Origin of the sequence: Streptomyces sp. NPDC087300, from assembly GCF_044744425.1 — a bacterium.
Taxonomy (GTDB): domain Bacteria; phylum Actinomycetota; class Actinomycetes; order Streptomycetales; family Streptomycetaceae; genus Streptomyces.
In genome coordinates this window covers 480,718-536,475 of sequence record NZ_JBIUYI010000006.1, presented here as the reverse complement: position 1 = coordinate 536,475, position 55,758 = coordinate 480,718, and the positions used below count along the sequence as shown (strand labels likewise).

Annotated in this window: 52 protein-coding genes, 2 pseudogenes and 1 riboswitch (1 of these 55 only partly in view); of the genes and pseudogenes, 26 read left to right on the top strand and 28 right to left on the bottom strand. The window is 70.0% G+C overall.

What is annotated here, in order from left to right; all coding sequences use genetic code 11:
* The 4 genes in view from ACIO9J_RS27435 to ACIO9J_RS27420 are tightly spaced (at most 11 nt apart) and all read right to left on the bottom strand, a layout consistent with a single transcriptional unit that may run on beyond the window.
* A protein-coding gene (locus ACIO9J_RS27435) for an ABC transporter permease subunit (RefSeq protein ID WP_402004922.1) crosses the window boundary here: on the bottom strand, positions 1-677 show its 5' portion. It extends 43 nt beyond the left edge of the window; only the first 677 of its 720 coding nucleotides appear in the window; the start codon lies at positions 675-677; its stop codon lies off the left edge, out of view.
* 11 nt (positions 678-688) lie between these two features.
* Entirely contained in the window at positions 689-1,600 is a 912-nt protein-coding gene (locus ACIO9J_RS27430) for an ABC transporter ATP-binding protein (protein WP_402004920.1), read from the bottom strand.
* A complete protein-coding gene (locus ACIO9J_RS27425) occupies positions 1,600-2,481 on the bottom strand; it encodes an ABC transporter permease (RefSeq protein WP_402004917.1) in 882 nt (293 codons plus the stop codon). Before ACIO9J_RS27425 ends, ACIO9J_RS27430 begins: the two co-directional genes overlap by 1 nt.
* Positions 2,471-3,484: an ABC transporter ATP-binding protein gene (locus tag ACIO9J_RS27420; protein WP_402005427.1), complete on the bottom strand. Its 1,014-nt coding sequence runs from the start codon at positions 3,482-3,484 to the stop codon at positions 2,471-2,473. Before ACIO9J_RS27420 ends, ACIO9J_RS27425 begins: the two co-directional genes overlap by 11 nt.
* 270 nt (positions 3,485-3,754) lie before the next feature.
* Between ACIO9J_RS27420 and ACIO9J_RS27415 the strand changes: the two genes are divergently transcribed.
* The 8 genes and pseudogenes from ACIO9J_RS27415 (at position 3,755) to ACIO9J_RS27380 (ending at position 11,110) form a co-directional block, all read left to right on the top strand.
* Positions 3,755-4,606, top strand: a complete 852-nt coding sequence (locus ACIO9J_RS27415; RefSeq protein WP_402004914.1) for a M24 family metallopeptidase — start codon at positions 3,755-3,757, stop codon at positions 4,604-4,606.
* Positions 4,603-6,396, top strand: coding sequence for an SDR family oxidoreductase (locus ACIO9J_RS27410; protein ID WP_402004912.1), 1,794 nt, complete (start codon positions 4,603-4,605; stop codon positions 6,394-6,396). The genes ACIO9J_RS27415 and ACIO9J_RS27410 overlap by 4 nt, the downstream gene beginning before the upstream one ends.
* A complete protein-coding gene (locus ACIO9J_RS27405; RefSeq protein ID WP_402004909.1) occupies positions 6,393-7,325 on the top strand; it encodes a metal-dependent hydrolase in 933 nt (310 codons plus the stop codon). The genes ACIO9J_RS27410 and ACIO9J_RS27405 overlap by 4 nt, the downstream gene beginning before the upstream one ends.
* Before the next feature lie 27 nt (positions 7,326-7,352).
* A complete protein-coding gene (locus ACIO9J_RS27400) occupies positions 7,353-8,291 on the top strand; it encodes a MerR family transcriptional regulator (protein ID WP_402004906.1) in 939 nt (312 codons plus the stop codon).
* A gap of 249 nt (positions 8,292-8,540) precedes the next feature.
* Positions 8,541-8,630 (top strand): annotated as a pseudogene (locus tag ACIO9J_RS27395) (RNA 2'-phosphotransferase); the annotation flags it as partial.
* A gap of 45 nt (positions 8,631-8,675) precedes the next feature.
* A complete protein-coding gene (locus ACIO9J_RS27390) occupies positions 8,676-9,140 on the top strand; it encodes a hypothetical protein (protein ID WP_402004903.1) in 465 nt (154 codons plus the stop codon).
* Positions 9,141-9,175: 35 nt separating this feature from the next.
* The gene (locus tag ACIO9J_RS27385) at positions 9,176-10,099 is read left to right on the top strand and encodes an LLM class flavin-dependent oxidoreductase (RefSeq protein ID WP_402004900.1); all 924 of its coding nucleotides are present in this window, start codon (positions 9,176-9,178) and stop codon (positions 10,097-10,099) included.
* 93 nt (positions 10,100-10,192) lie between these two features.
* Positions 10,193-11,110: a Cof-type HAD-IIB family hydrolase gene (locus tag ACIO9J_RS27380; RefSeq protein WP_402004897.1), complete on the top strand. Its 918-nt coding sequence runs from the start codon at positions 10,193-10,195 to the stop codon at positions 11,108-11,110.
* Here ACIO9J_RS27380 and ACIO9J_RS27375 read toward each other — a convergent pair.
* The 6 genes from ACIO9J_RS27375 to hisC all read right to left on the bottom strand — a co-directional run bounded on the left by ACIO9J_RS27375 (position 11,107) and on the right by hisC (position 21,580).
* Entirely contained in the window at positions 11,107-12,150 is a 1,044-nt protein-coding gene (locus ACIO9J_RS27375; RefSeq protein WP_402004894.1) for a murein hydrolase activator EnvC family protein, read from the bottom strand. The two genes, ACIO9J_RS27380 and ACIO9J_RS27375, sit on opposite strands and share 4 nt — an antisense overlap.
* A gap of 141 nt (positions 12,151-12,291) precedes the next feature.
* Positions 12,292-14,028 carry a GAF domain-containing sensor histidine kinase gene (locus ACIO9J_RS27370; RefSeq protein ID WP_402004892.1) on the bottom strand — a complete coding sequence of 579 codons (1,737 nt, stop codon included), beginning with the start codon at positions 14,026-14,028 and terminating at the stop codon, positions 12,292-12,294.
* Positions 14,029-14,099: 71 nt separating this feature from the next.
* Complete coding sequence (gene cydD, locus ACIO9J_RS27365; RefSeq protein WP_402004889.1) at positions 14,100-17,603, bottom strand: thiol reductant ABC exporter subunit CydD; 3,504 nt, start codon at positions 17,601-17,603, stop codon at positions 14,100-14,102.
* Positions 17,604-17,651: 48 nt separating this feature from the next.
* Positions 17,652-18,656 carry a cytochrome d ubiquinol oxidase subunit II gene (cydB, locus tag ACIO9J_RS27360; protein ID WP_402004886.1) on the bottom strand — a complete coding sequence of 335 codons (1,005 nt, stop codon included), beginning with the start codon at positions 18,654-18,656 and terminating at the stop codon, positions 17,652-17,654.
* A 19-nt stretch (positions 18,657-18,675) separates the two neighbouring features.
* Positions 18,676-20,220, bottom strand: coding sequence for a cytochrome ubiquinol oxidase subunit I (locus ACIO9J_RS27355; RefSeq protein ID WP_402004883.1), 1,545 nt, complete (start codon positions 20,218-20,220; stop codon positions 18,676-18,678).
* A 280-nt stretch (positions 20,221-20,500) separates the two neighbouring features.
* On the bottom strand, positions 20,501-21,580 hold the full coding sequence (gene hisC / locus ACIO9J_RS27350) for a histidinol-phosphate transaminase (protein ID WP_402004880.1): 1,080 nt from the start codon (positions 21,578-21,580) through the stop codon (positions 20,501-20,503).
* Between the two features lie 499 nt (positions 21,581-22,079).
* On the opposite strand from hisC, the gene ACIO9J_RS27345 reads away from it, so the two are divergent.
* The 3 genes from ACIO9J_RS27345 to ACIO9J_RS27335 all read left to right on the top strand — a co-directional run bounded on the left by ACIO9J_RS27345 (position 22,080) and on the right by ACIO9J_RS27335 (position 25,547).
* Complete coding sequence (locus ACIO9J_RS27345; protein ID WP_055551272.1) at positions 22,080-23,201, top strand: LacI family DNA-binding transcriptional regulator; 1,122 nt, start codon at positions 22,080-22,082, stop codon at positions 23,199-23,201.
* A 219-nt stretch (positions 23,202-23,420) separates the two neighbouring features.
* Positions 23,421-24,476 (top strand): metallophosphoesterase, encoded by a 1,056-nt coding sequence (locus ACIO9J_RS27340; protein ID WP_402004876.1) that lies wholly within the window; start codon positions 23,421-23,423, stop codon positions 24,474-24,476.
* A 180-nt stretch (positions 24,477-24,656) separates the two neighbouring features.
* Positions 24,657-25,547 (top strand): hypothetical protein, encoded by an 891-nt coding sequence (locus tag ACIO9J_RS27335; RefSeq protein WP_402004873.1) that lies wholly within the window; start codon positions 24,657-24,659, stop codon positions 25,545-25,547.
* On the opposite strand, the gene ACIO9J_RS27330 is transcribed toward ACIO9J_RS27335, so the two are convergent.
* From ACIO9J_RS27330 to thiC, 3 genes are all read right to left on the bottom strand, one after another.
* Complete coding sequence (locus ACIO9J_RS27330; RefSeq protein WP_402004871.1) at positions 25,548-26,582, bottom strand: hypothetical protein; 1,035 nt, start codon at positions 26,580-26,582, stop codon at positions 25,548-25,550.
* Positions 26,579-27,301 (bottom strand): hypothetical protein, encoded by a 723-nt coding sequence (locus ACIO9J_RS27325; protein ID WP_402004868.1) that lies wholly within the window; start codon positions 27,299-27,301, stop codon positions 26,579-26,581. Before ACIO9J_RS27325 ends, ACIO9J_RS27330 begins: the two co-directional genes overlap by 4 nt.
* A gap of 103 nt (positions 27,302-27,404) precedes the next feature.
* Positions 27,405-29,192 carry a phosphomethylpyrimidine synthase ThiC gene (gene thiC, locus ACIO9J_RS27320; RefSeq protein ID WP_402004866.1) on the bottom strand — a complete coding sequence of 596 codons (1,788 nt, stop codon included), beginning with the start codon at positions 29,190-29,192 and terminating at the stop codon, positions 27,405-27,407.
* Positions 29,185-29,344, bottom strand: a riboswitch (TPP riboswitch). (Overlaps the previous gene by 8 nt.)
* A gap of 71 nt (positions 29,345-29,415) precedes the next feature.
* Here thiC and ACIO9J_RS27315 point away from each other — a divergent pair.
* Positions 29,416-30,825: a YibE/F family protein gene (locus tag ACIO9J_RS27315; protein WP_402004863.1), complete on the top strand. Its 1,410-nt coding sequence runs from the start codon at positions 29,416-29,418 to the stop codon at positions 30,823-30,825.
* A 304-nt stretch (positions 30,826-31,129) separates the two neighbouring features.
* On the opposite strand, the gene ACIO9J_RS27310 is transcribed toward ACIO9J_RS27315, so the two are convergent.
* From ACIO9J_RS27310 to ACIO9J_RS27295, 4 genes are all read right to left on the bottom strand, one after another.
* Positions 31,130-31,567 carry an SsgA family sporulation/cell division regulator gene (locus tag ACIO9J_RS27310; protein WP_402004861.1) on the bottom strand — a complete coding sequence of 146 codons (438 nt, stop codon included), beginning with the start codon at positions 31,565-31,567 and terminating at the stop codon, positions 31,130-31,132.
* A 103-nt stretch (positions 31,568-31,670) separates the two neighbouring features.
* Positions 31,671-32,396 (bottom strand): IclR family transcriptional regulator, encoded by a 726-nt coding sequence (locus tag ACIO9J_RS27305; RefSeq protein WP_402005424.1) that lies wholly within the window; start codon positions 32,394-32,396, stop codon positions 31,671-31,673.
* A 334-nt stretch (positions 32,397-32,730) separates the two neighbouring features.
* The gene (locus ACIO9J_RS27300) at positions 32,731-32,952 is read right to left on the bottom strand and encodes a DUF5326 family protein (protein ID WP_402005421.1); all 222 of its coding nucleotides are present in this window, start codon (positions 32,950-32,952) and stop codon (positions 32,731-32,733) included.
* A gap of 343 nt (positions 32,953-33,295) precedes the next feature.
* A complete protein-coding gene (locus ACIO9J_RS27295) occupies positions 33,296-33,613 on the bottom strand; it encodes a cupin domain-containing protein (protein WP_402004859.1) in 318 nt (105 codons plus the stop codon).
* An 83-nt stretch (positions 33,614-33,696) separates the two neighbouring features.
* Between ACIO9J_RS27295 and ACIO9J_RS27290 the strand changes: the two genes are divergently transcribed.
* From ACIO9J_RS27290 to ACIO9J_RS27270, 5 genes and pseudogenes are all read left to right on the top strand, one after another.
* Positions 33,697-34,077, top strand: coding sequence for a phage holin family protein (locus tag ACIO9J_RS27290; protein ID WP_402004857.1), 381 nt, complete (start codon positions 33,697-33,699; stop codon positions 34,075-34,077).
* A gap of 8 nt (positions 34,078-34,085) precedes the next feature.
* Positions 34,086-34,592 (top strand): annotated as a pseudogene (locus ACIO9J_RS27285) (low molecular weight protein-tyrosine-phosphatase); the annotation flags it as partial.
* Between the two features lie 4 nt (positions 34,593-34,596).
* Positions 34,597-35,784, top strand: coding sequence for a cystathionine gamma-lyase (locus tag ACIO9J_RS27280; RefSeq protein ID WP_402004854.1), 1,188 nt, complete (start codon positions 34,597-34,599; stop codon positions 35,782-35,784).
* Positions 35,785-35,997: 213 nt separating this feature from the next.
* Positions 35,998-36,903 carry a LysR family transcriptional regulator gene (locus tag ACIO9J_RS27275; RefSeq protein WP_402004851.1) on the top strand — a complete coding sequence of 302 codons (906 nt, stop codon included), beginning with the start codon at positions 35,998-36,000 and terminating at the stop codon, positions 36,901-36,903.
* Between the two features lie 59 nt (positions 36,904-36,962).
* Positions 36,963-37,445 (top strand): NUDIX domain-containing protein, encoded by a 483-nt coding sequence (locus tag ACIO9J_RS27270; RefSeq protein ID WP_402004848.1) that lies wholly within the window; start codon positions 36,963-36,965, stop codon positions 37,443-37,445.
* Between the two features lie 4 nt (positions 37,446-37,449).
* On the opposite strand, the gene ACIO9J_RS27265 is transcribed toward ACIO9J_RS27270, so the two are convergent.
* Positions 37,450-39,009 carry a globin domain-containing protein gene (locus ACIO9J_RS27265; RefSeq protein ID WP_402004845.1) on the bottom strand — a complete coding sequence of 520 codons (1,560 nt, stop codon included), beginning with the start codon at positions 39,007-39,009 and terminating at the stop codon, positions 37,450-37,452.
* Between the two features lie 392 nt (positions 39,010-39,401).
* Positions 39,402-40,034 carry an HAD family hydrolase gene (locus ACIO9J_RS27260; protein WP_402004842.1) on the bottom strand — a complete coding sequence of 211 codons (633 nt, stop codon included), beginning with the start codon at positions 40,032-40,034 and terminating at the stop codon, positions 39,402-39,404.
* Between the two features lie 76 nt (positions 40,035-40,110).
* On the opposite strand from ACIO9J_RS27260, the gene ACIO9J_RS27255 reads away from it, so the two are divergent.
* The gene (locus tag ACIO9J_RS27255; protein WP_402004839.1) at positions 40,111-40,683 is read left to right on the top strand and encodes a DUF2269 family protein; all 573 of its coding nucleotides are present in this window, start codon (positions 40,111-40,113) and stop codon (positions 40,681-40,683) included.
* Positions 40,684-40,688: 5 nt separating this feature from the next.
* Positions 40,689-41,558 (top strand): GNAT family N-acetyltransferase, encoded by an 870-nt coding sequence (locus ACIO9J_RS27250; RefSeq protein WP_402004836.1) that lies wholly within the window; start codon positions 40,689-40,691, stop codon positions 41,556-41,558.
* 87 nt (positions 41,559-41,645) lie between these two features.
* On the opposite strand, the gene ACIO9J_RS27245 is transcribed toward ACIO9J_RS27250, so the two are convergent.
* Positions 41,646-42,071, bottom strand: a complete 426-nt coding sequence (locus ACIO9J_RS27245; RefSeq protein ID WP_402004833.1) for a heme-binding protein — start codon at positions 42,069-42,071, stop codon at positions 41,646-41,648.
* Positions 42,072-42,121: 50 nt separating this feature from the next.
* A complete protein-coding gene (locus ACIO9J_RS27240; protein ID WP_402004830.1) occupies positions 42,122-43,333 on the bottom strand; it encodes an MFS transporter in 1,212 nt (403 codons plus the stop codon).
* A gap of 140 nt (positions 43,334-43,473) precedes the next feature.
* On the opposite strand from ACIO9J_RS27240, the gene ACIO9J_RS27235 reads away from it, so the two are divergent.
* Positions 43,474-43,932: a MarR family winged helix-turn-helix transcriptional regulator gene (locus ACIO9J_RS27235; protein ID WP_402004827.1), complete on the top strand. Its 459-nt coding sequence runs from the start codon at positions 43,474-43,476 to the stop codon at positions 43,930-43,932.
* A 63-nt stretch (positions 43,933-43,995) separates the two neighbouring features.
* Positions 43,996-44,448: a GNAT family N-acetyltransferase gene (locus tag ACIO9J_RS27230; RefSeq protein WP_402004824.1), complete on the top strand. Its 453-nt coding sequence runs from the start codon at positions 43,996-43,998 to the stop codon at positions 44,446-44,448.
* A gap of 137 nt (positions 44,449-44,585) precedes the next feature.
* Here ACIO9J_RS27230 and ACIO9J_RS27225 read toward each other — a convergent pair whose 3' ends face one another.
* Entirely contained in the window at positions 44,586-45,965 is a 1,380-nt protein-coding gene (locus tag ACIO9J_RS27225) for a serine hydrolase domain-containing protein (protein ID WP_402004821.1), read from the bottom strand.
* Positions 45,949-46,440: a MerR family transcriptional regulator gene (locus ACIO9J_RS27220; RefSeq protein ID WP_402004818.1), complete on the bottom strand. Its 492-nt coding sequence runs from the start codon at positions 46,438-46,440 to the stop codon at positions 45,949-45,951. The genes ACIO9J_RS27225 and ACIO9J_RS27220 overlap by 17 nt, the downstream gene beginning before the upstream one ends.
* 58 nt (positions 46,441-46,498) lie before the next feature.
* On the opposite strand from ACIO9J_RS27220, the gene ACIO9J_RS27215 reads away from it, so the two are divergent.
* Positions 46,499-47,449: an SDR family NAD(P)-dependent oxidoreductase gene (locus ACIO9J_RS27215; protein WP_402004815.1), complete on the top strand. Its 951-nt coding sequence runs from the start codon at positions 46,499-46,501 to the stop codon at positions 47,447-47,449.
* A gap of 20 nt (positions 47,450-47,469) precedes the next feature.
* On the opposite strand, the gene dnaB is transcribed toward ACIO9J_RS27215, so the two are convergent.
* Entirely contained in the window at positions 47,470-48,948 is a 1,479-nt protein-coding gene (gene dnaB / locus ACIO9J_RS27210) for a replicative DNA helicase (RefSeq protein WP_098243610.1), read from the bottom strand.
* 460 nt (positions 48,949-49,408) lie between these two features.
* Between dnaB and ACIO9J_RS27205 the strand changes: the two genes are divergently transcribed.
* Entirely contained in the window at positions 49,409-50,746 is a 1,338-nt protein-coding gene (locus ACIO9J_RS27205) for an MATE family efflux transporter (protein WP_402004812.1), read from the top strand.
* A 164-nt stretch (positions 50,747-50,910) separates the two neighbouring features.
* On the opposite strand, the gene rplI is transcribed toward ACIO9J_RS27205, so the two are convergent.
* The 4 genes from rplI to rpsF form a co-directional block, all read right to left on the bottom strand.
* On the bottom strand, positions 50,911-51,357 hold the full coding sequence (rplI, locus tag ACIO9J_RS27200; RefSeq protein WP_098243612.1) for a 50S ribosomal protein L9: 447 nt from the start codon (positions 51,355-51,357) through the stop codon (positions 50,911-50,913).
* Positions 51,358-51,375: 18 nt separating this feature from the next.
* Positions 51,376-51,612 (bottom strand): 30S ribosomal protein S18, encoded by a 237-nt coding sequence (rpsR, locus tag ACIO9J_RS27195; RefSeq protein WP_003949403.1) that lies wholly within the window; start codon positions 51,610-51,612, stop codon positions 51,376-51,378.
* Positions 51,613-51,685: 73 nt separating this feature from the next.
* Entirely contained in the window at positions 51,686-52,300 is a 615-nt protein-coding gene (locus ACIO9J_RS27190) for a single-stranded DNA-binding protein (RefSeq protein ID WP_402004809.1), read from the bottom strand.
* Positions 52,301-52,378: 78 nt separating this feature from the next.
* On the bottom strand, positions 52,379-52,669 hold the full coding sequence (gene rpsF, locus ACIO9J_RS27185) for a 30S ribosomal protein S6 (protein WP_016644628.1): 291 nt from the start codon (positions 52,667-52,669) through the stop codon (positions 52,379-52,381).
* Between the two features lie 266 nt (positions 52,670-52,935).
* Between rpsF and ACIO9J_RS27180 the strand changes: the two genes are divergently transcribed.
* From ACIO9J_RS27180 to ACIO9J_RS27170, 3 genes are all read left to right on the top strand, one after another.
* The gene (locus ACIO9J_RS27180) at positions 52,936-53,250 is read left to right on the top strand and encodes a hypothetical protein (protein ID WP_402004806.1); all 315 of its coding nucleotides are present in this window, start codon (positions 52,936-52,938) and stop codon (positions 53,248-53,250) included.
* A gap of 147 nt (positions 53,251-53,397) precedes the next feature.
* Positions 53,398-54,519 (top strand): peptidoglycan bridge formation glycyltransferase FemA/FemB family protein, encoded by a 1,122-nt coding sequence (locus ACIO9J_RS27175; protein WP_150493717.1) that lies wholly within the window; start codon positions 53,398-53,400, stop codon positions 54,517-54,519.
* A gap of 66 nt (positions 54,520-54,585) precedes the next feature.
* Positions 54,586-55,617 carry an alanine racemase gene (locus ACIO9J_RS27170; RefSeq protein ID WP_402004803.1) on the top strand — a complete coding sequence of 344 codons (1,032 nt, stop codon included), beginning with the start codon at positions 54,586-54,588 and terminating at the stop codon, positions 55,615-55,617.
* Positions 55,618-55,758: the final 141 nt, after the last annotated feature.

Genomic DNA, 55,758 nt, shown 5'->3' with positions numbered 1-55,758 from the left:
GCGTACCAGGTCGTGGCGACCGTGACGAGGACCAGCAGGGTCATCGCGGCGGGCAGGCCGACGTCCGAGGTGATCAGATCGCCCTTGCCGACCTTCTGGGCCACGGCGAGGGACCACTGCTGCACGCTGAGGGTGCGCGCCCCGGCGACCAGGGAGCCGAAGAGGGCCTCCCAGACCAGGGCGTAGACGAGGCCGAAGACCACGGCGTGCCGGGTGACCGTGCCGAGCAGCAGGAAGATCGCGGCGTAGGTGATCGAGGCGACCAGCGCCGCGACGGTGTAGGCGACGGCGATCTGCTGGCCGTTGCCGTTCAGGATCATTCCGGCGATGAACGTCGGGATCGCGGAGAAGGCCATGGTGACCGCGATGGCGACGATCAGCTTGGTGAAGATGATCGTGGGCCGCTTGACCGGCTTGGACAGCAGGTAGACGACGGAACCGTCGTCGATCTCCGGGCCGATCGCGCCCGTGCCCGCGATGACGCCGATGATCGGCACCATCGTGGCGAGCGCGAATCCGCCCAGGACGTCGGCGGCCACCTGGTCGTCGGCGCCGCTGAAACCGCGGACCGCCGCGGAGATCACGATCAGCAGGAGGGGCAGGGCGAAGAGGATCAGAGCCCGGCGGCGGCCGAGCAGGGCCCGGTAGGTGAGCCGGGCGACAGTGGGGTCGTACACGGTGGCTCCCTTCAGGCCGCGACGAGGTAGGAGAAGACCGACTCGAGGGACTCGTCCGAAGGCGAGACCGTCAGGAGCCGGATGCCGTGCTCACGGGCGACCCGGGGCAGCAGCGTGGTGAACCGGCCGAAGTCGACCGCCTGAATGCGCAACGCGCCCTCCTTGAGGTCGACTTCGATGCCGGCCGTCGACGGATCGGCGATCAGCGCGGCGGCCAGGGCGCGGTCGTCGCTGGAACGGATCAGATAGCGGTGCGGGCGGTCGGTCATCAGGCGGCGGATCTTGCGGAAGTCACCGCTGGCCGCGTGCCGTCCGGCGACGATCACCTCGATGTGCGAGGCGAGTTGCTCGACCTCTTCGAGGATGTGCGAGGAGAACAGCACCGTGCGGCCCTGGTCGCCCATGCTCCTCAGGAGCTCCATCAGCTGCATGCGCTGACGCGGGTCCATGCCGTTGAACGGCTCGTCGAGCAGCAGCACGGACGGCTCGTGGACCAGCGCGGACGCCATCTTCACGCGCTGGCGCATGCCCTTGGAGTACGTCGAGATCTTCCGGTCCTGCGCGTACTCCATCTCGACCGTGGCGAGCGCCTTCTTGGCGGCCCGCTCGTCGAGTCCGTGCAACTCGGCGTTGGCCACGACGAATTCGCGGCCCGTGAGGAAGTCGTACATCGCCTCCCGCTCGGGGACGATGCCGATGTCCTTGTAGATCTGCTCGTTGCGCCAGATCGGCTTGCCGTCGAGCGTGACGCTGCCCGTGGAGGGGGCGAGGAAGCCGCCCATCATGTTGATGAGCGTCGACTTGCCCGCGCCGTTGGGACCGAGGAGTCCGGTGACTCCCGGGCCGATGTTCATGGTGATGTCGTTGACGGCCACCACGTTCCCGAACCAGCGGGACGTGTGGTCGATGTTGATCATCGTCATCAGAGGCCGACCTTCCGGTAGCGGCGCATCATGGCGCCGTAGCAGCCCGCGATGAGGCCGAGGACGACGAGTACGTAGACGACGCCGATGCCCGCGGAGGGACCTTCCGCGCCGGGGAAGGCGGAGGTCGCGCCGAGGAAGGCGGTCTGGACGCCGTCGATGAGGGTGATCGGCGAGAAGAGCCCGAGCCAGGGGATGGCGCCGGTGCTGCCCTGCTCGTAGGCGATCGCCTGGACCGTGGACACCGCTCCGAAGGTGATGGTCAGGACCGCGATGACGGCGGCGATGCCGAAGCCGCGCCGTGGGGTGATCGCGGAGATGACCAGCGCGATGCCGGAGAAGAGGACGGAAAGGAGCGCCACGGAGACGAGTCCCTGGGCGAATCCCTTGGTCTGGTCGGCGAAGTCGAGCTTGGCGAGCAGCGCCCCTACGTAGAGCACGAGCAGCGGGGCCGCCGTGAGGACGAAGAGGGCCGAGCTCATCGCGGCGAACTTCGCCAGTACGTAGTCACCGCGTTCGATGGGCCGGGAGAAGTAGAGCGGCACGGTCTTGAAGCGCAGGTCGCGCGAGACGGTCTGCGGGGCCTGGGCGGCCAGGAAGAGGCTGATGACGGCCTGCAGCACGATGGCGTACCGCGTGTAGTCGAGGGGGAGGTCCTTGGCCTTGGTGGCCACGGCGACCGCGACCATGATCGCGGCGGGCACGCACATCACCGCGAAGAGGACCATGGGCAGGACCTTGGACTTGGCGGAGCGCCCGAGCCCGTAGGCGCCGCGCAGGCTCTGGGAGAAGAGCGAGCGGCGGGCGTAGGCCCGGCCGAGGCGGGGTCCGTCGTAGTTGCGGTACCCGATGTTGTGGATCTGGGTGGACTCAGTGCTCATCGCGTCCGCCTCCGTTCTGACGTGCGGCGGTGGTGGCCGCCCAGGCGGCCGCCCGCTCGGAGACGGGCTCCTGGACCGGCTCGTCCTTGAAGACCTCCGCGATGTGGTGCCTGCGCTGCTCCATGCGGACCAGGCCGATGCCTAGGTCGGCGACCAGGTCGCGCACGAGGTCGTAGGTCTCCTCGCCCTCGGCGGTGAGCAGGATCGTGTGGCCCGCGCCGGGCAGTTCGCCGCCGGCCTCGGTGTCGACGCCGCGGCCCTTGAGCGCCTCGCGCAGCGCGCGGGTGCCGTCGGGGTGCTCGTCGGTGTCGGTGACCTCGACGGCGAGCGTCGTGGTGGTCTGGGTGAAGTCGGTGGTGGAGCTGGACCGCAGGAGCTTGCCGCCGTCGATGACGACGACGTGGTCACAGGTGCGCTCCAGCTCGCCCAGGAGGTGCGAGGTGACGAGGACCGAGATGCCGAAGTCGGTGTGGACGCGGCGGATCAGGCCGAGCATCTCGTCCCGGCCGACCGGGTCGAGGCCGTTGGTCGGCTCGTCGAGGAAGACCAGCTGGGGGTCGTGCACCAGGGCCTGCGCGAGCTTCACGCGCTGCTTCATGCCCGTCGAGTAGCCGCCGATGGGGCGGTACCTCTCCTCGTAGAGACCCACGTGCCGCAGGGTGTCCGCGGTGCGTTCGCGGGCGGCGGTGGGCGGGAGTCCGGACATCCGCGCCATGTGGACGACGAACTCGGTGGCCGAGACGTCGGGCGGGAGACAGTCGTGCTCGGGCATGTATCCGACGCGTTCGCGGATCTCGCCGCCGCTGGTGGCGACGTCGAGGCCGAGCACGGCGGCGCGGCCCTCCGTGGCGGGGGACAGACCCAGCAGGATCTTGATCAATGTGGACTTGCCGGCCCCGTTGGCTCCGACGAGTCCGGTCACACCGGGCCCGATGTCCATGGAGAGCCGGTCAAGCGCGGTCACCCTCGGGAACCGCTTGCTCAGGCTTTCGGTCGCGATCACAGTCACGCTTCGAAGGTAGTGGCGCAGACCACACCGGTCGTCAGACCACGGGCCTGACCTGAACTCACTCTGGAGTATTACGGGCCCGTAAGGGTCGTCCGGAAGTCGGCCCCTGGGGGATCTTCCGGACCTGTCCCGGAGGGTTGTGCAGAGCTATTGACGTAGCCGCCGGTCATTGTCACATTCATCAGTGTCAAGTTACGAACGCGTACGGCGATGGACCGGACAGGGGCCTGGCAGGCACGGGCCGGACACGGGACGGACGGTGGCATGACCTCAGCAGTTGCAGGCGAACTCTCCGCGGAACTGCGGGGGTTCAGGGAAGTGCAGACCCTTGCGTACGCATGCGCGGAAGCGATCGCGGCCCAGCTCAAGCCGGGCGTGACGGAGCGCGAGGCGGCGCGGATGCAGCGCGAGTGGCTGCGTGAGCGCGGTGTGCGGGACTGGTTCCACCTGCCCTTCGCCTGGTTCGGGGACCGCACGGCGTTCGTGAACTTCCGGATACCCCTCCAGTTCTTCCCGACCAACCGGAAGCTGGAGCCGGGGATGCCGTTCATCCTCGACATGGCCCCGGTGTACAAGGGGTTCACCGCCGACATCGGCTACTCCGGCTGCCTGGGCCTCAATCCCGTGCACGACAAGCTCCTCGCCGATCTGGAGGCGCACCGCGAGCTGATCCTGCGCGAGGTGCGCGAGCGCCGCCCGCTGCGCGAGATCTACGAGGACGTGGACCGCCTCATGGTCCGCCAGGGCTATGCCAACCGGCATCGCGCCTACCCCTTCGGCGTCATCGCGCACAAGGTCGACCGGGTCAAGGAGCGCCGTCTGACGCCGCACCTGTTCGGATTCGGCACGCAGTCGCTGAAGGGCCTGGCGAGCGACGCGATCCACGGCCACCGGGACGGCTGGTCCCCCCTGTGGTCCCCCTACAAGTTCTCCGACCACCCTCCCCGGCAGGGGCTCTGGGCGGTCGAGCCGCACCTCGGATTCCGGGGTACGGGCGCGAAGTTCGAGGAGATCCTGGTCGTCACCGACTCCAAGGATCCCGAGCAGAGCGCGTTCTGGCTGGACGACGACCTGCCGCACGTGCGGCGCTGGGCTGAGGAGAGGGCCGCCGCATGACCACCGCAGACATCCACAAGAGCACCGGCGGCGTCTGGAAGGACGCCCGTGAGCGCTGGGTGCGCACGGGCGGTGTCGAGCTGTGCGTCGCCGAGCTGGGCGACCCGGAGCGGCCCACGGTCCTGCTCGTGCACGGCTATCCGGACTCCAAGGAGGTGTGGACCGAGGTCGCCGAGCGCCTCGCGGACCGGTTCCACGTCGTCCTCTACGACGTGCGGGGCCACGGCAGGTCCACCGCCCCGCGCCCGCTGCGCGGCGGCTTCACCCTGGAGAAGCTGACCGACGACTTCCTGGCGGTCGTCGACGCGGTCAGCCCGGACCGGCCGGTGCACGTGGTCGGGCACGACTGGGGCTCGGTGCAGTCCTGGGAGTTCGTCACGGTCAAGCGCACGGAGGGGCGCATCGCGTCCTTCACCTCGATGTCGGGCCCCTCGCTCGACCACTTCGGGCACTGGATCAAGAAGCGGATGACCCGGCCGACCCCGCGCGGGGTCGGTCAACTCCTCGGCCAGGGCGCCAAGTCCTGGTACGTGTACATGCTGCACACCCCCGTGCTCCCCGAGCTCGCCTGGCGCGGCCCGCTCGGCAAGCGGTGGCCGAAGATCCTGGAGCGCGTCGAGAAGGTCCCGTCCGGCGACTACCCGACGTCCTCGCTGCCGCAGGACGCCGCGCACGGCGCCTGGCTGTACCGGGACAACGTCCGGGCGCGGCTGCGCAGGCCCCGCGCCGACGCGTACGCGCACGCGCCCGTGCAGCTCATCACGCCCTCCGGAGACGTCTTCCTGTCCGAGCGGCTCTACGACGAGCTGGAGCTGTGGGCCCCGCAGCTGATCCGCCGCACCCTGCCGGCCAAGCACTGGGTCCCGCGTACCCGGCCCGACCAACTGGCCGCCTGGATCGGCGAGTTCGTCACGAGCAACGAGGACGGCAGGCCCGCCAGGGACAGCGTGGCCACCGGCAAGCACGCGGAGCGCTTCGGCGGCCAGCTCGTCCTGATCACCGGCGCGGGCAGCGGCATCGGGCGGGCCACCGCGTTCGCCTTCGCCGAGGCGGGCGCGCGCGTGGTCGCCGTCGACCGGGACGCGGAGAGCGCGGCCCGCACCGCGGAGATGTCCCGCCTGATAGGCGCCCCGGCCGCCTGGGGCGAGACGGTCGACGTCACCGACGAGCAGGCCATGGAGAAGTTCGCCGAGAAGGTCGCCACGGAGTACGGCGTCGTGGACGTCCTGGTGAACAACGCGGGCATCGGCCTCTCCGGCTCCTTCCTGGACACCAGCGCCGAGGACTGGAAGAAGGTCCTCGACGTCAATCTGTGGGGCGTCATCCACGGCTGCCGGCTCTTCGGCAAGCAGATGGCCGAGCGCGGCCAGGGCGGCCACATCGTCAACACCGCGTCCGCGGCGGCCTATCAGCCCTCCAAGGCGCTGCCCGCCTACAGCACGTCCAAGGCGGCGGTCCTGATGCTCAGCGAGTGCCTGCGCGCGGAGCTGGCGGGCCAGGGCATCGGGGTCTCCGCGATCTGCCCGGGTCTCGTCAACACGAACATCACCGCGACCACGCGCTTCACCGGTGTCGACGCCGAGGAGGAGAAGCGCCGCCAGAAGAGGACGTCCCGGCTCTACGGGCTGCGCAACTATCCGCCGGAGAAGGTCGCCGACGCCGTGCTGCGCGCCGTCGTGAAGAACCAGGCGGTGGTCCCCGTCACCCCCGAGGCCCGCGGCGCCCACCTCATGTCCCGCTTCACTCCCAAGGCCCTGCGCGCGATCGCCCGATTGGAGCCGCCGCTGTGAGCACGGAGAAGAACGCCGAGACGCACGCCGAGGAGCACTACAGGATCGTTCCGCGCCGGGTCTCGTTCGACTGGGACGAGACGCCGCTGCACTGGATACCGGACGAGCCGACCGCCACCCACGTCGTCAACGTCCTGCATCTGCTGCTCCCCGCGGGGGAGCGGTGGTTCGTGAAGGTCTTCAAGGAGGGCCTTCCGCTGGTCACCGACCCGGTGCTCCTGAAGGACGTCAAGGGCTTCATGGGCCAGGAGGCCACGCACAGCGTGCAGCACGCGCAGGTGCTCGACCACCTGGCCGCCCAGCGCCTGGACACCACCGCGTTCACGAAGTACGTCGACCTGCTCTTCGAGAAGATCCTGGGCGAGCAGCCGCCGTTGGGCGCGCCGATACCGACGCAGGAGTGGCTGCGCTTCCGGCTCTCGATCGTCGCCGCGATCGAACAGTTCACCGCGGTCCTGGGGAACTGGGTGCTGCACGCCGAGGGCCTGGACCGCGCGGGCGCCGACGACGTCATGCTCGACCTGCTGCGCTGGCACGGCGCGGAGGAGGTCGAACACCGCGCGGTCGCCTTCGACATGTACCAGCACTGCGGCGGCACGGGCCTGCCCCGCTACGCCCGCCGGATCGCCGGCATGACGGTCACCGCGCCCGTGATGCTCTACCTGTGGGTCTGGGGCACCGCCTATCTGATCCGGCACGACCCGCAACTCGCGGGCCGCCTGCGGTACTCACTGGCCGAGCACAACAGGGCGGTCCGCAAGGGCCTGCTGCCCACCTGGCGCGAGCTCGGCACGGCCATACCCCGCTACCTGCGGCGGTCGTACCATCCCTCGCAGGAAGGCTCGCTGCGCAAGGCCGTCGAGTATCTGGCGCAGTCACCCGCGGCACGTGCCGCGGCCGCGGCGGTGGGCCGGGCGGCCATCGCCTAGTTCGAGGCAACACGGAGGGCGGGGAGCGTGGAGTACACCGAGCCCACGGAGCGGTTCCGGCTGGAGTACCGGATCGAGGACCTGGCGCACCACAGCGGCGCGACGGTCCGCACGATCCGCGCCTACCAGGACCGCGGTCTGCTCCCCCGCCCGGAGCGGCGCGGGCGGTCCAACGTGTACGGGGACGCGCACCTGGCGCGGTTGCGGCAGATCGCCGACCTGCTCGACCGGGGCTACACCCTGGCCTCCATCAAGGAGCTCCTGGAGGCCTGGGACGCCGGGCGGGGACTGGGCGGCGTGCTGGGCCTGGCCGCCGAGGTGGACGGCCCCTGGACGGACGAGAAGGCCGACCGGATCACCCGGGCCGAGCTCGACGCGGCGTTCGGCGGCACCCCGGACGAGGCGGCCGTCGCCGACGCCGTCGCGCTCGGCGTGCTCGAACCGGTCCAGGGAAGCGACGACGAGTTTCTCGTGCCGAGTCCCCAAGAGCTCGCGGTGGCCGTCGAGTTGTACGCGGCGGGAGTTCCGCTTTCCGCGATCTCGGGTCATTTGCGGGAGTTGAGGGGACAGGTCGAACACATCGCTTCGCGTTTCCTGGAGTTCACGACCGAGCACGTCTTCGCCCGCTATCTCGGCAATCATCCGCCGACCGAGGCGGATGCCGCCGAGGCCGCCTCTCTCGTACGCCGGCTGCGGCCGCTCGCACAGCAGACGGTCGATGCCGAACTGGCGCGCGCCATGCGTCTGTTCGCCACGCTGCACCTGCGCCGCCACCTGGACCCGGAGCTGCCGCCCGAGCGCACGGATCTGCCGCAGAACGTGGCCCTGCCCGCCGCGACAATGCGCGCTGTGCAGGCGCTGGTTGGCGAGGAGAACACCTCGGCGTTCATCTCGGCGGCCGCCGAACGAGAGGTTCAGGCACGGACATTGGACGCACTCACGACAAACCACCGTGAACGTGAGTAAGTTGATCAAATGCCGCCAATCACCTGTGAGTTGTCCACAGAATCGCCAAGTAGCCTGTGGATAACTGGACTTGGCTGTGGATCAAACCTGTGGATCGAAATTGCCGGATGAAAAGTGAGCGACCGAACGTGAACGGAGCCGGAAAGGAATTCGCGTGCGCGGGAAGCGGATCCCCGGGACGCTGAACGGATGAAAGAAGGACCCCCCGCGGGGCACGAACGACGGACCGCCGACGAACGGCGGACCACGGACGGACACGTGTTCCAGGTCAGTGCCAACGGAGTCTGGCTCACCGCCGCCGTACCGCCCGGCTATCTCCGCTTCCCCGCCCCGCGCTGAGCTCCGCACTTCCCCGACCCTCGCTGAGCAGGCATGATCGGCCGCATGGAGCATCTGCACAGCACCGAGGCCGCCCTCGAAGCCCTGCGCGAGATCGCCCGTGAGTACGACCGGGAGATCGAGGTCACGCACGACATCGGCGCCGACCAGACCTCGCGCAGGGGCGCCGCGGGCATCGGGGTGACCGCCGACCCCGACGGTTCGCTGCCGCACGAGGCGTATGTGGAGTTCGGCGGCTCGCCCCGGATCTCCGTGCGGCTCTACCCCGGTGACGAGTCGGGCGAGGACGCCGACGCCCTGATCACCGTGGAGCACGTCGCGTGCCACGACGTCCCGCGCGACGCCGTGCCCGCCTTCGTCCGGTCGGTCCTCTCCGGCCTCGCGCACGTCAAGGGCAGGCGCTTCCCGCCCGGCTACCGCCTCGTCGTACCGCTGCCGGGCGACGAGACGTACAAGGAGTTCATCCCGATGGTGACCCTGACGCCGTGGCTCAGCGCCCAGGTCCGCTGAGCGGGCGGTCCACCGGCGGACTTACGCTCGGAGACATGAACCTGCGCCTGAGCACCGTGATCCTTCCCGTACTCCGCTGGCACGAAGGCGGCAAGGAGCGCTGGCAGCGCGCGGAAGAGCTGGGTTTCCACACCGCGTACACCTATGACCACCTGTCCTGGCGGACCTTCCGCGACGGGCCCTGGTTCGGCGCCGTCCCGACGCTCACCGCCGCCGCGGCCGCCACCGAGCGGCTCCGCCTCGGCACGCTCGTCACCTCGCCCAACTTCCGGCACCCGGTGACGCTCGCCAAGGAACTGATCACGCTCGACGACGTCTCGAACGGCCGGATCACCCTCGGCATCGGCGCGGGCGGCAACGGCTTCGACGCCACGGCGCTGCGCCGGGCCGACGAGGAGCCCTGGACCCCGCGCGAGCGCGCCGACCACTTCGGCGAGTTCCTGCCGCTGCTCGACCGGCTGCTCTCCGAGGACGTCGTCTCGTACGACGGCACGCACTACTCGGCGAACGAGGTGCGGAACATCCCCGGCTGCGTCCAGCGCCCCCGGCTGCCCTTCGCGGTGGCCGCCACCGGACCGCGCGGACTGCGGCTCGCCGCCCGCCACGGGCAGGCATGGGTGACCACGGGCGACCCGAAGCTCTTCGAGAACGGCACCCCGGAGCAGTCGATTCAAGCCATCCGCGGGCAGGCCGACAAGCTCGCCGCGGCCTGCGACGAGATCGGCCGCGACGTCGGCGAGCTCGACAAGATCCTGCTCACCGGCTTCACCCCCGACCGCCCGCTCGACTCCTTCGAGGCCTTCGTCGACTTCGCTGGCCGCCACGCCGAGCTGGGCTTCAACGAGATCGTCATCCACTGGCCGCTGCCCGGCACGTACTTCGGGGCGGACGAGAAGATCTTCGAGCGGATCGCCATGGAGGCGCCCGCCCAGCTGAGCAGCGGCTCCACCGGGGCCTGAGGACACGGGAGTGACGCACCCACGGCGCCGGGGAGCACTCAGATGTGCGCCCCAGCGCACGGGCGTGCACACGAGTGCGGGACAATCCGTGGCGTGACCTCAGCTACCCCACGGCCCCAGCCCCCGGCCGCCACCGCCCAGGACGCCGTCGCCCCGGCCGGGCCGCGCCCGCGGACCCGGATGATCGCCACGGACCTGGACGGAACGCTGCTGCGCGACGACAAGTCGGTCTCCGACCGCACCGTCGCCGCGCTCGCGGCCGCCGAGGAGGCCGGGGTCGAGGTCTTCTTCGTGACCGGCCGGCCGGCCCGCTGGATGCACGTGGTCAGCGACCACGTGCACGGTCACGGCCTCGCCATCTGCGGAAACGGCGCCGCCGTCGTCGATCTGCACGGCGGCCCCGGCGCGCACCGCTTCGTGAAGCTGCGCGAGCTGGAGCGGGAGATCGCCCTGGACGTGGTGCGGCGGCTGCGGGCCGCGGCGCCCGGCACGTCCTTCGCGATCGAGCGGACCGGGGGACTGCACCACGAGGAGGCGTACCCCCCGCTGCACATGGAGCCCGGCGAGAGCGTCGCGCCCGCCGAGAAGCTGCTCGCGGCGAACCCGGAGCACTCCGCCGTCACCGACCAGCCCGTCCTGAAGGTCCTGGCCCACCACCCCGAGCTCGCGCCCGACGAGTTCCTGGTCGTCGCCCGCGCCGCCGTCGGGGACCGCGCCACGGTCACCCGCTCCAGCCCGAGCGCCCTCCTGGAGATCAGCGGCCCCGGCGTCTCCAAGGCCAGCACCCTGGAGCTGTGCTGCGCCGAGCGCGGCATCACGCCCGAGGAAGTCGTCGCCTTCGGAGACATGCCGAACGACATCGAGATGCTCACCTGGGCGGGCACCTCGTACGCGATGGGCAACGCCCACCCGGACGTCGTCGCCGCCGCTTCGGGACGCACGGTCGCCAACAACGAGGACGGCGTCGCGGTCGTCATCGAGCAGATCCTGGCGGACCAGCGGCAGGGCTAGATCTTCACGCCCCGCTCGGCCAGCCACCGGCGCGGGTCCACGCCCGAGCCCAGATAGGGCGTCAGCCGCGTCTCGAAGTGGAGATGCGGTCCCGTCGAGTTGCCGGTCGTCCCCGCCTGCCCGATCCACTGACCAGGGCGTACCCGGTCCCCCTGGTCGACGCCGACGGCCGCGAGATGCGCGTACTGCGTGAAGTAGCCGCCCTTGTGGCGCACCACGATCTCGATCCCGAAGCCCCCGCCGCACGAGACGCTCTCCACCCGGCCCGCACCGACCGACCGCACGGGCGTGCCGATGCCGACCGCGAAGTCCTGCCCCGTGTGCCGGTGCGCCCAGCGCTCGCCCGCGCTGTCGAAGCCCGCGGAGAGTTCGTACGTCTCCACGGGCGTCACCCACGCATGCGTGGACCGCGTCTTCGGCTGGTCCATGCGTACGGCGCCCCGGCACTTGCCAGCGGTGACCGACCGGTCGGCCTCGCCCTGCAACGTCCACCGCGCCGACTCCAGCTTCCGCTCGATGCCGCGCTTCAGCCGCGCGAGACGGGCGTTGCGCCGGTCCAGGGAGCGCTTGGCGCGGTCCGCCCTGCGCTTGGCGACCGCGAGGGTCGCCGCGGCCCGCTGGGTCTTGGCGACGGCGCTGTTCACGGCGAGATCCGCCTGCAACAGGACCTGCTTGCCGCGCATCAGGGCGTCCGGGCTGTCGGCGAGGAGGATCTGCGCGGTGTAGGGCAGACCGCCGCCGGAGCGGTACTGGGCGCTGGCCAGCCGGCCGAGGTCTCCGTGGAGCACGGCCACGTGGCGCTGCTCCTCGGCGAGGAGCCGGTCCAGTCTGCGGACCTGCACCCGCTGGACACCGGCCGCCCGACGGCCCGCTTCGTAGCGTGCGGTCGCGGCGGACGCCTCTTCGTAGAGGCGTGCCACGTCGGCACTCGCGCTCGGGCCCTCGGACGCCGCGGCGGGCGGCGTGAGGCCAAGGAGCGCGCACAGCAGCACCGACACACTGAGGAGCGGGTGCGGACGGCGGTGACGGCTCGGCGACATGACAGGGATCGTTGCCCGCCCCGACGGCGCGGGTCCTGTCCGACTCGTGCACTCGGGGGGCACGGTGCCCCGTACGGCCCACGCGCATACCGCCGAACAGGCCCTCTACGGAGGCACCGGCCCACTACGGAGAAGGCCGGCTCAGTAGGGCGCCTGCCACACCACCGTCGTGCCGCCGCCGTCCTCGCCGATGCCAGGGCCGTACCAACTGTCGCCGCCCAGCGACTCCGCCCGCCGCTTGAGGTTCTTCAGGCCGCTGCGCCTGCCGCCCTCCGCGATGCCCACGCCGTCGTCGGCGACGGTGAGCCGCACCCCCTGCTGCCCGTCGGGAAGGATCACGGAGGAGTCGACGACGACGTCGATGCGGGCGGCCTGCGCGTGCCGGAACGCGTTGGACAACGCCTCCCGCAGGGCCGCGATGAGATTCTTGCCCGCCAGTTCGCCGACCACCGTGTCGACCGGCCCCACGAAGTGGTGCGAGGGCTTGAAGCCGAGCGGCACCGCGGCCATGTTGATCTCGCGCAGCACCCGGGTGCGCAGTCCCGACGGGGCCTCGGCCGGACCCTGCTGGAGGGCGAAGATCGCCGTACGGATCTCCTGGATCGTCACGTCCAGCTCGTCGACGGCCTTGCCCACGCCGACCTGCACCTCCGGCACCACGGACCTGCGCTGGGCGCTCTCCAGCATCATGCCGGTGGCGAAGAGCCGCTGGATGACGAGGTCGTGCAGGTCCCTGGCGATCCGGTCCCGGTCCTCGTAGACCGCGAGGCGCTCCCTGTCCCGCTGCGCGTCGGCCATCATCAGGGCGAGCGCGGCCTGCGAGGCGAACTGCGCGGCGAGCGTCCGCTCGGCCTCGCTGAACGGACGTCCCCCACGCGCGCGTGGCGTCACGAGCGTCCCGAGCACCCTGCCGTCGCTCTGCAACGGCAGCATCATGACGGGCCCGTAGTGGCGCGCCAGGTCGGTCATGACGCGCGGGTCGGTCGCCGCGTCGTCGATGAAGACGGCCTCCCCTTCGAGCAGTTGACTCACGATGCGGCTCTCCGGAGGGACGATCACGCCCAAGGCTCCACCGGGTTCGTCGGAGGAGACGGCGACGATCTCCATGCCGCCCTCCTCGTCGGGCAGCAGCACGATTCCCGCGGCCGAGTCGGCGAGGTGCCTGGCCTGCTCGGCGACGACCGCGAGCGCGTCCTCCGCGTCACTGCCGGACAGCAGGGCGGTGGTGACCGCCACGGAGCCGTCGATCCAGCGCTCGCGCTGTTTGGCCGCTTCGTAGAGGCGTGCGTTTCCGATGGCGATGCCCGCCTCCGTAGCGAGTACGCGCACCATGTGCACGTCGTAGTCGTTGAAGTCCGCCCCGTTCCGCTTCTCGGTCAGGTACAGGTTCCCGAAGATCTCGCCCTGGACGCGGATGGGGACGCCGAGGAAGGTCCGCATCGGCGGGTGGTGGGGCGGGAAGCCGCAGGAGCGCGGGTCGGCGGAGAGATCGGCGAGGCGCAGCGTCTTGGGCTGGTGGATGAGGGCGCCGAGCAGTCCCTTGTGGCCGTCGGGCAGCCGTCCGATCCGCTCGGCCGTCTCGGGATCGATGCCGTAGTAGACGAAGTCCGAGAGGCCTTCGCCGTCTTCGGAGACGACGCCGATCGCGGCGTAGTGGGCGTCCGCCAGCTCGGCCGCGGTCTCGCAGATGCGGTCCAGGGTGGTGTGGAGTTCGAGTCCGGTGCCGACCGAGCGCATGGCTTCGAGCAGCTGCGGCACCCGTGAGGTCAGCTCGGGCGAGAGCCCTTGGAGGCTGCGGGTGGCCCGCGCGGCAGCCTCCGCCGAGTCCGGTGAGCCGTCGGGGAACGGGGAGTCGGCGGAGGCCGCTGGTGCTGACATGCCTTTGAGCGTAGTAAGTCCTATTTGCAGGGGAAAGTCGAGGCCACCTTCCCCGCCCCGCGGACGGGCTCCTAGCGCGCCCCCGCCGTCAGCAGATCCGCCGCCCGCTCCAGCTCCAGCATCCGCCGCAGCGGCCCGTCGAGCGCGGCGAGCTCGTCGTACGTGCCGTGCTGCGCGACCCGTCCCGCGTCGAGGACGAGCACCTCGTCCACCGCTTCGAGTCCGGCGAGCCGGTGCGTGATGAGCAGCGTCGTACGGCCCTCGGTCGCGGCGATCAGGTCGGCGGTGAGGGCGTCGGCGGTCGGCAGGTCCAGGTGTTCGGCGGGCTCGTCGAGGATCAGCACGGGGAAGTCCGCGAGCAGCGCGCGGGCCAGCGCGAGACGCTGACGCTGGCCTCCGGAGAGGCGCGCCCCGTGCTCGCCGACGAGCGTGTCGATGCCGTCGGGCAGCGAGTCGGCCCAGTCGTCGAGGCGCGCGCGGACCAGGGCGTCGCGGAGCTCCGCGTCGGTGGCGTCGCGCTTGGCGAGGAGCAGGTTCTCGCGCACCGAGCTGTCGAAGATGTGCGCGTCCTGCGCGCACAGTCCGACGAGCCGGCGCACGGTGTCGCCGTCCAGCGCGGCCGCGTCCGTGCCGCCGAGCGTGTACGTCCCCTCGTACGACCCGAGGAACCGCAGCAGCACCTGCGCGAGCGTCGTCTTGCCGGACCCGGAAGGGCCGACCACGGCGATCCGCCGGCCCCGCTCCAGCGTCAGGTCCACCCCCGCGAGCGCGGGCGCTTCGGCGTCCTGACCCTCGTAGCGGGCGCGCAGCCCCTCGACCCGCAGCGGGAAGGGCGTCGAGGGCGCCTGTGCGGGATCGGCGGGCTCGGGGACGGGCACGGGGGCGTCGAGGACCTCATAGACGCGCTCAGCGCTCTTCCTGACCCGCTGGCGGTACTGCGCGGCGAGCGGCAGACCCGCCACCGCCTCGAAGGCCGCGAGCGGCGTGAGGACGACGACGGCCAGCGTGATGCCGCCGAGCCGTCCGTCGTGCACGCCCTGCACGCCGACGAGCGCGGCGGCGGCGACCGTGAGGCCGGTGACGAGGGCGCCGAGCCCGTCGCCGACGGCCGTCGCGGTGGCGCCCCTGGAGGCGATCCGGGTCAGCACGGCGTCGGACTCCCGCGCGTTGTCCGTACGCCGCTTCAGCGCACCGGCGACGGTCAGCTCCGCGGTCCCGGTGAGCAGGTCGGCCACGCGGGTGGCGAGCACCCCGCGCGCGGGTGCCAGGCGCCGCTCGGCGCGCCGGGCCACGGCGGCGCTCAGCAGCGGTACGCCGACGCCCGCGAGGAGCAGGCCGACGGCGAGCACGGCGCCCGCCTCGGGCAGCAGCCAGGCGGTGAAGCCGACGGCGCCCGCGCTCACGACGGCCGCGGCGGACGCGGGCAGCAGCCAGCGCAGCCAGTAGTCCTGCAAGGCGTCGACGTCCGCCACCAGGCGGGAGAGGAGGTCACCGCGCCGGGTGCCCCGCATGCCCGCGGGGGCGAGCCGCTCCAGGCGCCGGTAGACGGCGACGCGGGTGTCGGCGAGCATCCGCAGCACGGCGTCGTGCGACACCAGGCGCTCGGCGTACCGGAAGACGGCACGCCCGATGCCGAAGGCGCGGGTCGCGGTCACGGCGATCATCAGGTACATCACGGGCGGCTGTTCGGACGCCCGGGAGATCAGCCAGCCGGACGTGGCCATGAGCCCCACGGCGCTGCCGAGCGCGAGGGCCCCGAGCAGCAGGGCGAGCGCCAGCTGACCGCGCCGGGCGCGAGCGGCGTGCCGCACCCGGGCGAATACGCGGCCTCCGGGGGCAACAGTCTCCGTCTCAACGGGCTGAACAGCTGGGCCGTCACCGTTGTGGGCAATCGTGCCGCTGGGCGGCACGGGTGGGCACAACCCCCGTCGCCGAGCGTCGTCTACGGGAGCATCAAGCCGCACAACCCGCCCGGCGACAGCCAACAGCGCGGGCCGGTGCACGACCAGGAGCACGGTCCGCCCGACAGCCAGCCGCCGGACGGCGTCGACCACTTCCGCCTCGGTCCCACCGTCCAGCGCGGCGGTCGGCTCGTCGAGCAGCACCACGGGCCGGTCGGCGAGGAACGCCCGTGCCAGGGCGAGCCGTTGCCGCTGTCCGGCCGAGAGCCCGGCGCCGTCCTCACCGAGCACGGTGTCGACCCCGGCGGCCAGCGCGTCCACGAAGGTCAGTGCCCCGGCCGAGCGCAGCGCCTCCCGCAGTTGCGCCTCGCTCGCGTCGGGCCGCGCCAGCCGGACGTTCTCCGCGATGGTCCCGGCGAAGAGGTGCGGCCGCTGCGGCACCCAGGCGATCCGCTCGCGCCACCGCTCCGGCGCGACGTCGGCCAGGTCGACGTCGCCGACGCGGACCCGCCCGGCGTCCGGTCGTACGAAGCCCAACAACACGTTCAGGAGCGTCGACTTGCCCACCCCGCTGGGCCCCACGAGCGCGACCGTCTCGCCGTGTGCCACCTCGAAGGAGACGTCGGATACGGCGTCCGCCGACCGGCCCGGATAGCGCACGGTCACGCCCTCGAAGGCGAGGGCACCGGTGGGCGCGGGGCCCGTGCCGGCGGCCGGGGCCGGGGTCTCCAGGACCTCGAAGATCTCCTCGGCGGCCGAGAGTCCCTCCGCCGCCGCGTGGTACTGCGCGCCGACCTGGCGCAGCGGCAGATACGCCTCGGGCGCGAGGACGAGGACCACGAGCCCGTCGTAGAGGTCCATCTCGCCGTGGACGAGCCGCATGCCGATGGTGACCGCGACGAGTGCGACCGAGATCGTGGCGAGCAGTTCCAGGGCGAAGGACGACAGGAAGGCGATGCGCAGGGTCCGCATCGTCGCCTGCCGGTATTCGCCGGTGATCTTGCGGATGGACTCGGCCTGCGCCTTGGCGCGGCCGAACACCTTGAGGGTCGGCAGGCCCGCCACCACGTCGAGGAAGTGCCCCGACAGGCGCGAGAGGAGCCGCCACTGACGGTCCATCCGGTTCTGCGTGGCCCAGCCGATCAGGATCATGAAGACCGGGATGAGCGGCAGCGTCACGACGATGATCGCCGCCGACACCCAGTCCTCGGTGACGATGCGGGCGAGCACCGCCACCGGCACCACCACCGCGAGGCCCAGCTGCGGCAGATAGCGCGAGAAGTAGTCGTCGAGCGCGTCCACTCCCCGCGTCGCGAGCGAGATCAGCGACCCCGTCCGTTGCCCGGTCAGCCACCCGGGACCGAGCTCCCCCGCCCGCTCCAACAGCCGTCCCCGCAGCTCCGACTTGACCGCCGCGCTCGCCCGGTGCGCGGCGAGCTCGGTCAGCCAGGAGACGATCCCCCGTCCCACGGCGACCACGGCGAGCAGCACCAGGGGCGTGCTCAAGTCACCTGCGGAGAGGTCCTTCTGGAACGCGCCCACCACGATCTCGGCGATGAGCATCGCCTGCCCGATGACCAGGCCCGCTCCGACGAGCCCCAGAACCACCACCGCGACCAGGAAGAAGCGGGTGGCGCGGGCATACCGAAGCAGGCGCGGGTCGATCGGTTTCACGTGAAACACACCCTCCGAAGGACGGGGGACAGGCAGGAAGAAAGGGACTCAGTGCGCGGCGTCGGCGATGTGCTGGGTGCCGATCCGCTTGCGGAACACCCAGTACGTCCACGACTGGTAGAGCAGCACCACGGGGGTCGCGATACCGGCGCACCAGGTCATGATCTTCAGGGTGTACGGACTGGACGAGGCGTTGGTGACCGTGAGGCTCCACTCCTCGTTCAGGGACGAGGGCATGACGTTCGGGAAGAGCGTCAGGAAGAGCATCGCGACGGCCGCCGCGATGGTGATCCCCGACAGCGCGAACGACCAGCCCTCGCGCCCGATCTTGATCGCCACGATGGCGCCGACCAGTGCGACGACCGCCACGATCATCGCGATCAGGCTCTTGCCGTCACCCTTGTCCGCCTGGGTCCAGATCAGGAACCCGAGCGCGAGGACGGCCGTGAGGAGCCCGAGCCCGAGCGCCATCTTCCGCGCCCGCACCCGGATGTCGCCCACCGTCTTGAGCGAGGCGAACACCGCTCCGTGGAAGGTGAACAGCGTCAGGGTGACCAGGCCGCCGAGGATCGCGTACGGGTTGAGCAGGTCCCAGAAGTTGCCCACGTACTCCTTGTGGGCATCGATCTTCACGCCGCGCACGATGTTGCCGAAGGCCACACCCCACAGCAGCGCCGGGATCAGCGAGGTCCAGAAGATCGCGTGTTCCCAGTTGGTCTGCCAGCGCTCCTCGGGCCGCTTGGCCCGGTACTCGAAGGCGACGCCGCGCACGATCAGACAGAGCAGGATGATCAGCAGCGGCAGATAGAACCCGGAGAAGAGCGTCGCGTACCACTCGGGGAAGGCGGCGAAGGTCGCGCCGCCCGCGGTGAGCAGCCACACCTCGTTGCCGTCCCAGACGGGACCGATGGTGTTGATGAGCACCCGCTTCTCGACCCGGTTCCGGGCGAGCAGCTTGGTGAGTACGCCGATCCCGAAGTCGAAGCCCTCCAGGAAGAAGTAGCCGATCCACAGGACGGCGATCAGTACGAACCAGACGTCGTGAAGTTCCATGTCCTCGTCGCTCCTTCCTTCAGTACGAGAAGGCCATGGGCCGGTCGGCGTCGTCGTCGGAGCCGGAGCCGGAGCCCTTGCCCGAGCCCGGTCCGCCGATCTTGGTGGGCGGGTTGAGGTCTGCCTCGGTCAGCTCGGGCGGACCCTTCTTGATGTACTTGAGCAGCAGCTTCACCTCGATCACGGCGAGGATCGCGTAGATGAGCGTGAAGGCGATCAGCGAGGTGAGCACCTCGCCCTGCGAGACCCCGGGCGAGACCGCGTCCCTGGTGCGAAGTACCCCGTAGACCACCCAGGGCTGCCGCCCCGTCTCGGTGAAGATCCAGCCCCAGGCCGTACCGATGAGGGGGAAGATCAGCGTCCACTGGGAGAGCCGCCACCACCAGTTGCCGAGCTTCGGCGCCAGCTCCTTGTTCTTGGTGAGCATCAGCTTGGGCACGTCGTCGGCGCCGGTGCGGTGCTCGGGAGCGAGCCAGAACTTCTTGCGCGTCAGCCACAGACCCGCGGTGCACAGGGCCATCGAGACGCCGCCGAAGCCGATCATCCAGCGGTACGACCAGTAGGCGGTGGGGATGTTGGGCCGGTAGTCGCCGGGCCCGAACTTGTCCTGCGCCTCCTTGTTCAGGTCGTTGATCCCGGGGATCTCGGCGCTGAAGTTGTTCTTGGCGAGGAAGGACAGTATCCCGGGGATCTCGATGGCGACGTCGTTGTGGCCCTTGGAGACGTCGCCGTACGCGAAGAGCGAGAAAGGCGCCGGCTTCTCGGTCTCCCACAGCGCCTCGGCGGCCGACATCTTCATCGGCTGCTGCTCGTACATCACCTTGCCGAGGGTGTCGGCGCTGACGACGGTGAGCAGGGTGCCGACGAACGCGGTGACCAGGCCGAGCCGCATCGACATCCGCATGGTGCGGATGTGCTGCTTCTTGCGCAGGTGGAAGATCGCGATGCCGGTCATGAAGGCGCCGCCGACCAGGACGGCCGCCGAGATGACGTGGGCGAAGTTGACGATCGTCGTCTCTTGGAAGAGCACCTTCGAGAAGTCGGTGAGCTCCGCGCGCTTGGTGCCGTCCCGCTCCACGATCTTGTAGCCGACCGGGTGCTGCATGAAGGCGTTGGCGGCGATGATGAAGTACGCCGACAGGACGGTGCCGATGGAGACGATCCAGATCGTCGCGCAGTGCAGCTTCTTCGGCAGCTTGTCCCAGCCGAAGATCCACAGGCCGATGAAGGTCGACTCGAAGAAGAAGGCGATCAGCGCCTCGAAGGCGAGCGGCGCCCCGAAGATGTCGCCGACGAAGCGCGAGTAGTCGGACCAGTTCATGCCGAACTGGAACTCTTGGACGATGCCGGTGACGACACCCATCGCGATGTTGATCAGGAACAGCTTGCCCCAGAACTTGGTGGCTCTGAGGTAGTGCTCCTTGCCGGTCCGCACCCACGCCGTCTCAAGGATCGCCGTGAGGGCGGCGAGCGAGATCGTCAGAGGAACGAACAGGAAGTGGTAGACGGTCGTGATGCCGAACTGCCATCGCGCCAGGGTCTCCGGCGCTAGAGCCAGGTCCACTGCGTCTTCTCCTTACTCGCCGTGGTCATAGCGGCAGTTTGCCCCTTTTATCCCACTGATCTCCGGAGGAACCGGGACACGCTTGTGAACGCGTTCACATTCACAAGCATTATGTCGTACTGACTGTCGGCCCCCGAGAGGGGGGTCCCCCTTACCGGCGGGAACGCGCCATCCCTGTGGCCGGAACGCGGAAAGGTCCCGGAGGGACTCCTCCGGGACCTTTCCGCAAGCCATCGGCACGCCGCCGCCGGCGACCCCGCCGACGGCATGCCCACCGAGGTCAGAGCTCCTTGCGGAACGCCTCCGCCGCCTGGAGGAAGATGTCGTTGGCCTCGGTCTCCCCGATCGTGGCCCGCATCCCCTCGCCCGCGAACGGCCGCACGACCACACCGGCCTTCTCGCACGCCGCCGCGAAGTCCGTCGTACGGTCCCCGAGCCGCAGCCACACGAAGTTCGCCTGCGTCTCGGGCACCGTCCAGCCCTGTCCGCGCAGCGTCTCGACCACCCGGGTGCGCTCGGCGACCAACGAGCCGACCCGGCCCATCAGTTCGTCCTCGGCGCGCAGCGAGGCCACCGCGGCGTCCTGGGCCAGCTGGCTCACGCCGAAGGGCACCGCCGTCTTGCGCAGCGCGGCGGCCACCGGCTCGTGGGCCACCGCGAAGCCGACGCGCAGGCCCGCGAGGCCGTACGCCTTGGAGAAGGTGCGCAGCACGCAGACGTTGGGACGGTCGCGGTAGATCTCGATGCCGTCCGGCACCTCGGCGTCGCGGATGAACTCGCGGTAGGCCTCGTCGAGCACCACCAGGACGTCGCTCGGCACCCGGTCGAGGAACCGCTCCAGCTCGGCCCTGCGGACCACCGTGCCGGTCGGGTTGTTCGGGTTGCAGACGAAGATCAGGCGGGTCCGGTCCGTGATGGCGTCGGCCATCGCGTCCAGGTCGTGCACCTCGTCGTCCGTGAGCGGCACGCGCACCGACGTCGCGCCGCTGACCTGCGTGATGATCGGGTACGCCTCGAACGAGCGCCACGCGTAGATGACCTCGTCCCCGGGGCCCGACGTGGCCTGGAGCAGCTGCTGCGCGACACCGACCGAGCCGGTGCCCGTGGCGATGTGCGAGACGGGCACCCCGAAGCGGTCGGCCAGCTCGGCCATCAGGCCCGTGCACGCCATGTCGGGGTAGCGGTTGAAGGACCCGGCCGCGGCGAGCGCGCTCTCCATGACGCCGGGGAGCGGCGGATAGGGGTTCTCGTTGGAGGACAGTTTGTACGCCACCGGTCCTTCGGCCGCCGCGGGCTTGCCGGGCTTGTAGGTGGGCACACCCTCCAGCTCGGCGCGCAGCCTCGGGCTCGTCTCGCTCACCGCAGTCCTCCTCGTACCAGTACCGGCTCAGTTCGAATACTGCTCACCTTATGAGGATTCCGCCCCGCTGCGAATGGCCTCCCGAGATCCGGCTGCGGCGGGGCCGGAGATCCGTCCGCAGCAGGGCCCGAGATCCATCCGCGACGGGGCCGGAGATCCGTCCGTGGCGGAGCGGAAGATCCACCCACGCCCGCCCGCGCCCGGCCCGCGCGATCCGTGCGCGACGGCGCGCGCGGAGGGGGAGCGCCCCGCTTCCGTCCACGCGCCGGTGGCTCACTCCGTGGCGCGCATCCCTCGTGAAGGTGAGTTGAGACCTCTTCGAGACCTCGCGCATTTGGCAGGCCCGCGCGCGACGATCAGGGGCAGCTGTCCATCGATCGCGTCAACTCCCTTACAATCCAAGGAAATTGACCCCTGTAGACCATGCAGAAACGTGCCTGTCAACGAGTGAATATGCGCCCGCCCTACCCACCCCCATGAGCCCTACTATCGGCTCGCCATGACAGCAGCAGGGAAGCACCAGGTGAGCCGAGCGGAGACCGCCCGCCGGGGCAACCGGCAGAGTCGAGCGGGCATCAGAGACGTGGCCGCCGCCGCCGGTGTCTCCATCACGACTGTCTCCGACGCCCTCAACGGCAAGGGTCGGCTGCCCGACGCCACCCGACGCCACGTCCGCGAGGTCGCAGAACGGCTGGGCTATCGCCCGTCCGCGGCGGCCCGCACGCTCCGTACCGGCAAGTCGGGCCTCATCGGCCTGACCGTGACGACGTACGGGGATGAACCTTTCACCTTCACCGAGTTCGCGTACTTCGCGGAGATGGCCAGAGCCGCCACGTCCGCCGCGCTCGCCCGCGGCTACGCGCTGGTGATCCTGCCGGCGACCTCGCGCCGCAGCCCGGTCGACGTGTGGTCGAACGTCGCGCTCGACGGCACCGTCGTCGTCGATCCCTCCGACCACGACCCGGTCGTCAGCGAGCTGGTCAGACAGGGCCTGCCGGTGGTCTCGGACGGGCGCCCCGCGGGGTCCCTGCCCGTCACCGCCTGGGTCGACAACGACCACGAGGCCGCGGTCCTGGAGATCCTCGACCACCTCGCGGCCGCCGGAGCACGCCGCATCGGCCTGCTCACCGGCACCACCACGGACACCTACACCCATCTGTCCACGACCGCCTATCTGCGCTGGTGCGAACGCGTCGGCCAGGATCCCGTCTACGAGTCCTACCCCGCCCACGACCCCTGCGCGGGCGCCGTCGCCGCCGACCGGCTGCTCGCCAGACCCGACAGGCCCGACGCCGTCTACGGCCTCTTCGACCCCAACGGCACCGATCTGCTCGCCGCCGCCCGGCGCTACGGCCTGCGCGTCCCCGACGACCTGCTGCTCGTCTGCTGCAGCGAGTCCACGGTGTACGCGACCACGGAACCGCCCATCACTACGCTCTCCCTCAAGCCGCGGCGCATCGGCACGGCCGTCGTCCAGCTCCTCATCGACGCCATCGAGGGCCTCGACGCGGGGCGTCCGGTCGAGCAGGTGATACCGACCGAACTGATCGTGCGCACCTCGTCCGAGCGACGTCCGCCGCGCACGACCGTCAGCCCGCCCCGCTCTTCCGGCCAGGGCTGACCCCGCGGACGACCGGGCAGAGGTACCCCACCAGTGGGGAAACCTCTGCCCAATTCGGGAGAAAACCGCGGTGAACTGGGGTTCAGCATCGATTGACCACCCCTGGTGCACCACACAGCGGGAGCCGCATTCCTATGATGGGCGGACGACACCGAGGGCCGCTGCGACCAGGCAGTCCGATCTCGGTGCAGATGCGGCGCAATGGTGGTGGAGGGGTCGATGACTCAGGGGGCCGGTCAGGGACCCGATGTGCGGACGGCGACGCTGCGCGACTTCCGCGTACCCGCGTACGTTCATGAGACCACCGGGAACCCTCAGCAGAGCGCCCCCGGAGGGGGTGAACCGTCGCAGGACGGCTACACCCCCACCCAGCGCGATCTGCCGGTCATCAACCGGGGGGACACCGTCCAGGTGCAGGTCATGCCGGAACCGCCGCAGCCGCGGGTGAGCGAGGAACACGGCCCGCTGTACGTCGTCGGCGATGTCCACGGGTACATCGACGAGCTCGTGGCCGCCCTCCAGGAGCAGGGCCTCATCGACGCGGAGGGCAACTGGTCCGCGGGCAACGCACGGCTGTGGTTCCTCGGCGACTTCACCGACCGCGGGCCCGACGGCATCGGCGTCATCGACCTCGTGATGCGGCTCTCCGCGGAGGCCGCGGCCGCCGGCGGCTACTGCAAGGCGCTCATGGGCAACCACGAGCTGCTCCTGCTCGGCGCCAAACGCTTCGGCGACACCCCCGTCAACTCCGGCGCGGGCACCGCCACCTTCCAGGCCGCCTGGCTGCTCAACGGCGGCCAGAAGACCGACATGGAGCGCCTGGAGGACCACCACCTCCAGTGGATGGCCCGCCTTGACGCGATGGAGGAGGCCGACGGCCATCTCCTCGTGCACTCCGACACGACGGCCTACCTGGATTACGGTGACTCGATCGAAGCGGTGAACGACACGATCCGCGAGACCCTCACGCGCAACGACGCCGACGAGTGCTGGGACCTCTTCCGGAAGTTCACCAAGCGCTTCGCCTTCCGCGACGAGTCGGGACCTTCGGCCGTACGCGAACTCCTCGACATGTACGGCGGCACGCGCATCGTGCACGGCCACAGCCCTATCCCCTACCTCCTGGGTGACGTCGGCTCCGAGGACGAGTCGGACGGGGGCGGTCCGGTCATCGAGGGACCGCACGTCTACGCGGAAGGCCTCGCCATCGCCATGGACGGCGGAGTGACCATGGCCGGAAAGCTACTGGTCCAACAACTCCCCCTGGGTATCTGAGCATTAGTTGGGCAGGGGCCCCCTTACAGGATCACGCTGGCCAGGGGGCCTATTTCTGGAAACCCCCTGTCACCGCGTGCCGTCACGGCTCTACCATCGGCTTATCCGTAGCAGGCTCCCCTCCGTTTCTGCCCAACGGCTCGTAGCCATGCGAGCCCTAGCCCTACGGAGCATCGGGGGATGCACATGAACAGCGCTCCACACCTGCTCAATGAGGACCGCCCCGAGTATGAGCGGATCCTCGATGAGGCGCTGCGCACCGCACCTGACCGACCGGAACTCGCCGCAGTGGGCCAGCGGCTCAACACCGAACAACTGCGCACCATGGCCCTGAACGCGACAGCACTGATCACGGCCGCGGCAGCGACCGAGTACGCGCACTACGTGAAGGTTCGCGAGGAGTTGCGCGAACCTCGACCGACGTCCACGTCGATCCGTGAAGGGAGTGGACAGAGCGCCGCGGAGTCGGGCTCCGGCGGCGTCAGCCTCGCCACCACGATGGGTGAGGTGGCCGAACCAGCGGCAGCGGGAGCCGGGGCGATCGCCGTCGTCGCGGTCCTCGCACCCGTCCTCGCGGGGACGGCGGCCGCGATCTTCCTGCTCGTCGGCTACATCCTGAAGATGCTCAACCCCGAGCCCGCCTTCGCGGACACCCTGCTCACCGCGGGATGGCTGTTCGGCGCGCTCACCGCAGGGGGCATCCTGGTCGCCGCGGTCGGTCTGCTCCTGACCGCCCTGCGCAACGGGTCCACCTCGCTCCAGGCGGCAGGACCGCACGGCGAGCGCTACAAGGAGGTGGACCGGGCCAGGGAAGCCTGGGGCCGGGCACTTCTGGAGCGGGGCATCGTGCCGTTCCTGCGGGAGGCCCTGACGGACCCGCGTACGAGCCGCGCGGCCCGCACTCTGACGTCGGGATCCGATGCGGGGAGCAGCCGCATGCCCCAACTCGGCTATCACCGGCCGGGATTCAGCAGCCCGGACGGCGGCCCGACGGCGGGTCCGCGGCCGAGCTACTCGAGCCCCGACTTCTCCAGCCCGGACTTCGGCGGGCCCGATCACAAACCGGAGTAATCAGCACGTCATCGAGGCGCCGCTGCCGGCGAGCGGCGGCGCGAACTCGAGGCGCACGGCAGGGGATCGGGGAAGGAGTACGGCCACGCCGTGGGCCCGGGACCAGCGCTCGGGCACGAGGACGTACTGCCCCCCGGACTGCAGCATGAGCTTGAGCCCGTCGTAGCGGAAGCGATAGGCGGCCTTGGGGTCCCGGCAGCGGGTCTCGCGCACTCCCGGTGCGGTGAGGCTGAGACTGTCCGCGCTGTAGACGATCGCGTACGGATAGGTGGGCAGGCCCGCGACGAACTCGCGCGCCCTGGTCTCACCGACGGCGGCCGCGTAGTCGTTGGCCGCCCAGAAGAGCCCGAGCCCCACGAGCACGAGGACGACGCCCCACTCGGCGAGCGCGGCCGCGGCGGGGCGGGGGCTCGGTGGGGACGCTGCCGGAAGCGCAAGCGGGATCGGCGGTTCCGTGCTGCCGTCTTCGGCCTCGTCTGTGTCCTCCCCGTCGTCCGTGTCGTCATCCGTGGCGTCGTCCGTGTCGTCGACCGGCGGTGGCAGGCCGGGGAGCGTACGCCACAGGTGGAGCGTGTACGCGAGGAGCAGCACGCCGCCCGACAGGCTGAGCGGGGCCGCCACGAGGATGCCGCGGAGGAAGAACCCCGGGGCGAACACGGACCAGAAGCCGCCGAGCGTGAGCAGCGCGCCGACGCCGGTCACGACGGGCAACGCACGCCGCAGCAGCCGGAGTTCCGCACCGGCCGTGAGGCGTCTGCGCAGCAGGTCATGGCCCCAGAAGGCGAGCAGCGCGACGCCCGCCGCGACCAGGAGGGGCACGTAGAGCGCGTCCAGGCTGCGCAGCAGATAGTCGGTCGTGCCGAAGCCGAGGACGGTGGAGTTCACGCCGAAGTAGTCGAAGAACCAATAGGCGTGGTGCCAGCCGAAGTAGTAGAGCAGGGCCGTGATCATGCTGGTGGGGGCGATGATCGTGCCCACGATCGTCCACAACTGCTGGATGCCGAGCGTGCCTTCGGCCGGCTCCTGTGCGGTCATGGAGCGGGAGCGATGGACGGCGGAGAGACGGAGACGGAGTCCGCGGGCGGGGATCCGTCAGGGGGTGAGCCGTCGGGCGGGGAGCCGCCGCCCGGTGTGCCGCCCGCGCAGGGGCCGAGGCCGATGATCGTCAGGACGGAGTCACGGTCGACCTCCGTGCCCGCGGCCGGGGAGATCGCCACGAAGCCGCACTCTTCGACGTCGGCGGTGTCGGCCGGGGGCAGGCTGGTGCTGTACTGCCGTTCGAGCCGGAGACAGACCGTGCCGTCCTTGCAGGCGGTACGGACGTCGTTCTGGATCAGCTGCCAGGTCTGCTTGCCGAAGTCGGTGACGGCGTCGAACGGCCGTCCCCTGTAGTTGATCGAGGGAATGTGCAGCGGCGAGGTCGGCACCTTTCCGCCGCCACCGTCGTCACCGCCGTTGCCCCCGTTGCCCCCGTTGTCTCCTCCGGAGTTGCCCGTGCCACCGGCCGTGGTCGAACCATCGGTGGTCGAACCGCCGGTGGTCGAACCGTCCGTGGCTGAGCCGTCGGTGGATGAGCCTCCCGTGGTCGTGCCGCCGTCGACGACGCCGCCCCCGGAAGCGGCGACCCCGCCTCCGGACGTACTCGATCCACCGCTCCCGTCGTCGCCGTCGCCCCCGCAGGCCGCGGTGGGCAGGCACAGAAGACTCAGGAGCAGGAGAACGGCCGGCCGGGGTGTCCGCAGAGATGTCGCCATATCGCACCACCTATGGCACCTATGCCCTGAACTGTGTGGTCTCAGGAGAATGGCACTCTGCGGACACGCCCGTCTACGGTCCTGCCCACGGGCGGGAGTTCGCTCAGTCGGCGATCGGCAGATAGACCCGGTTGCCCGCCGCGGCGAACTCCTTGGACTTCTGCTCCATGCCCGCCTCGATGTCGTCCGAGTCCAGGTCACCGCCGTGCTGACGCCGGATGTCCTGCGAGATCTTCATCGAGCAGAACTTCGGCCCGCACATCGAGCAGAAGTGCGCCGTCTTCGCGGGCTCGGCCGGCAGCGTCTCGTCGTGGAACTCCCGTGCCGTGACCGGGTCGAGGGCCAGGTTGAACTGGTCCTCCCAGCGGAACTCGAAGCGCGCGTCCGAGAGCGCGTCGTCCCAGTCCTGCGCGCCCGGGTGCCCCTTGGCCAGGTCCGCCGCGTGCGCCGCGATCTTGTACGTGATGACGCCGGTCTTCACGTCGTCGCGGTTGGGCAGGCCGAGGTGCTCCTTGGGCGTGACGTAGCAGAGCATCGCGGTGCCCCACCAGCCGATCATCGCGGCGCCGATGCCGGACGTGATGTGGTCGTACGCGGGTGCGATGTCCGTGGTCAGCGGGCCGAGCGTGTAGAACGGCGCCTCCTCGCAGATCTCCTGCTGAAGGTCGATGTTCTCCTTGATCTTGTGCATCGGGACGTGCCCGGGGCCCTCGATCATCGTCTGTACGTTGTGACGCTTGGCGATCGTGTTGAGTTCCCCGAGCGTGCGCAGCTCGGCGAACTGCGCCTCGTCGTTGGCGTCCGCGATGGAACCGGGGCGCAGGCCGTCACCGAGGGAGTACGTCACGTCGTACGCCGCGAGGATCTCGCACAGCTCCTCGAAGTGCTCGTAGAGGAAGCTCTCCTTGTGGTGCGCCAGACACCAGGCGGCCATGATCGAACCACCGCGCGAGACGATGCCGGTCTTGCGGCGCGCGGTGAGCGGGACGTACGGAAGGCGCACGCCCGCGTGCACCGTCATGTAGTCCACGCCCTGTTCGGCCTGCTCGATGACCGTGTCCTTGTAGATCTCCCAGGTCAGCTCCTCGGCCTTGCCGTCGACCTTCTCCAGGGCCTGGTAGAGCGGGACGGTGCCGATCGGGACGGGGGAGTTGCGCAGGACCCACTCGCGGGTGGTGTGGATGTTGCGGCCCGTGGACAGGTCCATGACCGTGTCGGCGCCCCACTTGGTAGCCCAGGTCATCTTGTCCACCTCCTCCTCGATGGAGGAGGTGACCGCGGAGTTGCCGATGTTGGCGTTCACCTTCACCAGGAACCTCTTGCCGATGATCATCGGCTCGATCTCCGGGTGGTTGACGTTCGCCGGGATCACCGCGCGGCCCGCGGCGACCTCGGCGCGTACCACCTCGGGGTCGAGGTTCTCGCGGATCCCGATGAACTCCATCTCGGGCGTGATCTCGCCGCGCCTTGCGTACGCGAGCTGCGTCACCGCCTGGCCCTGACGGCCGCGTCGCGGCTGGCGCGGACGGCCCGGGAAGACCGCGTCGAGGTTCTTCAGGCCGCCGCGCGGCGAGGTGTGCTTGATGCCGTCGTCCTCGGGACGGGGCGGGCGGCCCGCGTACTCCTCGGTGTCGCCGCGGGCGATGATCCAGTTCTCCCGCAGCGGCGGCAGGCCGCGGCGGACGTCGGTCTCGGCCGACGGGTCCGTGTAGGGACCCGAGGTGTCGTACAGCGTGACGGCCTTGCCGTTGGTGAGGTGCACCTGGCGGACCGGCACCCGCAGATCGGGGCGCGAGCCCTCGACATACGCCTTGTGCCAGCCGATGGACTTCCCGGCCTCAGCGCCCTCGGGCGAGCTGGAGGCAGGCGTGCGTGCGTCCGATGTGGTCATGAGACCTACTCCCTACGCCGGCATTACCCGGTAACAGGTTCGGCGGTCGACGCAGCGGATTCCGTACGGCTCGTGCACGATTCGTTCGTGCCGTTGCGTACGAAGGTCAGCGCCCTCTCAGCCCGGTGCTCCGAGCTCCCGCGATTGCAAAGGTGGCTCCACGCTAGCGTCATGTCGGGCGCGCTGAACAGAGGGCCCCCTCCGTTCTTGCGATGATCGGGCAGTGACCACCACAGAGCCGCCGTCCCAGCCGCCCGTCACCGAACCGCCTCATGGGGGCCACGGACACGGGCATTCCCACAGTCACGGCCCTGCCGCGCCGGTCTCCAAGCACCTGCGCAAGGTCATCGCCGCGGTGCTGATTCCTTTCGCCACCGCGGTGGTCGTGGGGCTCATGGTGCTCTGGCCCGGCGGCGCGCCCGCGCACGAGCGGACCGGCGTCGGCTTCGACCGGCAGATGCAGTCGGCGAAGGTCACCAAGATCCTCGAACTCCCGTGCAAGGACCTCAACGCCTCGCAGACCCCGCCCAACGGCGACACCTCCACCGCCGAGGGCCAGTCCGCGCAGTCCCGCGCCGACGGCGTCTGCAAGAAGGCGACGATCGAGGTGAGCAGCGGCAAGGACGAGGGCCGCACCTTCCACGAGATCATCCAGCCGGACTCACCGCGCCAACTCCACACGGGCCAGCAGGTGGTGGTCGCCTACGAGCCCAAGGCACCCGAGGGGCTCCAGTACTCCGTCACCGATGTGAACCGCAAGATCCCCATGGCGCTGCTCGCCGGGATCTTCGCGCTCGCCGTCGTCGTGGTGGGCCGGCTGCGCGGTCTGATGGCTCTGGTCGCGCTCGCCATCAGCTTCATGGTCCTGACGTTCTTCATCCTGCCCGCCATCCTCCAGGGCTCGAACCCACTGGTCGTCGCGGTGATCGGGGCGAGCGCCATCATGCTGATCGCGCTCTATCTGTGCCACGGACTCACGGCCCGCACCTCGGTCGCCGTCCTCGGCACGCTGATCTCTCTCCTCCTCATCGGACTGCTCGGTTCGCTCTTCATCGGCTGGGCAGCGCTGACCGGCAACACGGACGACAACACCGGGCTCATCCACGGCCTGTACCCGTCCATCGACATGAGCGGTCTGCTGCTCGCGGGCGTCATCATCGGTTCGCTCGGCGTCCTCGACGACGTGACCGTCACCCAGACCTCGGCGGTCTGGGAACTGCACCAGGCCAACCCGACGATGGGCTGGCGCGGCCTCTACCGCGCGGGCATCCGCATCGGCCGCGACCACATCGCCTCGGTCGTCAACACCCTCGTCCTCGCCTACGCGGGCGCTGCGCTGCCCCTGCTGCTCCTCTTCTCGATCGCACAGTCCAGCGTGGGCACAGTCGCCAACAGCGAGCTCGTCGCCGAGGAGATCGTCCGCACCCTGATCGGCTCGATCGGCCTGGTCGCGTCGGTGCCGGTGACGACCGCGCTGGCCGCACTCGTGGTCTCCGCGGACCGCTCGACGGGACCGGCCGGCGCGGTCCCCGGTCCGGCTGCCGGTGCCGGTGCCGGTCCTGCTTCCAGCCCCGCTGCCGGTGCCGCACGGCCGTCCCTGGGCGGGGGCAGGGGGCGGCGCCGGAAGCGGTGAGTTCTGACCGGGGTGTTTCTTGGGGGCGGTGTGGTGTTGAGGGGCGGTATTGAGGCGGATGGGGCTGGGACGTGTCGAGGCGGGCAGCGCTGGGGCGGATGGCGCTGGGGCGGGCGGTGTTCAGCGTGATGCCGGCGTCGGGCGCTGCTAGCCGTGCGTTGCTAGTCGTGCGTTGCTCTCGGTGTTGGTATCGGGTGTTGCTGTCAGCCGTGCCTGTGAGCGCCGCCGGGAGGCGAGTGCGCCGCTGCGGATGCCGTGAAATGCATCAATCCGCCATTCACCCCCGCCCGTTGACGACGGCGGTTCAGCCCGCGTTCTGCTCCTCGGCGAGGATGCGGTCGAGCGCCTCGTCGAGATGCGTGTCGAAGTCGGCGAGCGCCCGCTCCTGCCCGAGCGGCACCAACTTGTCCGTACGGTCGAGGAACGCGAGCAGCGGCGGGATGCCCACCCTGAACAGCGCCTGGTCCCCGCCGACCTGAAGCCTGATCAGCGCCTCGTCGAGCAGCTCGGGGTCGGTGGGCTCGATGCGCACGTCGCCGTCACCGCACGGCCTGCCCACCCCGTCGACCAGCAGCTCCCGCCCGAACGCCCAGGTCACCGGGGCGTCCCCGGGCAGGTGGAACGTCAGCCGCACGGCATAGGGATCGCCGGTCTCATAGCGCAGCTCCACCGGGATGCGGAACGACAGCTCCTCGGAAACGAGGAAGCTCATCATGACCTCTGCCTGCACCGACTCGCCCATCGCGCCCTACCCCGTCGCTTAGCCCTCGAGTGGCCAGGAACCAACTCCCTGACACTCCTGGCATCTTGCTTAACGTGCACACCAGATCACAAGGAGTGAGTTTTCAGATGCTGATAGAGAAGGCGAGTGTCCTTAGTAGCTTTCCGATCTCGCTCTGCAATCGCTCCGCGGCGGGAAGCAGCCGCTCCGCCTGGCTCAAGGGAACGGAAATGGCCAAGGTCGCCGCGGTGTCCCCCACCGTGATCGGAATCGCGGCGCAAACCGTCCCGAGCGCGTACTCCTGACGCTCCACGACGGGCCGCATCCGCCCCATCGCGTCGAGCCTGCGCAGGAGCGTCCGGTCGTCCCGTACCGAGTAGCGCGTGATCGAACGGACCGGGTAGCGGTCGATGTGGTCCTGGCGTGCCTCATCGTCGAGTTGGGCGAGGAGGCACTGGCCGATCGCGTGGGCATGTCCCGTCTCACGGAAGTCCGCCCACTCGTGGACCGCGGGGTTGCTCGGAGTGTCGGCGACGGCCACGAGCTCGATCTCGCCCTCGCGGTACACGGCGAAGTACAGCGGGACGCCGATGGTGTCGCGCCAGTGCTCCAGAGCCTCCCGGATCGTGCCGCGGCGATTCTGCTGCGCCCCGCTGCTGCTCAACCGCTCGGCAGCCTCGCCGAGCACGAACAGCCCCTTGTCGCGGCGCAGATAGCCCTCGTGGGTCAGGGTGCGCAGCAAGTGATACGCGGTGGGAAGGGCGAGTCCCGCCTCACGGGCCAACTGCTTGGCGGGGGCGCCGTGCAGATGCGAGGCCGCGGCTTCCAGCAGCCGCATCGCCCGCTGCACGGAGCCGATGAGGGTGGGTGCGCCGGTGGGCGTACTGCTGGTGTCCGCCAGTGAGCGGGTGAGGTCGACCGCGGCCAAGGTTCACTCCCGAAGCGCGTGGGGGTCCGCCCCGGCCCGGAGCAACACGGGAGAGGGCCGGGCACCCGTGCGCGGGGCTCGTACCCCCGCGTCGGTTTTCGGACTCTAACCCTTGGTCAGCGCGTGATGACGTCCCGCGGGGAAACTTCCCCCTGCCGAGGGAACCGTTGCGAAAACGCACCGAACGCACTTCGGACGAACACGCTTCAACCGCCGTGGCGCCAACGCCGGTCGGGCGAAACGTCCGCGCGGAACATCACCAGTCGCTGCGCGACGAGGACGAGCCGGATATGAACTTCCGTACGACATAGATGAGTCCACCGACCAGGGCGACGAATATCAGCGCCTTGAAGAGCAGCGCGACGACGAAACCGACGACGCTCGCTATCAGACCGCCGAACACGACCAGGGCGATGACAGGCACCGCGATCCACTTCACCCACCACGGCATTCCCGAAAAGATCTCCTTGGCCGCCATCGTCCTTACCTCTCTCCGCATCCGTGCGGGTTCCTGATATCTCCGCAGGTTCCCGTCTTCCTGCATTCGATGCTAGGTGGCCAAAGGGCTCCGTGGGGGCCTCGGATCCCCCGTCCTCCCCTGACCTGACCCTGAGAGAACCCCGAGGTCGCAGCCCTGATCCGATCAGACCCCCGGGGGATCGGGAGAGGTCGGAACAGGGGCGGGACCCAGAGGTTTGAAGACCTGGAAGTTCGCGGACCTGGCGGTTTCGCGGAGTTGGCGGCTCAGCCCTCGGGAGGAGAGCGGCCGTTCAGCCCCGGGAAGGGAGCGGCGGCTCAGTCCCCTGGAGGGAAGCGGCGGCTCAGCCCTCCGGAGGGGAGAAGACGACGAGCACCCGGAGGTCCTCGCTGATGTGGTGGAACTTGTGGGCCACGCCCGCCGGCACATAGACGACGCTGCCGCGCGCCACCGCCGTGGTCTCCATGCCGACCGTGATCGAGGCCCGGCCGCTCACGACCATGTACACCTCGTCCTGCCCGTGCGGCTGCTGCGGGTCGGACTCCCCTGCGTCGAGCGCGTACAGCCCCACCGACATGTTCCGCTCCCGCAGGAACTGCAGATACGCGCCGTCGTTGGCGGCGCGCTCCGCCTCCAGCTCGTCCAGTCGGAATGCCTTCATCGCCTCGTACGCCCCTTGCCCTGCTCGTGAACCGGTGGTGCTCGACCGACCGCTCCAGACCTACGTCTGCCACGATCAGACACATGAAGAATTTCGTAGTCAAGACGATCGCCAACGCCGCGGCTCTGGCCGTCGCCGTGTGGCTGTTCGACAAGATCACCCTGACCGGGGACAGCACGGGCAAGAAGGTGGGGACGTTGATCGTCGTCGCCCTGCTCTTCGGCCTGGTGAACTTCCTGGTCAAGCCGGTGGTGAAGGTCCTCACGTTCCCGCTGTTCATCCTGACCCTGGGTCTGATCACGCTCGTGGTCAACGCCCTGATGCTGCTGCTCACCTCCTGGCTCGCCGACAAGTTCGACGTGCCCTTCCACGTGGACGGCTTCTGGACCGCCGTCCTGGGCGGCCTGGTCATCTCGATCGTGTCCTGGGCCATGAACGTCGTCCTCCCCGACGACAAGGACTGACCCGCCCGATGCCCTACTCCGTCTGTTTCGTCTGCACCGGCAACATCTGCCGGTCGCCGATGGCCGAGGCCGTCTTCCGCGCGCGGGTCGAGGAGGCCGTCTTCCGCGCGCGGGTCGAGGAGGCCGGTCTCGGCGACCTGGTCCAGGTGGACAGCGCGGGCACCGACGGCTGGCACGAAGGGGACGGTGCCGATCCGCGCACCGTCGCCGTCCTACAGGAGGCCGGTTACCGGAGCGCGCACCTGGCCCGGCGCTTCAAGGCCGACTGGTTCGCGCGGCTCGACCTGGTGATCGCCCTGGACTCCGGCCACCTGCGGGCGCTGCGCCGCCTGTCGCCGACCCCGGACGACGCGGACAAGGTGCGGCTGCTGCGCTCGTACGACCCCGCCGCCGACGACCCGGACGTGCCCGATCCCTACTACGGGGAGTTCGACGGGTTCGAGGAGTGCCTGAGAATGGTGGAGGCGGCGAGCGAAGGACTGCTCGACGTCGTACGGGAAGCGGTGGAAAGGCGGCGGCATGACGGAATCGGCACCGATAGGCGACGGATCGAGTCCGGCGGGCGAGGGCCCCGCGCCGGTCGGCGACGGCACCCGCGCGGTGCGGGCCGGTCTCCCCGAGCCGGTGAAGCACGAACCGACGCTGCCCGGACCGGTGTTCGCGGCCCACTTCCACCTGCCCGGTGATCCCACCGGCGGATACGCCTACGCGCGCGACGAGAACCCCACCTGGACGCACCTGGAGCGCGCCATCGGCGAGCTGGAGGCGCCGGGTGCCGACGACGTCGAGACGCTGACGTTCGCCTCCGGGATGGCCGCGATCTCCGCGGTGCTCTTCTCGCAGCTGCGCGCCGGTGACGTGGTCGTCCTGCCGGACGACGGCTACCAGGTGCTGCCGCTCGTCAAGGAGCAGCTCATCGCGTACGGCATCGAGGTGCGCACCGCCCCGACCGGCGGCGATGCCCAGCTCGACGTCCTGGACGGCGCCAAGCTCCTGTGGATCGAGACGCCCTCCAACCCGGGCCTCGACGTGTGCGACGTGCGCCGGCTCGCCGAAGCGGCACACGCGCGTGGTGCCCTGGTGGCGGTCGACAACACCCTGGCCACGCCGCTCGGCCAGCGCCCGCTGGAGCTCGGCGCGGACTTCTCCGTGGCGAGCGGCACCAAGATGCTCACCGGCCACGGCGACCTCCTCCTGGGCTACGTCACCTGCCGGAACGCGGAGCTGACCGCTTCCGTACGGCGCTGGCGCAAGATCGTCGGCGCCATCCCCGGGCCGATGGAGGCCTGGCTCGCGCACCGCTCCCTGGCCACGCTCCAGCTGCGCGCCGACCGTCAGAACGCCAACGCCCTGGCCCTCGCCGAGGCCCTGCGCACCCGCACCGATGTCACGGGCCTGCGCTACCCCGGCCTGCCCGACGACCCCTCGCACAAGATCGCCTCGCAGCAGATGCGGCGCTTCGGGTGCGTGGTCTCCTTCACGCTGCCCACGCGCGCGCGTGCCGAGCGTTTCCTGGCCGCCCTGCGCCTGGTCGACGACGCGACGAGCTTCGGCGGCGTGCGCTCCACGGCCGAACGCCGCCGCCGCTGGGGCGGTGACGCGGTCCCCGAGGGCTTCATCCGCCTCTCGGCGGGCGCGGAAGACCCCACGGACCTGGTGGCGGACGTCCTGCGCGCCCTTGACGAGTCCGCCGTCACGGCGGACTGACCTCGCGGTAGCCGCTTCGACGCACGCCCTACGCACAACGAACGGTCCGAGCCTCCCCCCTCGTGGCTCGGACCGCTCCGGTTCCGCGCGCGAAGAACCGCGCCAACAAGGCTAGTTGACTCTGTGTCAGTGTCCAATCACGCTAGCGACAGAACCCTATCGACATATTTATAGTTGGGCGCGCTCCGGGCAGCGAAGGGGAGGGACGTCGTCATGGATCTGGCCCTGCTGCGCACCTTCGTGACGGTGCACCGGGCCGGTTCCTTCACCCGCGCCGCCGCGCTGCTCGGCCTCTCGCAGCCCGCCGTCACGTCCCAGATACGCACGCTGGAGCGGCAGTTGGGTCGCCCGCTCTTCCTGCGCCAGGCCCGCGGGGTGACGCCCACGACCATCGGGGACGAGCTCGCCCACAAGGCGGCCCCTCATCTGGACGCCCTGGTGGAGATTGCCGAGACCGGCGTCGACGAGGACTCCCCGGTCCGCACCCTGCACCTCGCGGGACCGCCGGAGTTCACCGCGGAACGCGCCCTGCCCGCGCTCACGGGGCTCGCCGGACAGGACGGCCACAGCTACGCCCTGCGCGCCTCGTTCGGCACCGCCGAGGAGGTCCTCGAAGGGCTCGCCGCCGGTCACCACGATCTGGCCGTCACCTCCGCACGACCGCGCGGCGCCCTGCTCACCGCGACCCCGCTCTGCGACGAGGAGCACGTCCTGGTCGCGGGGGAGCGCTGGGCGGCCCGGATCGGCCCCGGCAGGCTGCGCCGCAAGGGAGCCCTGCCCCTGGAGAACCTGCCCGTGGTCGAGGTGCACGAGTCACTGCCGTTCGTCGCGCGCTACTGGGCCGCCGTCTTCGACACCCTCCCCGCCGCGTCCGGCGCCGTCATCGTCCCCGACCTGCGCGCGGTCCTCGCCTGCGTGGCCTCCGGCGCCGGCCTCGCCGTACTGCCCCGCTATCTGTGCGCCGAGGCCCTGAAGAGCGGCGAGGTCGTCGCCCTGCTCGACCCCGCGGTGCCCCCTTTGCGCACGTATTTCCTGGTGGTGCGCACGGGCACGCTCGCCATGCCGCACATCGCGCGGGCGCATGAGTGGCTGCTGCGCGCTGCCGCCCACTGGGCCTGATGGCGGCTCCGATCGCCTCACGATGTTTCACGTGGAACAGTCCGGGCCACATTTCCCCCATGACCGTCCGACCCGTGGTCAAGCGCACCGCACGTGCCGTCCTGCTGGACGGAGACGACCTGATCCTGATCAAGCGGACCAAGCCCGGCGTCGATCCGTACTGGCTCACCCCCGGCGGCGGCGTGGAGCCGGAGGACGCCACCGTCGTCGACGCACTCCACCGCGAGGTGCACGAGGAGCTGGGCGCCAAGATCGTCGACGTCGTGCCCTGCTTCGTCGACACCGTGGAACACATCGGCGAGGACGGCGGCGCGACCGGCGTGAAGGTGCAGCACTTCTTCGTCTGCCGCCTGGTGTCCATGGACCTCAGCCTGCGACACGGCCCCGAGATCGACGAGCCGTGCGGCGAGTACGAGATCGTCCACGTGCCCTTCACCCGGGTCGGGATCGCCTCGGTCCATCTCGTACCGCTGTCGCTGCGCCACTACCTGGACGGCAACATCGAGGGCGTGCGCGCGATGCACGCCCCCGATCTGGGCTAGGGCCCTAGTCCCCCGCGGCGACCAGTTCCTCGACGGAGTCGTGGCGGATCCTGCCCACGGGTATGCCCACGTCGCGCAGCGCGTCGACACCGCTGCGGATCATGCCGGGCGGTCCCGAGAGATACGCGTCGTACTCGTTCCACGGGCCGTACTCACGCACGGCGTCGGGCAGCTGCGCCCGCTGGTCGACGATCGGGCGGACGGCCAGCCAGGGGTGGGTCTGCTGGAGCCGCAGCATCGTGTCGATGTCGTACAGGTCGTGATCGGTCCTCGCTCCGTAGAAGACCTCGACCGGGCGCCGTCTGCCGTGCTCGGCGACGTCCTCGACCAGCGCCTTGATGGGCGCGATACCGGTGCCGCCGCCCAGACAGAGCAGTCCGCTGTCGGTGGTGTGGTCGACGGTCATCGACCCCCCGGGCGGCCCGAGCCGCAGGACGTCACCAGGGCGGGCGCGGTGCACCAGCGAGTTGGAGACCCAACCGGCCGGGACGGCCTTGACGTGGAAGGACAGCAGTCCGTCCGAGCGGGGCGCGGAGGCGAAGGAGTAGTGCCGCCAGATCCGCGGCCACCAGGGAGTCTCCAGGCTGGTGTACTGCCCGGCCAGGAAGGGGTACGGCTGGTCGGGGCGGACCGTGACGATGGCTATGTCCGGGGTCCTGAGGTCGTGCGCGACGACCTCGGCGAACCACCAGGCCGGGGCGCGCAGCTCGTCCGCCGCGGCCGCGTCGATCATGACCTGGGAGATCGTCGTGTACGTCCGGACCCAGGCTGCCTCGGTCTCGCCGTCCCAGACCGCGCTCGCATACCGGCTGAGCGAGCCGATCAGCGCCTCGCCGACGGCCGGATAGTGCTCGGGCTGCGTGCCGTACTTGCGGTGTCCGCGGCCCAGGTTCTTCAGGTACGAGACGAGTACGGGGGTGTTGTCGATGTGCTCGGCCGCGGTCAGCAGCGCCTTGAGGAGCCGGTCGCGCTGGGTGTCCATCGCCGCGGGGAACAGGGCGCGGAGATCGGGGTGGCGGGTGAAGAGCAGCGCGTAGAAGTACGAGGTGACCTTGTCGGAGTCAGGGCCGATTTCAGCCATCGTGCGCTGCACGAGGACGGCGTCGGGCGATCGCGTCTCGGTCCGCTGCGGGGGCGCGACACGGGCGTGTGCCACGACGTCACTGAGCTCGGCGGGCTCGGAGGTCTCCCGCGCGGCCGGTATTCGCCCCTCCGACGGGTCGGCCGACGGCTCGGACGGGTCGGCCGGCTCCGACGGATCGGCCGGTCCGGACGGATCGGCCGGCTCGGTGTGTTCGGCCGCGAGCAAGGAACCCCCGCTCTCGGCGGCGCGCACGGGGCCCGCGGCCTCGGCGACGGCGCCTACCGCGGGCGCGGCGGGGCCGGGCCTCCCCAGGGGACGTATCGAGGCCACCCGGCGCCCCTCGGCGGCCTCGGGCCCCTCGGCACCGGACTGCTGTGGTGCTCCGTCCTCCTGCCGCTTCGGCGGCTTGCGTCGGGTGAACCAGCCGCCTCCCTCGCCGGAAGTGTCGTCGTCCGACGACGTGGTGGTCGGAGCGTCCATGCTGTGCCTCGCCTCGAACTTCTCTCAGTCGGTCTGCGCACTTCCCGTCGGAAGCTGCCTGCTTTCCCCGCTCTGCCTCGATGGCCAATACGGCCACATTGAACCCCGGAATCCCGGACCCTACGGACAAGTAGGTCGAGAATGTGACATTGGCCGCAGTCATCTCACCGCAGCATGTCATTCACCGTCGACGTGCCGACCGCATAACCAGAAGTACGGGTTCTGGATCTCTTCGCCCCGTTAGGCTTCTTTGACCTGCGCGCGTACCCCCCTAGGTGCGAAGAGGCGCACCCGGCACGGACCGGAGTCGACCATACCGGCAGCCGCCCGGCGCACAAGTCCCCCCTTCCCTTCGCCCTGAATTCAACGCCCCTGCCCCTCAATTACCTCAATTACCGGGCGCCCCGCACCAATTCGTACGCCTGACGGAGATCCCTCCCGACATAAGAGTGGGTGGCCAGGCTCACCAGCCGTTGATCAGCATTGACGGCGACGGAAACCGGCACGGCGCCGAACAACTCCAGGTCGGAAAGCGAGTCTCCGTACGCGACGCAGTCGTCGCGGGCCACCCCGAACTCTTCACAGAGCCGGTTCGCGATCTTCACCTTGGCCGCGGCGTCGAGGATGCCCGCCGGGTTCACCGGCTCGGTGAACGGCACGGCGGGGAAGAGCGATCCGTGCGCGGCGTGCGCGCCCCAGCCAAGGAGCCGCTCCACGAAGAAGGACGGCGACAGCGACACCACCGCGCAGTAGTCGCCGCCCGCCCGGATCTCGGCCCAGGTCTCCCGGATGCCCGACAGCCAGGGCGCCCCCTCGAAGGCCCCCGTCACATGCTCGTCCGTGAGCTCGGCCCACAGCTCATGGACGCGGACCGCGTACTGCGGGGAGTCGATGCGTCCCGCCACGAAGTCGCGCTCCAGTGCGGCGATCTCCGCGTCCAGACCGAGCTGCCGCGAGATCTCCACCGGGGCGGCTGTGCCGTGCAGCAGCGTCCCGTCCAGGTCGAAGAGGTGAAGGCGTGCCATGTACGCCGAGGCTAGTACCCACGGTTACTCCCGCTGTCAGACGCCCCCGACCACCTCGCTTGGCACCGTGTTTCACGTGAAACTAAGCCGCCCCGCTCGACGGGCCACCCTGGTTGTCCATGTAGTCGGTGCAGCCGGCTGGCTCGGGCTCACGCTCGGGCTGCTGGCTCTCGCTCTGACCGCGATCACCACGCGGTCCCCCGCGGTCGTCGAGGCCTCCGTCCGCTCGATGAAGGTCTTCGCGGACTGGCTGGTGCTCCCGCTCGCCCTGGTCACCCTGCTGAGCGGTCTGCTGCTGTCCCTGGGCACGAAGTGGGGCCTCGCCAGGCATCGCTGGGTCTACACGAAGTTCTGGCTCACCCTGGCCACCACCGCCGCCTCGGTCTTCGCGCTGCGCCCCGGGGTCAACGACTCGGCCGCGACGGTGGCCGCGGGCGACCCGATCACGGACCCGACCGGCCTCATCGCCGGACCGATCGTCTCGCTGACCGCCTATGTCTTCATGACGGTCATCTCGGTGCTCAAGCCCTGGGGACTCACCCGCCGTGGCCGGAAGCAGCGTGGCCAAAAGCAACGTGGTTCAGCGGACAAGCAACGTGCTTCTGACCACAAACGGCTGGACGCCGGGGACGTACGTCAGACAGCCTGACCCGAGTGTCGACACCTTCCCTCTCAGCACTGCCCATCCGCCGGCTCACCCCCCGCGATCTGACCTTCTGCGCCGACCTGTCCGAGGACCGGGGCTGGCCGCGCGAAGAACACAAATGGGGCCTCCTCCTCTCGGCCGGAACGGGCTACGGCATCGACGACCCCGACGGCAACGGCCTGATCGCCGCCTACGTAGTGACCCAGTACGGCCCCCAGGAGCGACCCGGCCTAGCGGCGATCGGCATGGTCCTCGTCGCCGAGCGCCACGCCCGCCAGGGCATCGGCCGCCGCCTGATGCAGTACGCCGTCGAAGCGGCGACCACCGTCCCGCTGACCCTCCACGCCACGCCGTACGGCCGCCCCCTCTACGAACAGCTCGGCTTCAAGTCGATCGGCCGTGCCGAGATGGTCCGCGGCCGGTTCGCCCCCGCGGGTCCGCTGCCCGACATCGCCACCCGGTCCGCCACCGCGGAGGATCTGACGGCCATCCTCCGGCTCGACACCGAGGTCTTCGGCCACGACCGCACCCATGTGATCACCCGGCTGCCCGCCTTCACCGACCAGCTCCGGGTCGCGGAGGCCGGCGGCGAGATCATCGGCTACGCGGGCGCCTGGCCGAACATGGAGACCCATGTGGTCGGCCCGCTCGTCGCCCGCGACACCGAGACCGCGAAGGCCCTCATCGCCTCGCTCGGCGCCCGCACCGACCGGCCGCTGCGCACCGACATCGACGTACGGCACGAGGAGCTGCTCGCGTGGGTGAAGGAGAGCGGCCTTGAGCCCGTCGCCTTCAACGCCGTGATGGCGTACGGGATTTCGGAGCTGCCCGGTGACTGGACCCGCCGCTTCGCACCGCTGACCGTGGCGGCCGGCTGACGGCACACCGACACACAGAGGCCCGCCCCCAAGTGCCATGGTCCTTCCGGCACTTGGGGGCGGGCCTTTCCGTACGCCCTTGCCGCGTTACGCGAGAGCCTGCAGGGCCGCCGTCGCGAAGCCGTGGTCCTGCTCCGGCGCACCGCCGCCGACGCCGACCGCACCGATCAGACGGCCGTCGCGGTGGACCGGCACGCCACCCGCGATGAACAGCAGCGGCCGGTCGAGCGCGGTGGGCAGGGTATGGAAGAGGCCGCCCGGCTGGACCGCGTCGACGAGGTCGGCGGTCGGGGCGTTCAGCTGAAGGGCGGTGTACGCCTTGCGGGTGCTGGTCTCGCCGGAGATCAGCACGGCCCGGTCGTCGCGCCGGAAGGCGAGGAGGTGGCCGCCCGCGTCGAGGACGGTGACGCTGACGGTGACACCGGCGTCCTCGGCGGCACGGCGGGCCGCGCCGACGAGCGCTTCGGCGTCGTCGATGGTCAGCGGGGCGACGGCAGCGGTGGTGGTGCTCATGAGGGGTGTTCTCCTTGCGGGGTGGTGCTGGGATGAGGGGGAGCGGGGGGTCAGTGGTGGACCGGCACCGCCTGCTCGGCGGGCGCGCCGCCGGTCACGACGAGGCTCGGCGCCGCGGCCGAGCGGCGCTCCAGCGCGGCCGAGACGACGGCCAGCACGAGGGCTGACGCGGCGAGGGTGGCGCCCACCCAGTTCGGGGCGGTGTAGCCGAGGCCCGCAGCGATCACGATGCCGCCGAGCCAGGCCGACAGGGCGTTGCCGAGGTTGAAGGCGCCGATGTTGACAGCGGAGGCGAGGGTCGGGGCACCGGACGCCTGGTCGAGTACGCGCTTCTGGAGCGGCGGCACCGTCGCGAAGCCCAGGGCGCCGATCAGCGTGATGGTCACGGCGGCGGCGATCTTGTTGTGCGCGGTGAGCGTGAAGAAGGCGAGCACGACGGCCAGGGAGCCCAGCGAGATGTAGAGCAGCGGCATCAGGGCGCGGTCCGCGAACTTCCCGCCGATCAGGTTGCCCGCGACCATGCCGAGGCCGAAGAGGACGAGCAGCCAGGTCACGGACGAGTCCGCGTAACCGGCGACGTCGGTCATCATCGGCGCCAGGTAGGTGACGGCGGCGAAGACTCCGCCGAAGCCGAGGACGGTCATCGCCATGGCCAAGAGCACCTGCACGTTGCGGAACGCCGCCAGCTCGTGGCGGAGCCGTACGCCCTCGGGCTTGGGCAGGTCGGGGACGAGCTTGGCGATGCCGACGAGGCCGATGACGCCGAGCCCCGCGACGATGGCGAAGGTCATCCGCCAGCCGAGCGTCTGTCCGACGAGGGTGCCGAGCGGCACGCCGACCACATTGGCCACGGTCAGGCCGGTGAACATCATGGCGATCGCGCCGGCCTTCTTCTCCGGGGCGACCAGCTCGGCCGCGACGACCGAGCCGATGCCGAAGAAGGCACCGTGCGCGAGGGAGGCGACGACGCGGCCCGCCAGCATGACGCCGAAGACCGGGGCGACGGCGGAGAGCAGATTGCCCGCGATGAACAGGCCCATCAGCAGCATCAGCATCCGCTTGCGGGAGATCTTGGTGCCGAGGACGGTCATCAGGGGGGCGCCGAGGACGACGCCCAGTGCGTAGCCGGTCACGAGGAAGCCGGCCGTGGGGATGGAGACGTCGAAGTCACCCGCGACCTCGGGGAGGAGCCCCATGATCACGAACTCGGTGGTTCCGATTCCAAAGGCCCCGATCGCGAGGGCGAGGAGCGCGAGAGGCATGGATCTACCTTCCAGAAGATTGCGGGTGCGGTTAACGTGCGTCCACAATAGTTGCAGACGCTCGTTAATTGCAAGCGCGGGATATTGCATCCGTGGACTATCCTGGTGGCAGCCACTCCGGGACGGAGGAATCAAGAGCCATGACAGCGACGGACCCCGCACTCACCGCCCTTTCCCAGGGCTGGTGCGCGCTCTCCCTGCTCCACGGGCAGATCGAGACCCACATCGAGCGCGCCCTCCAGGCCGCGCACGGCCTGAGCGTGCGCGAGTACTCCCTGCTCGACGTACTCAGCCGCCAGCACGACGGGGAGGGCGGCCATCTACAGATGAAGCAGGTCGCGGACGCCGTGGTGCTCAGCCAGAGCGCCACCACACGCCTGGTCACCCGCCTGGAGGACCGCGGACTGCTCTCCCGCTACCTGTGCCCCACCGACCGCCGCGGCATCTACACGGACGTGAGCGAGGCGGGCACCACGCTGCTCGCCGAGGCGCGTCCCACCAATGACGCCGCCCTGCGCGAGGCACTCGACAAGGCCGCGCGGAACCCGGAGCTCGCCCCGCTGGTCACGGCCGTGGAGACGCTTCGCGTGCCTGCCTGAGACGCGGCTGTCGTACGCCCGGCGTCTCTGTTGTGCGGCCCGCGGCCCGCATAGGCTGCGGCCATGGGAGATCTTGAAATACGCCCTGCCGTCGTCGCCGACCTGCCCGCCATCGTGGGCATGCTCGCCGACGACCCCTTGGGGGCCGTACGCGAATCACCGGACGACCTCGCCCCGTACGTCATGGCGTACGAGCGACTGACCGACGACCCGAACCAGCATCTCGTCGTCGCCGTGCGCGAGGACCGCGTCGTCGGCACGCTTCAGCTGACGATCGTTCCCGGGCTCTCCCGGAAGGGCGCCACCCGCTCGATCATCGAGAGCGTGCGTATCCACGCCGACGAGCGCGGCAGCGGGCTCGGCACGCGGTTCATCGAATGGGCCGTCGAGGAATCCCGGCGCCAGAACTGCCAGTTGGTGCAGTTGACCTCCGATGCCAGCCGCACCGACGCCCACCGGTTCTACGAGCGGCTCGGCTTCTCGGCGTCGCACGTGGGGTTCAAGCTTCAGCTCTGAACCGGGCATCGGGGCCGCCTCCAACCCTGGCTCCGGCAGAGCGCGGCGGCCTGTTTCACGTGAAACAGGCCGCCTTCTCACCAGCTACCGATGCGCCGCTCCTCAGCGCCCACTCGAAAGCGCTCGCTCAAACCCCCCTACTCGAACGCGCGCCACCCCTGCGGGTCCACCCCACCGGGAACCGGCGCCCCCGCCTCGTACGGCTCCCGGGTGAAGACGAACGAGCCCAGGTCGAGATGGCTCACCGAACCGTCCGGCCGCCGTACCGCCCGCAACAGCTCCCCCGCGTAGTAGCCGTTGAGCCCCGTCCACGTGCCGTCGCCGTTGGAACGGAAACGGGCCTGGCGTCCCGCGCCGGAGAGCGGGCCCAGCTCGACGCCGCCGTCGGCCGTCAGCCGGAGCGCGAGCACCTGAGTCCCCCAGTACCAGGGGCCCGTCAGCTCCAGCACCTTCTCGTCGACTTCGGGGAGGGGCCGCCACGGCTCGGGGATGCGGGGCTCGGCCTCGGCCACGATCTTCACCAGGTCGGCGGTCAGGCTCGCCACGAGCGGCCCGGAGGTGCAGTTGGCGAGCGCGACCGCGGCCACACCGTCCTCCTCGCTCACCCACAGACCGGCGAGGAAGCCCGGGAGCGAGCCCGTGTGCCCGGCCAGGCTGAGCCCCTTCCAGCGCATCAGATCCAGCCCAAGTCCGTACGCCCTGTCCCAGTCCCCCGGCTGCGACGGCGCCGACGGCGTACACATCTCCCGTACGGAATCGGCGCCGAGCACCCGGTCGTCGCCCTTCGCCAGGAAGGACGCAAAGCGCACCAGGTCGGCCGTGGTGGACCACAGCTGGCCCGCCGGGGCCATCAGGCCCAGATCCTCGGCGGGTTCGGACATCATCACGTCCGCCCAGGGATGCACGGCGAAGCCGCCCGCGTGCGGCGCCTGCGGCTGCGCGCTCGTACGGTTCAGCCCCAGCGGTTCGAGCACCTCACGGCGCAGAACCTCCTCCCATGGGACGCCTCGCAGGGCCGCCACCAGTGCCCCCAGCAGCGTATAGCCGGGGTTGGAGTAGTGGTGGCGACGTCCGACGGGGTGCCGGAAGGGCTGCTCGCCCAGGACGTCGGCGAGCTCGGGACGCGTGGATCCCGGCGTCCGCTCCCACCACGCCCCCGGCGTCTCGGCCGCCAACCCGCCTGTGTGCGCGAGGAGTTCCGCGATCGTCGCCTCACCGGCGCCACTGCCCGGCAGGTGCTTCTCCAGCGGGTCCCCGAGATCGAGCACGCCCTCGTCCCGCAGCCGCATCACCAGTACGGCGGTGAAGGTCTTGGTGATCGAGCCGATGCGGTACTGGACGTTCTCGTCCGGCGCGTGACCGTCCACCATGCTGCGGCCGCCGCTCCACACCAACTCGCCGTTCCTGGCCACCGAGGCGACGAGGGAGGGGGTCCGTCCCTCCGTCTGAGCGGTGGCGATGCGGTGCAACAGGGCTCGTCGGGTGGTGGGGAGCAATTCTTCACGGGGTTTCGTCATGGGACCAGTTCACCTGGGAGACGTCGTCGCGTCGAGCGGATTCCCGTGGCGACCAGACGCCCGCGGCCGTGCCTTCCTGAACGTGCTGTTCGTAGATGACGACCTTGTTGTGGATGACGTCGAGGCAGGCGCTCAGGTCGTCGATCCTGGCGCGTACGGACCTCTCGTGCTCCTGGAGCAGCGCCAGCCGGTCCTCCTCGTTGCCGGGCCCCGAACGCACCAGTGCGGCGAACCGCTTCACCGTGGCGATCGGCATCCCCGAATCACGCAGCCGGCCGCACAGCAGGAGCCAGTCCACATCCGCCTGTTCGTAGATCCGCTGTCCGCCGCCGGAACGGGGGATCTCGCGCAGGAAGAGCCCCTCCCGCTCGAAGAACCGCAGCGCGTGCACGCTCAGCCCGGTCACCTCGGCGACCTTCCCGATGGCGAGACCACCGGGATCACGTGTCAGCGGTCCGCCCACATCCTCAGTCATGCCACGACCGTAGCGCTCCCTTGACCTAGCGCACGCTCTAGGTTTTAACGTCCTACGCATGATCACCGAACAGCGGAGACTCGGCACCGGATTCGGCGCCCACAGCACCGCCGACGACGTCCTCACCGGCATCGACCTGACGGGCACCACCGCCCTGGTGACCGGCGGATACTCCGGCCTGGGCCTCGAAACGACCCGGGCCCTCGTCCGCGCGGGCGCGCACGTCATCGTCCCCGCGCGCAGGCCCGACACCGCCGACGCCGCCCTGCGCGGCCTTCCCGGGACCGAGGTCCAGGCCCTCGACCTGGCCGACCCGGACAGCGTGCGGGTCTTCGCCGAACGCTTCCTGGAGAGCGGGCGCTCCCTCGGCATTCTCATCAACGGCGCGGGCGTGATGGCCTGCCCCGAAACGCGCGTCGGCCCCGGCTGGGAAGCGCACTTCGGGGTCAATCACCTCGGGCACTTCGCGCTCGTCCAGCGCCTGCGACCGGCCTTCGCGCCCGGCGCGCGGGTCGTGGCCGTCGCCTCCTCCGGGCACTTCCTCTCCGACATCCGCTGGGCCGACCCGCACTTCCGTACGGGCTACGACCGCTGGCTCGCCTACGCCCAGTCCAAGACCGCCAACGCCCTCTTCGCCCTGCACCTGGACCGCATCGGCGCCGGCCAAGGCCCGCACGCCTTCGCCGTGCACCCCGGCAGCATCCTGACGCCGCTCCAGCGGCACATCCCCCGCGACGAGTGGCTCGCGCACGGCTGGGTGAGCGCCGACGGCACACCGGCCGACGGCTTCAAGTCCCCGCAACAGGGCGCGGCGACCGCCGTCTGGGCGGCGACCTCACCCCTCCTTGACGGCCGCGGAAGCGCGTACTGCCAGGACTGCGACATCGCCGAACCGGCCACCGGCGACGACATGCTCATCGGCGGCGTCAAGCCATGGGCCGTGGATCCGGAGGCGGCCGCGCGACTCTGGGACCTGTCGTGCGAACTGACCGGCCTCAGCGCCTTCTGAGCCCGTCCTTCACCACGGGATCAGGTCTGCGCCATGTCCACGAAGCGCGAGTAGTGGCCCTGGAAGGCGACCGTGATCGTCGCCGTCGGACCGTTACGGTGCTTGCCCACGATGATGTCGGCCTCGCCCGCGCGAGGTGACTCCTTCTCGTACGCGTCCTCGCGGTGCAGCAGGATCACCATGTCCGCGTCCTGCTCGATCGAGCCGGATTCACGCAGGTCGGACACCATCGGCTTCTTGTCCGTACGCTGCTCGGGGCCACGGTTCAGCTGCGACAGCGCGATCACCGGGAGCTCCAGCTCCTTGGCGAGGAGCTTCAGGTTTCGCGACATGTCCGAGACTTCCTGCTGGCGGCTCTCGGAGCGCTTGGAGCCACCGGACTGCATCAGCTGCAGATAGTCGATGACGACGAGCTTCAGGTCGTTGCGCTGCTTGAGGCGGCGGCACTTCGCGCGGATCTCCATCATCGACAGGTTCGGGGAGTCGTCGATGTAGAGCGGCGCGGCCGAGACGTCCGGCATCCGGCGGGCGAGCCGGGTCCAGTCCTCGTCCGTCATCGTGCCGGAGCGCATGTGGTGCAGGGCCACCCGGGCCTCGGCGGACAGCAGACGCATCGCGATCTCGTTGCGCCCCATTTCGAGCGAGAAGATCACGCTCGGCATGTTGTGTTTGATCGAGCAGGCCCGCGCGAAGTCCAGCGCCAGTGTGGACTTACCCATGGCGGGACGGGCGGCGATGATGATCATCTGGCCCGGGTGCAGACCGTTGGTGAGCTGGTCGAGATCGGTGAAGCCGGTCGGCACACCGGTCATCTCCCCGGACCGCGAGCCGATCGCCTCGATCTCGTCGAGCGCGCCCTCCATGATGTCGCCGAGCGGCAGATAGTCCTCGGTGGTGCGCTGCTCGGTGACCGCGTAGATCTCGGCCTGGGCGCTGTTGACGATCTCGTCGACATCGCCGTCGGCCGCGTATCCCATCTGGGTGATGCGGGTGCCCGCCTCGACGAGACGGCGCAGGACCGCGCGCTCGTGGACGATCTCCGCGTAGTACTCGGCGTTCGCCGCGGTCGGGACCGTCTGGACCAGGGTGTGCAGATACGATGCGCCGCCGACCTTGGTGATCTCGCCGCGCTTGGTCAGCTCGGCGGCAACGGTGATCGGGTCGGCCGGCTCGCCCTTCGCGTACAGGTCGAGGATCGCCGAGTAGACGGTCTCGTGCGCGGGCCGGTAGAAGTCGTGGCCCTTGAGGACCTCGACGACGTCGGCGATGGCGTCCTTGGAGAGCAGCATGCCGCCGAGCACCGACTGCTCGGCGTCGAGATCCTGCGGGGGAACGCGCTCGAAGGACGAACCGCCGCCGTCCCAGCCGCCCTCGCGGCCCCGGTCGTGCTGCTCGTCGCGGCCGCCCCGGCCTCCGTCGCGGCGCGGTCGGGAAACGGGCAGACGGTCACTGGGACCGCTGTCGGCCCAGGGGTCGTCCAAAGGCTCGGAGATACTCACCGGGCCACCTCCTCCCGTCCGCCGCGCGGACCTCGCCGTGCCCCTCTTTCCTATGGCACGACACTGACAAATAAGGGGGCCCAACTCCGGTTCTGACGCGTCGGTTTTGCGGGGTTTCCGAGGTCGGACGACGAGGCGGGCGCCGGACCACGGTAGGCCCGTGGGCACCGTCAGCCAATCTGGTTATCCACAGGCGGTGTGGATGACGGGCCCGATGCTGTGGAGAACCGCGCCAAACCTGTGCACGGCCCGGTGGACAGTCCTGTGAACAAGCCCTCAGCCAACTCGGAAAACTGCCTCTGACCTGCAACTTTCCCATCCACCGGCTGTGCAGAAGAAAAACTTTCCCAGTCGGACCAAGATCACGACAAACAGCGCGCGAAGGAGCGCGCGATGAGCACGCAAGTAAGGGGCTAAAGAACATTGCATCTCTTACCTGTGGAAGATTAGATTGGTGCCCATGACACAGGCTCCCGCAGCGCCCAAGGCCGTCCGGCGAAGACACGACCGAGAGATCATCTCCCTCGCCGTCCCCGCCTTCGGCGCGCTGGTCGCCGAGCCCCTCTTCGTACTGGCCGACAGCGCCATCGTCGGCCACCTCGGCACCGCGCAACTGGCCGGCCTCGGCATCGCCTCGGCGCTCCTCACCACCGCGGTGAGCGTCTTCGTCTTCCTCGCGTACGCCACCACGGGCGCGGTCGCCCGCCGGGTGGGGGCCGGTGATCTCCAGGCCGCCATCCGCCAGGGCATGGACGGCATCTGGCTCGCCCTGCTGCTCGGCGCCGCGGTCATCGCCGTCGTCCTGCCCACGGCACCCGCACTCGTCGACCTCTTCGGCGCCTCGGACACCGCGGCCCCTTATGCGATCACGTATCTGCGGATCTCCGCACTCGGCATCCCGGCCATGCTCATCGTGCTCGCCGCCACCGGCGTACTGCGCGGGCTCCAGGACACCAAGACCCCGCTGTACGTCGCGATCGGTGGCTTCGCCGCCAACGGAGTCCTCAATGTCGGCCTGGTCTACGGCGCGGGCCTGGGCATCGCCGGATCCGCCTGGGGCACGGTCATCGCCCAGTTCGGCATGGCCGCCGTCTATCTCGTCGTGGTCGTACGCGGTGCCAGACGGCACGGCGCCTCGCTGCGTCCGGACGCCGCCGGGATCCGGGCCTGCGCCCAGGCCGGGGCGCCGCTCCTGGTCCGCACGCTCTCGCTGCGGGCCATCCTGATGATCGCGACCGCCGTGGCCGCCCGCCTCGGTGACGCCGACGTCGCCGCGCACCAGATCGTTCTCTCGCTGTGGAGTTTGCTGGCCTTCGCGCTCGACGCGATCGCCATCGCCGGGCAGGCCATCATCGGACGCTATCTGGGCGCCGACGATGCGGACGGCGCACGCGCCGTCTGTCGGCGGATGGTGCAGTGGGGCATCGCGTCGGGCGTCGTCCTGGGCCTGCTGGTCGTCCTCGCCCGGCCCTTGTTCATCCCGCTCTTCACCGGCGACGCGGCCGTCGAGGACGCGGCACTGCCCGCCCTCGTGGTGATCGCCCTGGCCCAGCCGATCTGCGGCATCGTCTTCGTGCTCGACGGTGTCCTGATGGGCGCCGGGGACGGCCCGTATCTCGCCTGGGCCATGATCGTCACGCTGGCCGTCTTCACGCCGGTCGCGCTGCTCGTACCGACCTTCGGCGGCGGCCTGACCGCTGTGTGGGGAGCGATGACGCTGATGATGGCGGTGCGGATGCTCACCTTGTGGCTGCGCTCCCGCTCCGGCCGCTGGATCGTCACGGGCGCCACCCGCTGAACGCGGCACCTGCCGCCTGTCCCACAGGAAACTTCGTGCTGTTTCACGTGAAACAGCACCCGACGTTCCCGTGAAACACGACGGGAAGCTTCCGTGAAACACGTTGGGCCGCACCCCGAGGGGTGCGGCCCAACGCTGTGCTTCAGCTCTGCCAAGCGCAGTGCTTAGGCGGAGACGACCTCGACGTTGACCTTGGCGGCAACCTCGGGGTGCAGACGCACGGACGTCGCGTGGGCGCCCAGCGTCTTGATCGGCGCACCCAGCTCGACGCGGCGCTTGTCGATCTTCGGGCCACCGGCAGCCTCGATCGCCGAAGCGACGTCAGCCGGGGTGACGGAACCGAAGAGACGACCGGCGTCGCCGGAGCGGACGGCCAGACGGACCTTGACGGCCTCGAGCTGGGCCTTGATCTCGTTGGCCTGCTCGATCGTCGCGATCTCGTGGATCTTGCGCGCACGACGGATCTGCGCGACGTCCTTCTCGCCACCCTTGGTCCAGCGGATCGCAAAGTTCCGCGGGATCAGGTAGTTGCGGGCGTAGCCGTCCTTGACGTCTACGACCTCGCCGGCGGCACCGAGGCCGGAGACCTCGTGGGTAAGGATGATCTTCATTATTCGGTCACCCTTCCCTTATCGCGCGGTGGACGTGTAGGGCAGCAGCGCCATCTCACGGCTGTTCTTCACGGCCGTGGCGACGTCACGCTGGTGCTGCGTGCAGTTGCCGGTCACGCGGCGGGCACGGATCTTGCCGCGGTCGGAAATGAACTTCCGCAGCATGTTCGTGTCCTTGTAGTCCACGTACGTGACCTTGTCCTTGCAGAAAGCGCAGACCTTCTTCTTAGGCTTGCGCACAGGCGGCTTCGCCATGGTGTTTCTCCTGTGTGATCAAGAAGTGTGGGTACGGCCCACCCCTCGGCCCGGAGGCCGAAAGCCCGAAGGCTTAGAAGGGGGGCTCGTCCGAGTAGCCGCCACCGGAGCCGCCGGAGCTTCCGCCCCAGCCGCCACCGCCGCCGCCCTGCTGCTGACCGCCGCCACCGCCGGCCGGGGCACCGGTCGCCCAGGGGTCGTCGGCGGGAGCACCGCCGCCACCCTGCTGCTGACCGCCGCCGGAGCTTCCGCCCCAGCCGCCTCCGCCGCCGCCCTGCTGCTGGCCGCCGCCACCGCCGCCGTAACCGCCCTGGCCACCGCGACCGGTGGTCTTGGTGACCTTGGCCGTGGCGGTCTTCAGGCTGGCGCCGACTTCCTCGACGTCCAGCTCGTAGACCGTGCGCTTGATGCCCTCACGGTCCTCGTAGGACCGCTGCTTCAGACGGCCCTGCACGATGACGCGCATGCCTCGCTGAAGCGACTCCGCGACGTTCTCCGCCGCCTGACGCCAGACCGAGCAGGTGAGGAACAGGCCTTCGCCGTCCTTCCACTCATTGGTCTGCTTGTCGAAGATGCGGGGGGTGGACGCGACACGGAACTTCGCGACCGCCGCACCGGAGGGGGTGAAGCGCAGCTCGGGGTCGTCGACAAGATTGCCGACGACCGTGATGACGGTCTCGCCTGCCATGGGGGAACCTCTCGGCGGGTTTGCTGCTGGCTGCTTGTTGCTGCTACTCGATTCCCGGGTGCTGCTGAGCTAAAGAGCTCAGTGCATCTCGGGACGGAGGACCTTGGTCCGGAGGACCGACTCGTTCAGGTTCATCTGTCGGTCGAGCTCCTTGACGACCGCAGGCTCGGCCTGCAGGTCGATGACCGAGTAGATGCCCTCGGGCTTCTTCTTGATCTCGTAGGACAGACGACGACGGCCCCAGGTGTCGACCTTCTCGACCTTTCCGTTGCCCTCACGGACGACGGAGAGGAAGTTCTCGATCAGCGGGGAGACAGCGCGCTCCTCGAGATCGGGGTCGAGGATGACCATCACTTCGTAGTGACGCATGTGGAACCCACCTCCTTTGGACTCAGCGGCCACGGTCGTTCCGTGGCAGGAGGGTCGTGATGCGTACGCAACGGTATCGGCCGCCACTGACAATCGGCTCCCGCGAGCGGGAGCGCTTGCCGTGGCCTGGGCAGACACCGGTGCAGACGGTACAGACTACCCGCACCTGTGCTTCCGGTTGAAATCCGCCGTCGGACGGGCAGAATCTGTACACATCGGGTGTGTATGGCGCTACGATGCGCCGCCTTACGCAGGAGGTGCCTCACATGGCACAAGCAATGCGACCGAACACCGCCACCTCGCTCTTCGCCACGGACGGCAAGGCGCATCCCTTCCAGGACACGCTGCTCGGCGTGACCCTGGTGCTGGGGGCGATCGCCTTCGTGACCGCGATGTTCCACAACCTCCATCTGGTCAGTTCATGGGCGGGCCTGGTCGGGATCGCCACGGGCGCGTACGGCCAGTTCATCTCCGTGACGACCCGGGAGCGCTTCGGCCTGATCGTGGGTCTCGGAGCATCGGCGGTCGGCTTCTTCCTCGGCATGGCGCACGGCGGACTCTTCGGCGGAATCGTCGGCTGAGGACCTCTCGGCACCCCGGTCGCACAACCGGCCGGGGCCCAAGGTCCCGTACGCCCAGACGGGTCGCTCGCAGGGCGCAGTAGGCTTCGCGCGAGAGCCGGAGCCCCTGTACCCATGGGGACACACCAGCCCGAGGAGCGCCCCGATATGAGTCTGACCCTGAGGACCATCAGTCGCGAGCAGCATCTGGCATATATCCAGACGCTGCCGTCGGCGAGTCATTGCCAGGTCCCCGCATGGGCTGACGTGAAGAGCGAATGGCGCTCGGAGAACCTGGGTTGGTTCGACGACAGGACCGGTCAGCTGGTCGGCGCCGGCCTGGTGCTCTACCGACAGCTGCCCAAGCTGAAGCGCTATCTCGCGTACCTCCCCGAGGGTCCGGTCATCAACTGGTACGCCCCGAATCTGGACGAGTGGCTGCAGCCGATGCTGGCGCACCTCAAGCAGCAGGGCGCGTTCTCCGTGAAGATGGGCCCGCCCGTCGTGATCCGCCGCTGGGACGCTCCGGCGATCAAGGCAGGCATCCAGAACCCCGACGTGAAGCGGCTGCGCGACACCGAGGCGACGCACATCGAGCCGCGTGCCTTCGAGGTCGCGGACCGGCTGCGCCGCATGGGCTGGCAGCAGGGCGAGGACGGCGGCGCCGGATTCGGTGACGTCCAGCCCCGCTACGTCTTCCAGGTGCCGCTGGCCAACCGCTCGCTCGACGAGGTCCAGAAGGGCTTCAACCAGCTGTGGCGGCGCAACATCAAGAAGGCCGAGAAGGCCGGCGTCGAGGTCGTACAGGGCGGCTACCAGGACCTCGCCGAGTGGCAGCGTCTCTACGAGATCACCGCGGTGCGCGACAAGTTCCGCCCGCGGCCGCTGGCCTACTTCGAGCAGATGTGGCGGGCCCTCAACTCCGAGGACCCCAACCGCATGCGGCTGTACTTCGCGCGGCACAACGGCGTGAACCTGTCGGCCGCGACGATGCTCGTCGTCGGCGGCCACGTCTGGTACTCCTACGGGGCATCGGACAACATCGGCCGTGAGGTCAGGCCCTCGAACGCGATGCAGTGGCGGATGCTCCGCGACGCGTACGCGATGGGTGCCACCGTCTATGACCTGCGCGGTATCTCCGACTCCCTGGACGAGACCGACCACCTCTTCGGTCTGATCCAGTTCAAGGTCGGCACCGGCGGCGAGGCCGCCGAGTACATCGGCGAGTGGGACTTCCCGCTCAACAAGCTGCTGCACAAGGCTCTCGACATCTACATGTCGCGCCGCTGATCCCGCACAATTTCGCTCCATAACTCTGATACACCGCAGACACGAGAAAGGTTCCGGGATCCAGCCATGGCGCTCACGCTCTATGTCGACACCGCGCGCTGGCGGGCACACCAGAAGCACATGCTGGAGCAGTTCCCGGGCATCGTCCCGGTCTGCAAGGGCAACGGCTACGGCTTCGGTCATGAGCGCCTGGCCGAGGAAGCCACGCGCTTCGGCTCCGACGTCCTCGCCGTGGGCACCACCTACGAAGCCGCGCGGATCAAGGACTGGTTCAGCGGCGATCTGCTGGTCCTGACCCCGTTCCGGCGGGGCGAGGAGCCCGTGCCGCTGCCCGACCGCGTCATCCGCTCCGTGTCGTCGCTGGACGGCGTGCACGGCCTCGTGGGCGCCCGCGTCGTCATCGAGGTCATGTCCTCGATGAAGCGCCACGGCGTCAGCGAGCAGGAGCTCCCGCAGCTGCACGCGGCCATCGAGGACGTACGCCTCGAGGGCTTCGCGATCCACCTGCCGCTGGACCGCACCGACGGCTCGGACGCCGTCGAGGAGGTCATCGGCTGGATGGACCGGCTGCGGGCCGCGCGCCTGCCGCTGCACACGATGTTCGTCAGCCACCTCAAGGCCGGTGAACTCGCGCGGCTTCAGCAGCAGTTCCCGCAGACCCGGTTCCGCGCGCGCATCGGCACGAACCTCTGGCTCGGCGACCACGAGGCAACCGAGTACCGCGGTGCCGTCCTCGACGTCACCGCCGTCGCGAAGGGCGACCGGTTCGGCTACCGCCAGCAGAAGGCCGCCTCCGACGGCTGGCTGGTCGTGGTCGCGGGCGGCACCTCGCACGGTGTCGGCCTGGAAGCCCCGAAGGCCCTGCACGGCATGATGCCGCGGGCCAAGGGCGTGGCCCGCGCGGGCCTCGCGACGGTCAACCGCAACCTCTCGCCGTTCGTCTGGGCGGGCAAGCAGCGCTGGTTCGCGGAGCCTCCGCACATGCAGGTCTCCATCCTCTTCGTGCCCTCCGACGCCACGGAGCCGAAGGTCGGCGAGGAGCTGGTGGCCCATCTGCGGCACACCACCACGCAGTTCGACCGGATCGTCGACCGCTGAGGTCGTTCAGTTGAGTACGGAGAAGGGCCGGGGCCCCCCCGCGGCGGGCCCCGCCCGTCACACGGGCCCGACACCACACGGGAGCCCGGCACCCCCCGGCCCCCCCAAGTTGGCTCTGGGGGGACACCACAAAGGGGGGGT

What these genes read in the sequence shown, in the direction of transcription:
- ACIO9J_RS27375 (WP_402004894.1), bottom strand. Translation starts at nt 12,150, where the DNA reads ATGTCGCCGAGCCGTCACCGCCGTCCGCACCCGCTCCTCAGTGTGTCG.
- ACIO9J_RS27205 (WP_402004812.1), top strand. Translation starts at nt 49,409, where the DNA reads ATGACACAGGCTCCCGCAGCGCCCAAGGCCGTCCGGCGAAGACACGAC.
- ACIO9J_RS27425 (WP_402004917.1), bottom strand. Translation starts at nt 2,481, where the DNA reads ATGAGCACTGAGTCCACCCAGATCCACAACATCGGGTACCGCAACTAC.
- ACIO9J_RS27415 (WP_402004914.1), top strand. Translation starts at nt 3,755, where the DNA reads ATGACCTCAGCAGTTGCAGGCGAACTCTCCGCGGAACTGCGGGGGTTC.
- ACIO9J_RS27170 (WP_402004803.1), top strand. Translation starts at nt 54,586, where the DNA reads ATGGCGCTCACGCTCTATGTCGACACCGCGCGCTGGCGGGCACACCAG.
- cydB (WP_402004886.1), bottom strand. Translation starts at nt 18,656, where the DNA reads ATGGAACTTCACGACGTCTGGTTCGTACTGATCGCCGTCCTGTGGATC.
- ACIO9J_RS27175 (WP_150493717.1), top strand. Translation starts at nt 53,398, where the DNA reads ATGAGTCTGACCCTGAGGACCATCAGTCGCGAGCAGCATCTGGCATAT.
- ACIO9J_RS27340 (WP_402004876.1), top strand. Translation starts at nt 23,421, where the DNA reads ATGACTCAGGGGGCCGGTCAGGGACCCGATGTGCGGACGGCGACGCTG.
- rpsR (WP_003949403.1), bottom strand. Translation starts at nt 51,612, where the DNA reads ATGGCGAAGCCGCCTGTGCGCAAGCCTAAGAAGAAGGTCTGCGCTTTC.
- ACIO9J_RS27410 (WP_402004912.1), top strand. Translation starts at nt 4,603, where the DNA reads ATGACCACCGCAGACATCCACAAGAGCACCGGCGGCGTCTGGAAGGAC.
- ACIO9J_RS27225 (WP_402004821.1), bottom strand. Translation starts at nt 45,965, where the DNA reads ATGACGAAACCCCGTGAAGAATTGCTCCCCACCACCCGACGAGCCCTG.
- ACIO9J_RS27430 (WP_402004920.1), bottom strand. Translation starts at nt 1,600, where the DNA reads ATGACGATGATCAACATCGACCACACGTCCCGCTGGTTCGGGAACGTG.
- ACIO9J_RS27265 (WP_402004845.1), bottom strand. Translation starts at nt 39,009, where the DNA reads ATGGACGCTCCGACCACCACGTCGTCGGACGACGACACTTCCGGCGAG.
- rpsF (WP_016644628.1), bottom strand. Translation starts at nt 52,669, where the DNA reads ATGCGTCACTACGAAGTGATGGTCATCCTCGACCCCGATCTCGAGGAG.
- ACIO9J_RS27295 (WP_402004859.1), bottom strand. Translation starts at nt 33,613, where the DNA reads ATGAAGGCATTCCGACTGGACGAGCTGGAGGCGGAGCGCGCCGCCAAC.
- ACIO9J_RS27370 (WP_402004892.1), bottom strand. Translation starts at nt 14,028, where the DNA reads ATGTCAGCACCAGCGGCCTCCGCCGACTCCCCGTTCCCCGACGGCTCA.
- ACIO9J_RS27310 (WP_402004861.1), bottom strand. Translation starts at nt 31,567, where the DNA reads ATGGGCGAGTCGGTGCAGGCAGAGGTCATGATGAGCTTCCTCGTTTCC.
- ACIO9J_RS27385 (WP_402004900.1), top strand. Translation starts at nt 9,176, where the DNA reads ATGAACCTGCGCCTGAGCACCGTGATCCTTCCCGTACTCCGCTGGCAC.
- ACIO9J_RS27245 (WP_402004833.1), bottom strand. Translation starts at nt 42,071, where the DNA reads ATGAGCACCACCACCGCTGCCGTCGCCCCGCTGACCATCGACGACGCC.
- ACIO9J_RS27390 (WP_402004903.1), top strand. Translation starts at nt 8,676, where the DNA reads ATGGAGCATCTGCACAGCACCGAGGCCGCCCTCGAAGCCCTGCGCGAG.
- ACIO9J_RS27235 (WP_402004827.1), top strand. Translation starts at nt 43,474, where the DNA reads ATGACAGCGACGGACCCCGCACTCACCGCCCTTTCCCAGGGCTGGTGC.
- ACIO9J_RS27270 (WP_402004848.1), top strand. Translation starts at nt 36,963, where the DNA reads ATGACCGTCCGACCCGTGGTCAAGCGCACCGCACGTGCCGTCCTGCTG.
- ACIO9J_RS27345 (WP_055551272.1), top strand. Translation starts at nt 22,080, where the DNA reads ATGACAGCAGCAGGGAAGCACCAGGTGAGCCGAGCGGAGACCGCCCGC.
- rplI (WP_098243612.1), bottom strand. Translation starts at nt 51,357, where the DNA reads ATGAAGATCATCCTTACCCACGAGGTCTCCGGCCTCGGTGCCGCCGGC.
- ACIO9J_RS27220 (WP_402004818.1), bottom strand. Translation starts at nt 46,440, where the DNA reads ATGACTGAGGATGTGGGCGGACCGCTGACACGTGATCCCGGTGGTCTC.
- ACIO9J_RS27300 (WP_402005421.1), bottom strand. Translation starts at nt 32,952, where the DNA reads ATGGCGGCCAAGGAGATCTTTTCGGGAATGCCGTGGTGGGTGAAGTGG.
- ACIO9J_RS27275 (WP_402004851.1), top strand. Translation starts at nt 35,998, where the DNA reads ATGGATCTGGCCCTGCTGCGCACCTTCGTGACGGTGCACCGGGCCGGT.
- ACIO9J_RS27180 (WP_402004806.1), top strand. Translation starts at nt 52,936, where the DNA reads ATGGCACAAGCAATGCGACCGAACACCGCCACCTCGCTCTTCGCCACG.
- ACIO9J_RS27290 (WP_402004857.1), top strand. Translation starts at nt 33,697, where the DNA reads ATGAAGAATTTCGTAGTCAAGACGATCGCCAACGCCGCGGCTCTGGCC.
- ACIO9J_RS27230 (WP_402004824.1), top strand. Translation starts at nt 43,996, where the DNA reads ATGGGAGATCTTGAAATACGCCCTGCCGTCGTCGCCGACCTGCCCGCC.
- ACIO9J_RS27260 (WP_402004842.1), bottom strand. Translation starts at nt 40,034, where the DNA reads ATGGCACGCCTTCACCTCTTCGACCTGGACGGGACGCTGCTGCACGGC.
- ACIO9J_RS27190 (WP_402004809.1), bottom strand. Translation starts at nt 52,300, where the DNA reads ATGGCAGGCGAGACCGTCATCACGGTCGTCGGCAATCTTGTCGACGAC.
- ACIO9J_RS27215 (WP_402004815.1), top strand. Translation starts at nt 46,499, where the DNA reads ATGATCACCGAACAGCGGAGACTCGGCACCGGATTCGGCGCCCACAGC.
- ACIO9J_RS27325 (WP_402004868.1), bottom strand. Translation starts at nt 27,301, where the DNA reads ATGGCGACATCTCTGCGGACACCCCGGCCGGCCGTTCTCCTGCTCCTG.
- thiC (WP_402004866.1), bottom strand. Translation starts at nt 29,192, where the DNA reads ATGACCACATCGGACGCACGCACGCCTGCCTCCAGCTCGCCCGAGGGC.
- ACIO9J_RS27280 (WP_402004854.1), top strand. Translation starts at nt 34,597, where the DNA reads ATGACGGAATCGGCACCGATAGGCGACGGATCGAGTCCGGCGGGCGAG.
- ACIO9J_RS27335 (WP_402004873.1), top strand. Translation starts at nt 24,657, where the DNA reads ATGCACATGAACAGCGCTCCACACCTGCTCAATGAGGACCGCCCCGAG.
- ACIO9J_RS27330 (WP_402004871.1), bottom strand. Translation starts at nt 26,582, where the DNA reads ATGACCGCACAGGAGCCGGCCGAAGGCACGCTCGGCATCCAGCAGTTG.
- ACIO9J_RS27240 (WP_402004830.1), bottom strand. Translation starts at nt 43,333, where the DNA reads ATGCCTCTCGCGCTCCTCGCCCTCGCGATCGGGGCCTTTGGAATCGGA.